Raw genomic sequence first — 57,671 nt, 5'->3', positions numbered from 1 at the left:
GCTGATTCTCGATATTGGTGACGCCGGTGACAAAGATATTTCTGCCGAGGGACGGCGGAGGTGCATCAATATTGTGCCAGTTACATTCGGTGATCTTATCGATGCCACGTACCAGAAAACCGACCAGCTTGCGTCGGCAATCAGTAATAATAATGTAGCATTTCTTTAGTTCTTCCTGAGTCAGCGCCGGGTAACCGATAGCTTTAGCCATGTCGATGACAGGCAGTGTATCGCCACGCAGGCTGGCTGCACCTAACACTGTTGGGTGGGACTGCGGAATGGCTGTCAATGGCGTAAAGGGCACGATTTCTTTTACTTTCAATGTGCCTATTGCAAATAGTTGCCGGGAATTCAGCCTGAACAGCAGCATCCCCTGAGATTGATTCGTTGCGGTTTTGAGCATTGCAGCTTCCCTTATCCACTCGTCGGATTACCTCATGTCTGCACAGAGGAAGACAAGAAATGTATTCCGATTATAGTAGCCTGAGCGTCAGGCAAAAGGAATTCATCATATTGATTTTATTCTTAGTACAGGAAATTAGAGGCCGATCCAGCTTTTACGGTCTGGCTGTGAGGCTGAGTGGACCTGGCTTGAAAGCCGCGTAATGCTTCTATTGAAGCTATAGTTATAGTCACAAAGAAGGCTTCAGGGAAAGGTGCACATCAGGGACGGGTTATCAAGTAGGTTACAGAGATAGGTACGGTTATGGAATTACGTAATAGATCTGGTGATATCGCCCATCTGGCGGATAACCTGACATTGAAAGAAATTGTCGATATGGGGTTCTCTATCGACCTTTGTGATGAAAATTATGATCCTAACGAGCACTGGACAATCAAGCGTTCTCGTCAGAGAAAAGAAAGCGAGTATCCTGCCAGCTAACGGATTGTCGGCCAGAGCCGTCTGGCTCTGGCTTTTTAATTTATATATCCGGAAATCAGAATTAATGGCAGCTTTGTCAGCCGGATTGCGGCTGTCTGTTTAATTTCAAATTAAGCTCAGCGAAACTGACTGAATATGATTGCAAGCAGCCTGATATGCAGTTAGTGTTTTGGGTATGAAAATAATCGGCTTAACTCTTATTCTCTCCATTCGTTGGTGGCGTTCTTTTTAGAACGGCACTGAATTTTTACGTTCATTTGCCGTCATTTGGCTGCTGATGAACGCACTAGATTTCTTTTGAATGCATGTTTCCTTAGTGGCCACTGGCGTTTACTACACTGAGGAAAACAGATGAAAGAACAAATCCTTACTGGCGACAGACCAACCGGCCCCTTACATTTAGGGCACTTTGCCGGCTCTCTTCAGCAACGGGTCACGCTTCAGCATTCCCATCAACAGACCATACTGGTCGCTGACTTACAGGCGTTAACCGATAACGGTCATAATCCGGGAAAGGTGGCAGAAAACATTTTGAATGTAGTGGCTGATTACCTGGCGGTGGGTATTGAGCCGGATAAGACCACTATCTGCCTTCAGTCTTCGTTACCGGCTCTGCCTGAACTCGCCATGTATTACGCCAATCTGGTGTCTATTGCGCGCCTGGAGCGTAATCCGACGGTAAAAAATGAAATCCATGCCAGAGGATTTGGCAGGGCAATCCCGGCTGGTTTTCTGACCTATCCAATCAGCCAGGCTGCTGATATTACGGCATTTCGGGCTGGCCTCGTTCCGGTTGGTGGCGATCAATTACCTATGATTGAACAGACGAATGAGATTGTTCGGCGCTTTAATCATATTGCAGAGCAGCGGATTTTGGAGGAATGCAGCCCTTTGATCAGTAACGTCCCCAGATTGCCAGGGCTGGACGGGAAAGCGAAGATGTCCAAGTCACAGGGGACGGCCATCACGCTCGGCGCAAGTACAAAGGAGATACGTGCGGCTGTCAAAGCTATGTATACCGACCCAAACCACTTAAGGGTTGAGGATCCCGGGCAAGTCGAAGGCAACGTGGTGTTTACCTACCTGGACGCATTCCATCCGGATACCGCTTACGTAAAAGCACTGAAACAAGAGTACCGTCAGGGCGGACTGGGTGATGGTAAAACGAAACAGATCCTGGAAGAGTGCTTACAAACGCTGCTGGCACCTATCAGGCAGGAGAGAGAACGGTTATTGTCAGATAAAACCATGCTGATTGATGTGCTGAGAAAAGGGACGGAGAAAGCCAATATAGTCAGTCACGAGGTGTTACATGATGTGAAGCGTGCGCTAGGGATAGCTTTGTTCTGAAGAAATCGGAATGCAGAAATAAAAAATCCGGCATAAAAAGCCGGATTTTTGAAGCAAGAGTGACGTCAGGATTACAGACGAACCCCTTCCACATGCAGCTCCATGTCTGCGTAGCTGGAAGTACCCATAACCTGGATACCAAAGTCAGCCAGCTCAACACGGGTTGTGCCCATGAAACCAGCGCGGTAACCGCCCCATGGATCTTTACCTGCGCCGACAAATTCAGCATCAATAGTGATAGGTTTCGTCTGGCCGTGCAGCGTCAGGTTGCCATCGATGGCCAGTTTACCGTTACCTTTGTCAGTCACTTTGGTACTGGTAAAGGTGGCTTTTGGATACTTGCTCACTTCCAGGAAATCTTCGCTGCGAACGTGCTTGTCACGATCCGCGTGATTGGAATCGAAGCTGGTGGTGTCAATGTTCACTGTTACTTTTGAGGCGGCAATGTTTTCAGGGTCATAGCTGAAAGTACCATCAAAGGTATTGAAACGTGCTTTGATCCAGCTGTAGCCGAGGTGGCTGATTTTCAGGTTAACTGAGGCGTGAGCGCCTTTGTTATCAATGGCATAATCAGCGGCATTGGCGATGCCAGGTAAAACAAGGGCCGCAGCCAGGCTCAACGCGGTAAGATGCTTCTTCATTTTTCCTTAACTCCCAACATTTTCTTTAAGGTATTATCTTTATTAACAAAGTGGTGTTTCAACGCTGCTACCGCATGCAGGGTAGCTAATCCGATCAAGGCGTAGGCGAGGTACTCATGAATTTCTCCTGCCACATCGGATTGATCCGGAAAGAGTTCGCCCATTGAAGGAACGGTTAACCAGTCAAATACCTCTATGCCGCGTCCGTCCGACGTCGAAATGAGATAACCACTGACAAATAAACCGAACAACAGAACATAAATGACAAGGTGCGCCAGCTTGGCGAGTGCTTTTTCCCAAGTGGCTCCTTCAATAGCCGGTTGTTGTTTCACTGTTTTCCATAGCAGTCGGAAAAGGGTTACAGCGGCGAGTGTCAAACCTACTGACTTATGCCAGTGAGGAGCAACCGTGTACCAGGATGAATAGTAATTGAGATCGACCATCCACAGGCCAACAGCAAATAGCCCAATGATGACAACAGCACTTGCCCAGTGGAGGGTTACTGAAACCCAATCATAATGATTGACTGCCTTTTTCATGTACTTGTGGACCCTGATTAAAAACTACCTACCTATTCTAGTGGTAAATATTTCAAAAATCAGTGTATTAACTTGAACAACCTGGTCAAAGAAATTGAACAAGGCCGAAAAAGAGTAAGAAGATATTTCAGCCCTCTGTATTTAAGGGCTGAGTGGCAAAAATATGCTCGCAGAAAGGTTATCGCTGAATGTCGTTTTCGTGATGCCAGTTCATTATGGTCCATTCCTGCATTTGTGCATGTAATGCAAGGGCCGGATCAGGATTCACAGCAAAAGGATGATCAACAGCCTGAAGCAGAGGCAGATCGTTAATTGAGTCGGTATAACAATACAGTGCATTAAACGAGTCAGAGTGCGATTCCAGCCAGGCTTCTAACCGAACGACTTTGCCTTCTCTGTAGCTTAAGGTGCCTACTGTATTCCCTGTCAGGGTGTTGTTTTGGGTCTCGAGATTGATAGCCAGTGCATCATCGACCAGCAGCAACTCAGCTATCGGTCTGACCAGATGTTCGCCGGTTGCAGAAATAATAATAACGGTGTCACCGCGACGTTTATGCCATTCAATACGCTCAATGGCGGCCGGAAACAGAGCAGGGCGAATGCACGTCTGAACGAATTCCTCGATTAACGGTGCCAGTTCACCGGTACTCATACCTGCAATGGGCGCTAATGTCGCAGCCATATATGACTGCATATCCATGCTGCCTTTCGCGTAATCTTTCATCAGGTTTTGTTCTTGCTCAATGAGAAGTGGCGATGCCAGTCCTTTATTGACAATAAACCTGACCCACAGTGAAGCAGAATCAGCGGCAATAAGCGTTTCATCTAAGTCGAAGATGGCAAGATTGGGCAATTTCGTTATGGGTTGTGTGTTGGATAGCAACGTGTTTTTCCTTTTCATTGGATCTAAGGGCACAGGTTAGGTGTAAATAATGACACTAATGTTTCAGTCAGGTGTCGTTTTGAAGTCAAAATCATGGAGGTAATACATAAATTTAACTTTTTTGTGACATTTTCCTGAGGGATATCGCATAAAATTATGATGTCTCAATTTTAAGACATTTTCTGGTCGCTAATATCTATATATTCGGCATCTTTTATTTAACTGCCCAGGCCTAGTATGTCAGCAGCTAAGTGCATGCCTTCCCGTTTTCACATAAAGAGATGATATGTGAGTAAAGTTATTGTCACATTGGATGAGATTAACAGGCACTTAACCACAGAGGCTGATGGCAGTTACAGTGCTGTGTATGATGCTTATCATTTGAAGACGGCTTTCCAGCCCATTCATCGAATGAATGGCGATCTTTTCGGATTTGAAGCCTTGGTAAGGGTATTTAATGAATGTGGCGACGAGCTGAACACTGAACCTTTTTTCGCTCCTGAATACTATGATGAAACCGATCAGGTCAACATGGACCGGCTGGCCAGAGTGATTCATGTGAAAAACTTTGCTCAGTTTTTTGCGTCTTACACTTTGTTTATCAATATGGTGCCTGATGCCTTGCTGATACACAGCAAAAATGTGCCGGCAGCACTGCTTCATCAGCGCCTGACAGCGTTAGGACTGAAATCTGAGCAGGTGTTTTTTGAGTTACTGGAACACGACTGCACCAGCAATATTGAGCTGTTAGACATCTTGCAGCAAATGCGGGCACTAGGTATGAAGGTCGCTCTGGATGATTATGGCGTCAAAGCCTCATCTGAATGCCGGGCTCGCTTTTTACGGCCTGACATCATCAAAGTGGATCGCTCACTGCTGGCGGATTTCCTGTCCGGTCAGGAGTCGCCTTTGCGCAAAGTGATGGGGCTTGGCCGGGAGCTTGGCGCAAAGCTGCTGATTGAAGGAGTAGAAAATGCGGCGGGATTGAAAGTCGCCAGAATGCTTAACGCCGATTATATCCAGGGCTTTTATCTGGGACGGCCACAGCTGCTTTCTGAGATCTTACTGTCAAGGGTCAGCTGAGGCCAACCCTTGATATTTATGATGCTGAACACCGTTTTGCGACGATAAGGCATTAACGCTTAATGTCGATGCTCAATGTTAATGAGCAACACCGCCCGTGGTGAGCTTTTGCGGATCCAGCAAATGTTCAAGCTCCTGCCGCGATAAATCAGTTTCCTCTTCTGCGACATCCAGAATATCTCTGTTCTCTTTGTAGGCTTTCTTGGCAATTTCAGCCGCTTTCAAATAGCCGATAACCGGATTGAGCGCCGTGACCAGAATCGGGTTCTTCGCCAGAGCTTCCTGCAATTTGTCTTCCCGTACACTAAAACTGGCAATGGCTTTATCCGCCAGCAGCTTGAAGGTATTCGACAGAAGTTCAATGCTTTGCAGCAGGTTATAGGCAATGACAGGTAACATCACATTGAGCTGGAAATTCCCGGACTGTCCGGCCACTGTAATGGTGCTGTCGTTGCCAATCACCTGGGCGGAAACCATAGCCGCGGCTTCAGGTATTACAGGGTTCACTTTGCCCGGCATGATGGATGAACCTGGCTGCAGCGCTTCGAGCTCGATTTCCCCCAGCCCGGCCAGAGGGCCTGAATTCATCCAGCGCAGATCATTGGCAATTTTCATCATGGCCACAGCGGCGGTTTTCAGCTGACCCGACAGGCTCACGATAGCGTCCTGGCTGCTGAGGTTGTAGAAAAAGTTATCGCTGCTGGTAAACGGAATTTCTGCCGACACTGAGAGGTTATTGGCAAACACCGCCGCAAATGTCGGATCGGCGTTGATTCCGGTGCCGACTGCCGTCCCTCCCTGAGCCAATGCTGAAACATTGTCCAGACTATGCAGTATGCCCAGGCGTGCTTTCTCGATCTGTGTCTTCCAGCCAAGCAGCTCCTGCGCCAGCGTGACCGGCATGGCATCCATCAGGTGTGTCCGGCCGGTTTTGACGATATGGCCGACCGCAGAGGCTTTCTCATCAAGGGTATGACAGATGTGCGCCATCGCAGGCAGCAGTTGCTCGTGGCATGCCAGTGCGGCGCTGACCTGAATGGTGGTTGGGATCACATCGTTACTGCTCTGTCCCATGTTGACGTGATCATTCGGGCTGACAACTTGACCCGCACGCTTTGACGCGAGCGTGGCGATGACTTCGTTGGCATTCATGTTGGAGCTGGTTCCGGAGCCGGTCTGGAAAACATCAATCGGGAACTGGTCGAGGTGGTGACCATCAATGATTTCCTGACAGCTGTCGATAATGGCATGGGCGATGTCTGAATCCAGCAGCTCAAGGTCGAGATTGCTTCTTGCGGCGGCTTGTTTCACAAATGCCAGGGCTTTGATGAACTGGACAGGCATTGTCAGTCCGCTGACGGGAAAGTTGTTCACGGCCCGCTGGGTCTGCGCCTGATAAAGCGCCTCTTTCGGGACGTTCACTTCGCCCATGCTGTCTTTTTCAATGCGGTAGGATGTCGTCATTTCCGTGGTTCCTTATAATCCGGAGGAATGATGTAACTGTAGGAGGCTTTGTTTCAGAGACAGGAATTTACTGACGTGATTATCGCCATAACATTTTTTCAGAGCGAGCAAGGGACAATGCAGATAATCCAGACAAATACGGCGAAAAACACGGGATTGGTGTTTATCTTCAACACTGTTGCACAAATGAAAGAAAACACGCCTCAGAAACAGCTCCTGAAGCAGAGGGTTGCGCAATGCGTTCTGTTGCCCGTAGTACGCTGCCAGATTCATTCCGGCCTGTGTCATGTCAACGATGACATCCTGTTCGAACCCTGGGATAAGAGGGTGATTCAGAAAACGCTCTTCTGCCAGAAAGAACTGTCGGTACAGCGTACTGGATCTGCTCATCAATCACTCCACACTTAATAAACTTTAATGATAATTATTATCATTGTTGTGGCGGGGTTACAAGTCTGCGCCTGAAGTTTATACAAGACCCTAAGTGTAGGAGATAAGACGAATGCCTGTGTTTTAGGATGCCGGAATGAGGATCACCATAGAAACGGGCCGGACCAGGCAGTCTGACTGGTGAATGTTCCGAGCAGCCAACTGGTCCTCAGCGGTATCAACCAGACAAGTCCAGCTGTGCAGTGACGATGGCAAGCGGAAGCGTACCGGATAATCATCAGGGTTGAGCAGATAAAGCAGGGCGTTGTTATCGTCGGCCTGAATGAGACAGGAAAAAGGCTGGCGTCCGGCCCAATTCTGGTCATCCATCGGTGTTCCTGTGGGAGTCAGCCAGCTAATCGTGGCTGGCGCAGACGTTTTGTCTGTCATTGCTCTCATGATAGCTGGCATGACGGTTTGACGATGCTGAATCAGTGACTGCAACCAATTTCTGAATTTGTACTCTTCTCTGGAGAGTGCCCAGTTTACCCAGTTGGTGTCGTTGTCCTGACAATAAGCGTTGTTGTTGCCCTGCTGGCTGTGCGAGTGCAGGTCAGCACCTAACAGATGGGGAATGCCCAGACTGAACAATAAGCTGGTCATCAGGTTACGCTTTTGCTTTTCCCGTCTGTTTTGAACAGCGGTTGTTGCAGCTAAACCTTCTGTCCCCTGATTATTGGAGCGGTTATCAGGATGACCGTCACAATTATTTTCGCCATTGGCGTGGTTATGTCTGTCATTGAATGACACCAGATCCTGCAGGGTGAATCCGTCGTGATAACAGAGGTAATTGATACTGTATTTTTGCGGCCAGTTTTGGGCAGGAAACTGTGGTTGCGAACCCAGCAGGTGAGGGGCAACCGCAGAAGCAGGGGCGTCATGCAGCCAGAAACTGCGCCAATTGTCCCGGAACTGGTCGTTGCATTCATGCCAGCCGGCCGGAAAAGCGCCAGACTGATAGCCATCTGGTCCTATGTCCCAGGGTTCGGCAATCAGTTTTACACTGCTGAGCACCGGATCATTGCGTATCGCGGCAAAGAAAGCAGAGTCTGACGAAAAGTGGTCATGGTTCCGGCCCAGCGTTGCCGCAAGATCAAACCGAAACCCATCCACCTGATAATTCAACACCCAGCTACGCAATGATTGCAATATGGCCTGCAGCATGGGCGGGTGGCTGACATCCAGGGTATTGCCACAGCCGGTATAGTTTTTGAATTGCCCCTGCTCGTCTTTTAAATAGCTCTGGTTGTCGAGTGCTTTAAAGTGAAACACCGGACCGCCATCCCCTTCTTCGGCGGTATGGTTGTAGACCACATCGAGAATGACTTCTATGCCGTGAGCATGCAGGGTGCGAATCATGGTTTTACACTCTCGCACCGGATCGGCTGAGGCGAAACGTTGGTCTGGTGCAGACCATGCAATCGGGTTGTAGCCCCAGAAATTGGTCAGAGATTTGGCAGCGAGGTGCGTTTCATCTGCTTTTGCCGCAATCGGCATGAGCTGCAAGCTGGTGATGCCTGATTGCCTGAAATGGGCCAAAGTGACAGGGTGGCACAACCCTGAATACGTGCCGCGCAGATTGGCGGGAAGATCCGGATTGGCTTTGGTGTAACCTTTCACATGCACTTCACACAGAACCGTTTTCTCCGGAGCAATGGCCGGACGCTCGCACCCCTGCCAGTCGAAATCATGGCAAGTGGTGTAGGCTATCCATTCCGGAGCAGTGACCAGATCAGATGTCCGATCAGGTGCCGGCTGCTGCTGTACTCTGTGCGCATGGGGATCAAGCAGCCATTGCGCTGAAAGGTCAGTCGCTGTAGTCACAAGAAAGGCATAGCCGGTGTTTTCGCCGATGCCCCGGATGAAAACAGTCCAGTGATCGTTTGCTTGGCGCTCAAGACTATGACATGCGATGGCAATGCCTTCCTTATCGAATAGCACCACTTCCAGCGTAAGAATATCCGGGCCATATAAACGGAAGTGGCAGCCTTCGCTCGTGAGTGTAGAGCCAAAGCCGATGTCGGTATGCTGCATAAAAGACAAGTTTGCGATTCCCTGAAAAACAACAGCCAGTCAATAGCGACTGGCTGTTTTTAACACACGGTATTAGTGTTTGATTACCACCAGGCTTCAACCTGAGCACCAATGTTGTACTCAGTGTCGTTACCTGCGCCGAAGGCATTGTCGTTATCGTAATCAGACAGGTAGCTGGCGTAGAAACGCAGCTCAGGACGTGCCCAGAAGCTTGGTCCTGCTGTGAGCGCCTGAGCAATAGTCAGCTTGCTGCCAGACTTGTCGACGCCAGAATTGTCTTCGTCATAGTAACCGGCTTCGAAGATAGTCTTCACGTTGTCGTTCCACTTGTACTCAGGGCGGATAACGGCACTAATGATAGTGTGATCATCCTTGCTGTCGTAGCTGGTGTTTGCGTAAACCAGCTGGTGGCCAATTTCCCAGGTTGAAGAGGGTGCAATAACGCCCCAGTTGATCAGACGATAACCCTGCGCACCATCGTTTGAGGTGGCATTGAAATAGTGACCCGCACCCAGACCGGCCATTTGCTCACCGTAACCTTCGGTACCGAACTGCAGCGCAGTTTTGTTGAAGCCGTTCAGGAATCCGCCCTGCGTCAGCTCTGCTGTCAGCATTACACCGTCGTTGAACTCATTAGCTGCATCTTGAGCGTCAGTTGCGTTGACCAGGCCGTAGTTCACGCCCAGCTCCAGGCTGGCATCGCTCCACAGACCCAGACCGGCATAACGCAGATCAAAGTTGTTGACGTTCACCTCGCCGGAATCATCACGAATCACAGCCACAGACATTTTACCCGGACCGACACTCAGGTTTTCCAGACCGGCACCGGCGCCTGAAGTGTCCCAGTAGTAGAAGTCAGAAATATGGATATCATGGCGCTGGTAGTAACGCTTACCTGCCCAGACAGCGGCATCCTGGTCGCCTGCAATGAAACCTTTCGCCACCACATTGAACTGGCGCAAGGCGATGTTATCTGAACCATCGTCATTTACACCCAAACCTTCCCAGTCACTTGAACCGTCAGTGGCGACAGCCAGCATGGAGTCAACATAGAATGACTTACCATTCTCGTTGTACACTTCCTTGCCAAGACCCAGCTCGCCATAAACGTCATTTTCGTTGCCCAGACGGCCGACTTTGTTTTTCTCATAAGCGACAGTTGAACCGTTTTCACCGCTCACACCGACACCCGCACGCATATAACCGTGAAAGTCCACTTCTGCATAAGTAGCGGCAGACATCAGTGCTGCGGAGACGGCAGCGGCTGTCAGGCAGATTTTGTTCAGTTTCATTGCTTAACTCCTTGATGGATGCGTTTTTATTATCTTGTTTGCTTTCGGCTCCGCCGAATGCAGCAATCAGAGTGCTCAGGTACAGGTAATGCTCACCCTGATTAGCGCGCCCCTCAGTCAACATTTGCACTGCATGAAATTAATCCTAGTGCTTTTTTTGAGAAGGATTGCGTCCGTAATGGATGTTTTTATTCTGCGCCTGCAATAAAGGCGTAACATCCTCCCTGAAGCTATTGATTTATGGAGTAGCAGGGGGGCTGAGTGTGTGGATCACACTTTGTAGGGGGGTATTCAAAAAAATAGGTTCAAGAGTAATTTTTTGACTATTGGATCACGAAATTTCACCAATGCGCTGTTATCTAAGTTGAAAATGGATAGTGAGATCACGCTTTGTCCGGGAGGAGAACAATAGTTCGTCAATCATAATCTGTGAACAGACACATGAAGCCCAGTGGTGATGCTTTTGTTTACAGTCAACTGAAAGAAATCTGTGATGAAGCCGGCATTGTAGTGACCTCGGTGACTTACAACGGCGCCCGCGTGAAATCTTACACTGAGGGCAATACCAGTATCCGGGAGAAAGCCGGTATCCGAATGCCATGGTTTATCTGCCTGCCAATTCCAGCCTTGAAACCTCAGACAGTGGCGCATCCCGAACCATCTCGCTGACTTATGATGCCAGCCACAACCTGACCTCAGTCACCACGCCGAAAGGGGATACGACGCATCGCAGTTATCTGGCAAATGGTTTGCTTGCCAGCAGCACAGATCCGGAAGGCAATGTCACTTCCTTCACATACAACAATCAGGGGCAGCTTGTTGCTGTCGTGAATGCACTGGGGCAAACCCAAACCCTGAGTTATGACGGCAATGGCTACTTAACGCAAGTGACGGATGCCGCCGGGCAAAGCTGGCGTTATCAGTACGATGCATTAGGCCGTAAACTCAGCGAGCGGGACCCGGCAGGTCTTGAAACCCGCTATACCTACGACGAAGCCGGAAAGCTGACGGCTGTGATTGCACCCAATGGCGCCACGGAAACTTATAGCTACGACAGCTATGGTCGTTTGAGTGTGCTGACCCGCTATGACGGCAGCAAAGAAAGCTATACCTACCGGACGGATAATCTGCTGGCCAGCAGTACCGACCCGATGGGGATCGTGACCCGTTATGAATATGACGATGGTAAGCGGCTGGTGATTCTGTCGGTTGGCTCGGAAGTGGTTGAATACGCTTATAATGCGCGTGGTCAGCTGACCAAAATCAGCAATGCCAACGATACCCTGACTCGCGCCTATGACCAATGGGCAAGGCTGACGTCGGAAACCAGTCAGGGGTTGACCCATCAGTACAGCTACACCCCATTTGGTGAGATTGCACAATGGGATAACGCAGGGACACCCGTCAGTTACGCTTATGATGCGAATGGTCAGATCCAGAACATGACCACCCCGCAAGGGAGCTATTCATTCAACTGGAATGCCAACGGGATTCTTACCCGGCAGCAAACACCCGACGGGTTGGTGTTAACCAATCAGTACGATGCATTAAACCGTTTAACCTCACGGCGGTACAACCAGGACGCGTTCAGTAAAGACTGGCAGTATGCGTACAGTCTGTCGGGGTTACTGGAAAGCATCACTCAGGATGGCGAGAATCAGACCTTTGCCTATGATGCCAGCCAGCGCTTAGTTCGGGCGAACACAGTCACCGGAGAATATCAGTATCAGTACGATGAATTAGGCAACCGGTTAGACTTCGGCGGTGTTTACAGCCCGGACGGCAAGTTGCTGGAAGATAATCAGTTCAGCTACGAATATGACCTGCGCGGTAATCTGAGTAAGAAAACCCGTAAAGACGGCAGCACCATCGAAACCTTCACCTATAACGACGCAGAACGTTTGGTCGGTTACCAGCGCGAGCGGGTGATCAGCGCAGATGCCGGAAATGGTGAAACCACACTGCAATCCAGCATCGAAGTGACCGCTGCCTATACTTATGATCCTCTGGGACGCCGGATCAGCAAAACCGTCAATGGTGAGCAAACGCAGTTTTACTGGTTGGGGAACACTTTACTTCGTGAAAGTGGCCCTCAGGGTCAGAAAGACTATACCTACGGCGCCACAGGTTACGCCCCTGCCACTGTCGATGCAGACGGTCAGATTTCAGATGTGCTGAGTGATCACCTGTCCGCCCCGGTCGGGCTGATTCAGGCACAAAACCTGATCTGGCAACAGGCGAGGAGTCCGTTTGGGAAAACAGGTGGCACTGCTCAGCCAGTCACTTTCAATATCGGCTTTCCGGGGCAATACCGGGATGCAGAGTCCGGCCTGAACTACAATTTCTACCGGGATTACGATCCGAATACTGGGCGGTACATTCAGCGGGATCCGATTGGGTTGGGTGGGGGATACAACTTGTACAGCTATGCCGGTGCAGACCCGCTGAACTATACGGATTCGACAGGGTTAATCATTGACACTGTCGCTGACATCGGGTTTATTGGCTATGATTTATATCGGATTTTAACGGACAATGTTCTTGGCGACTGCGGCAACTTAGGCAGTAACCTAACAGCACTGGGGGCTGATTTAGCCGGGTTAGCAATACCCGGTGCAACGGGGCTGGGGGCTGCGAGCCGGGTTGCAAAGGGCGCAGACAAAGGTGGACTGAACCTTTTCAAATGGGGTAAAGAATCTACGACGAAAGCTGATGGCTGGAAGGACGGAGATTTTATGCTCCACTTGCCTGACAAAGGCAGTGCTAAAGCAAATTGGAAACAGAACTCAGGTCATTTACGTGAGCAGATGAATAAGGGAAATCCAATTTATGATTCATACCGTGACCCCAAAACTGGCCAGCAGATAGATACAGGTGGCTTCTTAAATGCCGAGCGCAAATTATTAGAGTCGCGTGGTTGGCAATACAACTCATCAACAGGAGCTTACCATCCACCCAATTAATTGGGCGGATGGGAATTGCTATTTGGGGATTAAGATGAGCACTAATGATTTTGAAAGTTTGGTTCAGAAAGGTTTTTCGTTCCTTGTTTCTGATTACCATTTTCGCTGTGTTGAAGTTACGAACCATGTAGTTCGTTTTGAAAGTGATAAGGTGTTTGTGGCTGTGCGTTATGATGCAGACCGTTCGTATGAACTCGATGTTGAAATTGGTGAGCTGAATGTTCTGTATGGTGGGCAAGAGCGGCCATTTAATATGGGAGAAATTCTTAGACTGGAGGGTGTGGCCGAAAAAGAAAGGTATACCTTTTTCCAGGCCAGCACTCCTTCCGTACTGGCTAACTGTGTTGCCAAACTGTCGTCGTTATTGTCTACCTATGCAGTTGAGTTATTGCAACATAATGAGTTCGTTTTTAAACGCCTATCGGGTTTAAGAGAAAGAGAGTGTGACCAGTATGAGTTGAAAAGCAAGCTGGCGCATATCAGAAGAGAAGTAAAAATTGCTTGGAAAAATAAAGATTACGCCAAAGTTGCTACGCTGTATAAACCGGTAGAATCTTCTATCAGTGATGCAGAGAAAAAGAAACTTGCATTTGCTGAGAAGCAAGTAAAATGACAAGGCCTGCTTTAGCGAGCAAATAAGGGAGGCCACTCTGCAATATGTACTACCGAAAGAAAACCCCAGGTATGCCCCGAGTAATAAATGTCGGGACAGGCACCTTAATCATCCTACTGGCTGGGGAACACTTTACTTCGTGAAAGTGGCCCTCAGGGTCAGAAAGACTATACCTACGGCGCCACAGGTTACGCCCCTGCCACTGTCGATGCAGACGGTCAGATTTCAGATGTGCTGAGTGATCACCTGTCCACCCCGGTCGGGCTGATTCAGGCACAAAACCTGATCTGGCAACAGGCGAGGAGCCCGTTTGGGAAAACAGGTGGCACTGCTCAGCCAGTCACTTTCAATATCGGCTTTCCGGGGCAATACCGGGATTCAGAGTCCGGCCTGAACTACAATTTCTACCGGGATTACGATCCGAATACTGGGCGGTACATTCAGCGGGATCCGATTGGGTTGGGTGGGGGTGAATATTTATTCATATGTTAGGGGAGATCCACCGAGTTATATCGACCCATTGGGATTAGCGAGATTTGGGTTCAGGCCATTAGGTGGTGATGAATCTTATTATAATAGCAATGGTATTCCCGATGGGAGCAGCAACCATCACCGCGCACATGAACAGCTTTGGTTTAACGATAATCCAGCTGAAAACGTTGGATTTTTTGCTGGCGATGGAAGTGGAAACGGCGCTGCGATTTGCGGTGAAGCTGGTGATGTTCGTTCAGACGATGACTATAACAGAAACGATTATGACTTCTTTGGACCTGTCTATGACGATAATTTAATGCGCCAAGCATTGGATAATATTCGCGGGGATTGGGATAACAACACATAATGTGTTGTGGGCAAAAATTGTCAGCATTTTTCAGATGCACTGAGGCAAGATATGACCGACTAGCAAATCCTCCAACTTGCCGTATGACAAGACGTGGTAAGAGGTGCAATTAATGGCAAGAAAGCTGAGGATTTATCTTAGTCTGTTGATTTTGATTTTCCCGGTTGCAACATATCTTCTGGGAATAGTGAACGCATCAAATGGATTATTGTGGTTAGCCCTTGATACCGGTTATTACTATCCTGTTTATGTGATTGCACCATCTTTGTTTAAAAAGTTAGAAATAGGGCTGCTTGTACCTATGTTGGGAGGGCGATTACTTGCTTTTTTGTTGTATTTACTCTCGCTCTTATTATTTTTCAAAATGAAGGATAAGCTCTTTCCTAACTGATAAATGACGCTTGCTGCTGGTGAAGGCTGACAATGGAAACCAGTCAGGGGCTGACCCATCAGTACAGCTACACCCCATTTGGTGAGATTGCACAATGGGATAACGCAGGGACACCCGTCAGTTACGCCTATGATGCGGATGGTCAGATCCAGAACATGACCACCCCGCAAGGGAGCTATTCATTCAACTGGAATGCCAACGGGGATTCTTACCCGGCAGCAAACACCCGACGGGTTGGTGTTAACCAATCAGTACGATGCATTAAACCGTTTAACCTCACGGCGGTACAACCAGGGCGCGTTCAGTAAAGACTGGCAGTATCAGTACAGTCTGGCGGGGCTGCTGGAACGCATCACTCAGGATGGCGAGAATCAGACCTTTGCCTATGATGCCAGCCAGCGCTTAGCTTAGTTCAGGTGAATACAGTCTCGATGCACTGAAAAACCTTCAAATATGGCTCAGAAGCAGCGGCAATCATTGTCAATGGGACCAGTTGTACTAAGCCCATGCAGCCCCCAAAAGTGGTATACACTTTCTTGTGTTCAGAGTGCAAAGTGGTGTCCCGGATTGTCTTGGAACAACAGCGAAAAGGAAAGCCAACTAGAGACACGATAAGAGGCTAGTGGTATATATGTAACAAGATGTTTCTTTGGCTAAATTATGAATATTGAATATTTCTTTCAAAATCCAATGATCCCTTTTCCTGAAGGGTATCTTGTTGTCAAAAACAAAAAACACCAGATTGTCGCCTGCAACGAAGCACACCAGAAATTAGCCGGGAAGCATGAGCACGCACAGCTGCTAGGTTTAACTGACAATGATTTCCCTTGGAGAAGTTACGCCAATCTCTATCAAATGTATGAAAAAGATATCATGAGAGGGCGACAATACAGCTTGCGCCTACCCTTAATCGATGTGTCAGGGTGCGTTCACCAGCTGTATATAAAAAAGCGGGTAATTCTAGACCAGCATGGCTTGATAGCAGGAACAATGACACACGCACTATCAATGAGCAGTAGTGAGAATGAATACATGGTCACCACACAGTTTGCTGCCATTGAACAAATATCCCGCTTGAAGGACAAGCGCTTATTTAAGGTTTGTAAGCGACTGCTACTGAATCCGCAGTGCGATCTGCCCATTGAGCAATATGCTGCGGATGTTGGTATGACATCTAGAAGTTTATCGAGACTGTTTAAATCAGAGCTTGGAGAATGCTTTTCTCAAATGCGCAGGCTGATTCGGGTTTATCTCTCGATTCCTCAATTGTTACATGGCCGCAGACCAAGTCAGGTTGCGCTGGATTTTGGCTATCAGTCTCAAGCCAGTTACTCAACTGTCTTCAAGCAAATCACAGGATTATCTCCCGGAGGTTACGTCAAAGCCCATTCTCATCAGTAAGCTGGGAAATGGCTGGGTGCTTTTTACAGAGGTAAGAACCGAAGTCATCTGGTCACGCTTTGACTAGTGACTGACATCGTTATCCTCCTGTAACCATTGAGCGACGCGTCTGGCAAAGTAAGTCACCACGATATCCGCACCAGCACGTTTGAAACCGAGCATGGTTTCCATAACCGACTGCCGTTCGTCGATAAGACCAGCCTCTATCGCATGTTGCAGAATCGCGTACTCTCCGCTGACTTGATAGACGGCAACGGGCAGGTTGGTGTTTTCACGGATGCGATGAACAATATCAAGATAGGGTGTGCCGGGTTTGACCATTAAGATATCGGCACCTTCTTGTTCATCCATTGAAGCTTCAATCAGTGCTTCCCTACCGTTCGTCGGATTGGCCTGATAGGTTTTACGATCGCCTGATAATTCACAATCCACTGCTTGGCGAAATGGGCCGTAAAATGCAGAAGCGTATTTCATTGAATGAGCCAAAATGCCGACATGATGGTAACCGGCCTGATCGAGAGCCTGACGAATCGCCTGTGTCTGGCCATCCATCATGGTTGAAGGAGCCAGTATGTCAGCTCCGGCTTTTGCTGCGGTCACAGCTTGCCTGGCTAAATTTTCTAATGTGGCATCGTTATCGACATCGTCTCGGTTAATCACACCACAGTGGCCGTGTGTGGTGTATTCACAAAAACAGATATCGGGGATCACAACAATGTCTGGGCATGCCTGCTTTATCGCCCGTATCATACGTGCCAGTAAGCCATGCTCATCCCAAGTATCAGAGCCTTGGCTGTCTTTTGTATGCGATATGCCAAATGGCATCACGTAACGGATGCCGAGCTCGTACAACTCACGAACTTCCTGTGCCACATTCTGCTCTGCATAGCGTACTAACCCCGGCAGCGCATCGATAGGCTTATTGGTTGTGATCTGCTCTTCGATAAAAAGAGGCTGAATTAAATCCTGAATACCAATCTGGTGTTCCTGAACGAGTTTTCGAACATGAGGGCTCGCTCTGAGGCGTCGTTGTCGACGGCATATTGTTGTCATTATGATCGACCTTTTATTGTTTGTTTGAATGCATTGTTATGTTTTGAGGGCGAGATGTATTTCGCAAATCGGACACTTTTTTATTCAAATCGGACATGGGCGCCACCGCCTTTGAGTGACTTACTCGGCGGTAAAATGACTGTTAAGCGCGTCAGTGAAAATACGTCTGTAAGTGATACGATGTTTACGATTTTGAAGGCGGTTAGCCGATGGACTGCAATTAAGTGTCATGAATTAAGTGATTGGGCGGGTGCTGGAAATCGGGGACTGGTTTGGTGTGTTTGACATCTTTCCCGCCAATTCAGCCCCGCCAATTCCAGAAATGCTGGCGATTCCCGGTGATAATTCGCCCGGCCATAATCAGGCCGGGCTGAGGAATATCTTACTGGTGGTAATTACTCTCCATCATCGGGATAGAAGCGACCTTCCGGGGTGTAAGGTTCTTTATCATCCACAATACTGCGCTGGCCACGAATTTCTCTCAGTTGGTGTTCAAGCATTCTTACCTGCTGATAATCTCCCTCCTGATAAGCGGCTGTGAGGCGTAGTTCAATGTCTTCAATGCGTTCTCGGATACTCATTGTGACCTCCGGCTCAATAGCTGTGACACAGTGCCAGTCAGTGTCTTCCTGACACGTTCCACTAACAAGCATACTGTAAAAAAGCCGACCTGTTTATTCCTATAAGAGGCAGGTTGTACTGTGTATTAGATGTATTAGAAATAAAGAAACCGGAAAGCCAGATTGGCTCCCCGGTTATTGAGATGAAAATGGAGCAGATTCAGTTTTATAGCCAATGTGTAGGCGAATAAACTGATGTCCGGGCGGATTGAGATTACACCCCAAATTCCTGGAAGAGTCTGCGGCAAGCCTGGCCGTCGCGATGGAACAGGTGGCAGCGATGCGCCGGAATACCAACTTTGAGCACCTGGCCTGCATCGACATCCAGTATGTCTGGCTGACGGTAAACGAAATCGGCATCAACCCCTTTAAGGTTCAGATAAACCTGAGTTTCGTTGCCCAGCTTTTCTACCACCTGAATATCACCTTCGACCGTGGCGTCCCCTTCATCCCCTGAGAGCAGGTGTTCAGGACGAATGCCCAGCGACATGCGGTCCCCGCGGGTGACTGTGGTGCCATCAACGGGGATCCAGAAAGTGGTGCCGTTAGCAAGCTGAACCATCACGCGCTCTTTTTCAACCTGCTCGACAAACACGCTGATGAAATTCATTTTAGGCGAACCAATGAAGCCGGCGACAAACCGGTTCTCTGGGTAATGGTATAACTCAAGAGGTTTACCAACCTGAGAGACGAAACCGCCATCAAGCACCACAATCTTGTCTGCCATCGTCATGGCTTCTACCTGATCATGGGTCACATAGATCATGGTGCAGCCGAGTTGCTTATGCAGTTTGGCAATTTCAATCCGCATTTGGACACGAAGCGAAGCGTCGAGATTGGACAAGGGTTCATCGAGCAGGAAGACATTCGGTTGCGCGACCAGTGTACGGCCAATAGCGACACGCTGGCGCTGACCGCCTGACAAAGACTTGGGCTTGCGCTCCAAAAGGTGGCCTAACTGAAGAATGTCGGCGGCGTTTTCTACCCGCTTACGAATTTCTGCTTTATCGGCTTTCGCCAGTTTCATTCCGAACGACATATTGTCGAACAGGTTCAGGTGCGGATAAAGCGCATAAGACTGAAAGACCATACCCACACCGCGCTGGGCAGGTGGGATATCATTCATACGCTGCTCACCTATATATAAATCACCGGAGGTAATGTCTTCCAGGCCAGCAATACAGCGCAACAGAGTGGATTTACCACAGCCCGATGGCCCGACAAACACCACAAATTCTCCTTCAGCGATATCCAGATTGACGTTTTTTGAAATCAGGTTATCGCCATAAGCTTTACTAACATTGCGTAAAGTGACACTCGCCATCTGGCTTCCCTCTATGTTTTGTCTCTGGCCCGCACTATGGTAGATGTCATTATGCGTGCCAGTAAAGTCGGTGTAGAAAAAACAGGGTAGCGCCCAAAGTACAGCGGCATTGGAGTGGCTGCTACCCGTAAACTGCGAAAATGACTTCCCCAACATTCTCGCAGGTGTGACGATGCCAAGTGGTGGACATCAATGTTGCTTCATGCAGCAACAGTCAACAATAAAAAGACAGTTTACCGTTGAACACGCTCAAGCCTTGCTGAGGTTGATGCTATTGTGCGGAAAATGCCTTAGTACAACATCCTCCCTGAACTATTCTTCTCAGGGGGATGAGCGGGGGAGGAGTATTCAGATCACATTTTCTCAGGCGACGTGCTGCCTGCTGAAATCATTGTAAGTAGTATGTGCTCTCTGTCACGAATGGTCATTGTTTTTTGAACTTGGTCACCCCCGTAAATGATAAGGATCACGATTTCCACTCTGCGTTATGGGGGGCGTAGCGCCTGGGATGATGCTTCATAGGAATGACTGATAGATGATAGAGGCTGGAAAATGTGTTGCCGATTGAAAACGCAACGATAACCATCTGGAAGGATATAACAATGAAGAAAGTCCTCAGTACTGTCGCACTCTGTACCCTTGCCGCACTCAGTTCTGTTTCAGCGCACGCTGCCATTGAAGAAGGTCAGATCACTATTTGGATTAATGGTGATAAAGGCTATACCGGCCTGGCCGAAGTGGGTAAAAAGTTTGAAGCTGACACGGGCATCAAAGTCACGGTTGAACATCCTGATAAGCTGGAGGAGAAATTTCCTCAGCTGGCCTCAACCGGTGACGGCCCGGATATCGTACTCTGGGCGCACGACCGTTTTGGTGGCTACGCTCAGGCAGGCCTGCTGACAGAGGTGAAACCTTCTGATGCCTACCGTAGCAAGTTTGCCGATTTTACCTGGGATGCTGTGTCGTACAACGGTAAATACGTAGGTTATCCGGTTGCGGTAGAAGCATTGTCATTGATTTATAACAAAGATTTGCTGCCTGAGCCGCCGAAGAACTGGGAAGACGTGGTTGCCCTGGATGCTGAGCTGAAAAAGCAAGGTAAACGCGCCATCATGTGGAACCTGCAAGAACCTTTCTTTACCTGGCCCCTGCTTGCAGCTGACGGCGGCTATGCCTTTAAATTCACCGCTTCCGGCTATGACGCGAAAGATGTTGGCGTAAACAACGAGGGTGCAAAGCGCTCAATGAGCTTCGTGAAAAGCCTGGTTGATAAAGGTGTGATTGCCCCTGATGTGGATTATGCCATTGCCGAGGCCGGCTTTAACAAAGGCGATGTGGCTATGACAATCAATGGCCCCTGGTCTTGGGCGAACATAGATAAAGCAGGCATTAATTATGGCGTGGCCATGCTGCCTAAACTGAATGGCAATCCGTCCAAACCATTTGTTGGTGTACTGACTGCAGGTATCAGCTCTGCTTCGCCAAACAAAGATCTGGCTGTTGAGTTTATTGAAAACTATCTGCTGACTAACGACGGCCTGCGTACTGTCAACAATGACACGCCGCTGGGTGCGGTTGCGTTGAATTCGTTCCAGGAAGAGCTGAGTTCGGATGCCCGTATTTCCGCGACGATGGGGAATGCGATGAACGGTGAAGTCATGCCGAATATCCCTCAGATGTCTTCTTTCTGGTATGCAGAGAAAGCAGCGATTAACAATGTGGTTAACGGGCGTCAGTCTGTGGAAGACGCATTAAATACTGTTGCTGACCGAATGACCAAGTAAACTTACCTATCGGAGCAAGCACCTGCTTGCTCCTTCCTCTGACGTACTGCGAGGAACGCTGATGCAGTCTCATCATGTTGCCGAACTGGCTCTTGACGCTACCGATATGACAATGAATTCAAAAAACAAACCTGCCTTGCGAACCTGGATAAAGTGGGCTGCGCTGGGCGGTGTGAGTGCCATTAACGGTTATGCCACCATACTTATGTATGCACGTGCTGAATATGCGTTTGCATTATTAACCCTCATTCTGACCGCTCTGGGGGTGTATGTGTTTGCCCGCAAGAGCACTTATGCCCATCGCTATATTTATCCGGGTGTTGCCGGGATGATTCTGTTTGTCATCTTTCCTCTTGTGTATACGGTTGGCCTTTCATTCACAAACTACAGCGGGAGCAACCAGCTCAGCTTCCAGCGCGCCCAGTCAGTGCTAATGGAGCAGTCTTTTCAGACTGGTGAAAGCTATAGCTTTTCGCTCTATGGCGAGGAGGGACGCTATCAGTTAGCACTTAATACTCAGGATGGCTGGTATCTGAGTGAGCCCATTGACCTGAAGGCATTGCCTGAATCATTAAATCTGTCCCAGTCCCAACAGCCGTCGACAGATGCGGCGCCACTAAAAACAGTGATTCAGAACCGTCAGCAACTGAGCGCCCTGATTGTTACTCTGCCAAACGGCGACAACCTGACAATGTCGGGCTTGCGTAAGTTTGCCGCCAGTCAGTCGCTTTTTGCACTGCAAGATGATGGTGAAACACTGATCAATCAACAGACCAAGCAGGTGTACAAACCCAATTGGGAGACAGGGTATTATCAGGAAGTCAACGAGGCGGGGCAGTTTATCGGCGAGTCGATGTCACCGGGCTTTATCGTCAACAGCGGCTGGGATAACTTCACCCGGATATTTACCGATCCCGGCATTCAGGGGCCGTTTGTCAGCATCTTTATCTGGACCATAGTATTCTCGGCCCTGACGGTTGTGTTCACCCTGGCCGTTGGTGTTGTACTGGCGCAGGTGGTGTCCTGGGAGGCATTGAAAGGACGTGGCCTTTACCGCGTGCTGCTCATTTTGCCCTATGCCGTACCTGCCTTTATTTCGATTCTTATCTTCAAGGGCCTGTTTAATCAAAGCTTTGGTGAAATTAATCAGGTACTGCAAGGTCTGTTTGGCTTGAGTCCGTCATGGTTCACCGATCCGTTTCTGGCTAAAACCATGATTCTGATTGTGAACACCTGGCTGGGATACCCTTATATGATGATTCTGGCAATGGGCCTGCTGAAGGCTATTCCCGATGATCTGTATGAAGCGTCCGCCATGGATGGTGCAGGTCCGTTGGATAACTTCTTCCGCATTACGCTGCCTATGCTGGTGAAGCCGATGGTGCCACTCTTGATTGCCAGTTTTGCCTTTAACTTTAATAACTTTGTATTGATTCAGCTGCTGACTAACGGCGCGCCGGATATGCTTGGCACCAGTGTGCCTGCCGGTCATACGGATCTTCTGGTGAGTTATACCTATCGCATTGCTTTTGAAGGGGCGGGCGGACAGGATTTCGGTTTGGCAGGGGCGATTGCCACATTGATATTCTTGCTGGTAGGCGGTTTGTCGTTACTGAATATGAAATTCACAAAACTGGATGCTGAGTAAGGGGAAGACTCATGGCGATGGTACAACCAAAATCTTTGAAATATCGCGTTTGGGCGACTCATATAGCAATGTGGTGCTTTCTGGCGCTGATCATGTTGCCGCTGTTGATGGTGGTCGCTATTTCCTTCCGCGAAGGGAATTATGCCTCTGGTGAACTGATCCCAAGTGACCCGTCGCTGGAGCACTGGAAACTGGCGCTGGGGATGGCTGTTGAACATGCCGATGGCAGTAAAACACTGCCGCCGTTTCCGGTACTGACCTGGCTTTGGAATTCTGTGAAAGTTGCCGGGCTCACTGCCATCGGAATTGTGGCATTGTCCACAACTTGCGCTTACGCTTTTGCCAGAATGCGCTTTGCCGGTAAAAGCCATATACTGCGTGCTATGCTGATATTGCAGATGTTTCCGCCAGTACTGGCACTGGTCGCATTATATGCATTGTTCGACCGCCTGGGCGCCTATGTTCCGTTTCTCGGCATGAATACCCACGGCGGTGTGGTCTTTGCTTACATGGGAGGTATTGCCCTGCACGTATGGACAATTAAAGGGTATTTCGAATCCATCGACAATTCACTGGAAGAAGCCGCAGCGTTAGATGGGGCGAGCCCATGGCAGGCATTCAGACTGGTTTTGCTGCCATTATCTGTACCTATCCTGTCTGTAGTGTTTATTCTTTCGTTTATTGCCGCTGTAACCGAAGTTCCTGTTGCATCCTTGTTATTACGTGATGTAAATTCCTACACATTGGCTGTTGGAATGCAGCAATATTTGTATCCGCAAAATTACCTGTGGGGTGATTTCGCAGCGGCTGCTGTGTTGTCAGCATTACCCATTACACTGGTATTTTTGCTGGCTCAGAAATTTCTTGTCGGTGGTCTGACCGCCGGAGGAGTAAAGGGATAACTATAAAAAGGCCTGCTTTCACTTAGGTGCAGGTCACTCCCGAGATGAATACTTAACTTTGGTTTGGCCGCCGATCTGTTAAGTCACTTCACTCATACTATTGGCGTTGCTGCATAGCTGGACCTTCTCTCTGTTCTGAACAGATAGCGGTTTAATTGGTAACCATAGCCCGGTGTTTTCACCGGGCTTTTTGTTTGTCACCACTAAACCATCGCCTATGGAGGTGGTGATTATTTGGTTCGTTGATCAAAGCATTTACTTTATTCTCGTTTCCCTGAACCAGAAAAGCACAAAAGCCTTATCAGGCTGATAAGGCTTTTGTGCTTTAAACTGCGAATAGTATGCGTGTTACACAACTTGATTCCGGCCGTTTTGCTTAGCTTTATACAGCGCTTTGTCTGCCACTTTTAAAACGTTGGCGGTTCTGGAGTCTTCCAGACTGTCTGCCACACCGATACTGACGGTAATTTGTACCACTTCAGATTGTTTGCGCTGAGTCTTACCGCGTTTACGTTTGCCGTCTTCATCATCAGATGGTCGTTTTTCAAAATCTCTGATGTGCATAGGGTAGCTTGCAATGGCTTCCCGTAATTCTTCCAGAGCATCAAGGCACTGATTTTTGGTCTTTCCCTTAATTAAGATGGTGAACTCTTCGCCACCATAACGGTAAACATCCGCTTTGATATTGATATTAAGGAGCAACTGGGCAACCAAGCGCAGTACATCATCACCCGTCTTATGGCCGAACTTATCATTGAATTTCTTGAAATGGTCGACATCCAGCATAGCCAGTGTGTATGTACGGCCAAGGTGCTTTAACTCAGTTTCCATTGCCCGGCGTCCGGGTATGCCCGTTAGCGGATCAATGAAAGCCAATTCATGTGAACAGGAAATCAGGTTCAGCAAAAGCAGGCTGGAAGCGGCTGTGAAGGCAATACTGGAAATATAGGGTTGCTGGAACTGAAATAGCGTTAGCCCGGTAAACAACAGGCAGATGAAGGTTGCCTGATCATAACCTTGATTTCTTTTCAGAATAATAGAAGCACTGGCGCAAGCCAGGGCCACTATCATGATAATCAGCAGCAAGGGTAACGGAGAAAACTCACCAATTGTATAAAAATACATCTGCCAAGTGGCGGTATAATTTTCAGGGTTTACGTGGTTTATCAGTAACCAGCCCCAGCAAAGCTGCAGGCCCAGCACGCTGAGATAGATCAAACCAAAGCGCGAGAACAGCCGTCTTTCAGGAATAAAGTGAAGTTGGAACAGATTAAGCGGCAGTAATACTGCCAGTAAAATATACGTCACCCCGGTCTGTGACTGAGAAAGAGGTGCCTGAAGGTTTTGCTGTATCAGGTAGTAGGCAAGCAGCATCAGCATCGCGCTGATCCCTGTCTTACTCTGGTTGAATGGCTGGCACAACATCATGACCAAACTCAACAGTATATAGGGAAGCAGTAGCAAAACATCAACGTGTTGCGACATGAAAGCAACGATGTTGCTATGAGCCGCAAAAGTGCCTGCCACAAGGGCCAAAGGCAAAGCGAAACGCATTCTGGCGTTTCTAAATACTGAAAATGAGAGTGTATGCATTACAATATTCCCTATCAAGGAGATATCATAGCTAACTTGATGTCTAATCCCAACACATTTGAATGCTTACACTCGATAAGGTTGGTCAATGAGTTCATTTGATCCATAGGTTATAGATATGAATTTGATAAGCCCTGCATCGGCTGTCGTTAGGGTTTGCTAAATAAAAACGGAAAAAGACGACGAATGTCTTTTTCGGATAATGCATTCATTCTTTCAATATTGCGCTCAGGTATTCCTTCAGGATCAGGATAGTGAGCCAGTACTTTTTCCATACTCTCTTCACGAATCAGGTGGAAGATGGGGTATGGGGCCCGGTTTGTCAGATTTTCAGCATCATCTGGCTGAGTCCCGTAAAAATAATAGTCAGGGTGAAAACTGGCTACCTGATAGATACCATCCCGGTCGCACTGTCTGATCAAGGCATCAACCATATCAAGAAACTGATTGTACTCGTCAAAATCCTGTAAAACGTTAGGGCATACGATAAGGCTTGTATCAAGATCACACACTGGCGTTTCATCTAACCGTATTAATTCCTGATAGATATTTTCCATTAGTGTTTCAAGAGAATCCGTCTCATAAATTGCAATACGAATTTGTCCCTTTCTGCGTGGTTTTGCTGCAAACGGACACAGATTCAAACCAATGACGACATTATCAAGCCATTGTTCAACGTTGTGGAGATACGACATGGGGTACCAGAATGTATGACTATTCAGATTGGAGAGTGAAACCAGGCTGGAGAGCGCCAGCCTGGTTCTGGGATTATCACGCTTTTTCGGTTTCAGCCTGATTATCTGCGGGTTCCTGAGTGTTAATTTCAGGGAATTGTTTAACAGGTTTGGCAACCAGCTGGCGTGTTGTTTCACGCACTTCTGTCAGGACGATGTCGAAGTGATCACCCAACTGGAACTCGCGCACTTTATCGATATTGATGATACCCAGATCACCGTTACATTCGATACGTTGCTTATTGTCCAGAATCAGCGGCGCAGGTATAAAGGCCGAAGCACCGTTTTCAAGTAAGCGAACACGCATACCAGCACGATTGATGTCGAACACTTCAGCGGTAAATACCGTACCTTCCTGAACCGCGTCTTTTAGCAGGCGAACATACAGCCAGTCAGCCACATCACGTTCTGCCATGCGATGATTACGGCGATGTGTGGCAATTTCCTCACCAATATTGTCATCTGGCGTTTGTGCAGGTGTATTGCCAGAGATAACCGCTTTCAGCATCCGGTGGTTGATCATGTCGCCATATTTACGAATCGGAGAAGTCCAGGTTGCGTAGACATCCAGGCCCATTGCGAAATGCGGAGCAGGCGTGTTGCCCACTTCACTGTAGGCCTGGAATTTACGCAGTCGGTTATCCAGATAGGTTGTATCAAGCGTGTTCAGCCAACGGCGAAGGGCACTAAAGCCTTCCAGCGTCAGTAACTGCTCTTTTTCGAATGGCGCCTCTGCATTGCTCAGGAAGTCCATGGCGGTATCGAGTTTTTCAGGATTGAAGCCGGCATGAGTGTTGTAAACACCTTTGCCGAATTTTTCCTGAAGCATACGTCCGGCACAGATGTTGGCGGTGATCATGGCTTCTTCAATCATTCGGTTCGCAGTACGACGAGGATCGGTATGTATTGCGATCACATCGTTGTCTTCACTTAACTCGAAGCGGTAGTCCGGACGATCCGGGAACACCACGGCATTTTTGCTGCGCCATTCGCTACGGGCACTGGCAAAAGCCTGCAGGGCTCTTACCTGCTCATCGATAACTGCAGAAGGTGTCCAGTTTGCTGAGCTGCCATTTTCCAGATAGTCGGAGACATCATCGTAGCTTAAACGGCCTTGCGAGCGGATCCATGCGGCAAAGAAAGTAATGTCGTCGCCAATCACACCGTCTTTATCAACCGTTACACGACAGCATAGAGCAGGGCGTTTCTCATTCTCCATCAGAGAACAAAGCTCATCACTCAGCTCGCGTGGCAACATGGGGATATTGCGGCCAGGCAGGTAGATAGTGAAGCCGCGTTCGCGAGCTTCCGTATCCATCTCATTGCCAACTTCGATGTAAGAGGTCGGATCGGCAATGGCTATGGTGATCTCGAAGCTGCCATCTTCTTTCGCTACGGTATAAATGGCATCGTCCATGTCTTTGGTTGATTCGCCATCAATCGTAATGAAAGGTACTTCAGTCAGGTCTTCACGTGTCAGGCCTTCGTCAAGCATGTTCCAGCTCTCTTGCGGAGCAGGTTCAGCATTAGGAAGATCGTGGCGCGCCAGCGTGACCCACCAAGGGGCAATTTTATCTTCGCTATCGGTAATCTTTTCTTTGATTTCACAGAAGAAAGTCTTGTTATCGCCAACAAGAGGGTGGCGAGTCAGATAAGCGACAACCCAGTCACCTTCTTTCAGGGTTTCAGGATTTAATCCCTTGACTGTGCGGGCTTTGATGGCTTCTTTCAGCTGTGGATGATCCGGCACAACATTCAGGCGGTCTTTGATCAGTTTGACGCGGCCGATAAAGCGAGTCATGAACTGTTCAACCAATTCTTGCGGCTCAGCAACTTCACGCTCTTTTTCTGTACGAATAACAGCAACAACACGATCGCCGTGCATTACCTTTTTCATATAGTTAGGTGGAATGAAGATACTTTCTTTTCCATCGACTTCCAGAAAACCAAAACCGCGGTCAGTGGCTTTGATTTGGCCTTCTTTCTTAGGAAGCGATTCTTGAATTTGTTTTTTCAGTTGTGCTAAAAGCGGATTATCTTGAAACATTATGCCTGGTCCCGGATTATGAACCGTCACACTATACGTATTAACAGGCTCAAAACCAAGGGTAATCCGACTTTTCCGGCTTTCGCTGTTAAGCCGGGCAGCGAGTACTGTTGTTAAAGCTATTCATCCTGCAGGAATTCTGGTCAGAAAGATGTAGGCCATCATTGGCCGGGAAAATCTCAGAACGACTTAATATACAATGATATATGTATCAATAGCTGAGCCGGCTTTTCTGCCGGCACAGCGGACATTAATTGTTCATATTAATGATTGGTCACAAATGTTGCAGAAAGTTATCCTTTGATTTTCGAAGTGTGCACCTGAGGTCGTTATTATTTTCAATCTGGAGTATTTTGTACTCTGTTCTACCCACGATGAAGTGATAAGACAGATAATCGCGTAAGGAAAAGCATGCCGTTTAAACTCAACGATGAGTTGGATAAACTCGTTGATACGCTTGCCCGTCAGGCAAACATGGAGCGCTGGTGCCATCGTTTGCTTTCAACGCTGCATCATATGCTGGATTTAACCTATCTGACATTGCTTGTTGAGCATGAAGGCCAATCGAAAGTGCTGGCGAGCTGGATGGGTAATGAAGAGTTTAAGTACTACCTGCATCCTTTACCCTTGTCGAATTACAATGGTGTGCCGCCGGATTTACTTTCAGAATCCAAACAATTCCGTAAGAGCGTTTCTGCACAGTCTGCAACACCGTTCAAAGCCATCTGGAAAGATCAGTCAGGCGATTGGCGCCGAGTGATTTTTCCGATCATTATGCACGAAAAAGCTGTTGCCTATTTATACGCGGAAACGCTCACCCCGGAACGGCTGGATGACAACCTGAAAGCCTTCGAGCGAGTGCTGCTATTGATAGCGTCTGATATCAGCGTGCACATGCTGCGAGAAGAAGCACTGACACATAATATCAGCCGGCGCAGTGTTGAGGCAGAACTGGAAGTTCGCAACTACTCGCTCAGAGAATATTTATCTCTATTAAAGCAGTTACATGAAGTCACGCTGGCACTGGCAGAATCCAGCGATCTGGATTGTTTGTACAGAACCGCGATAGAGCTGGGCCGGCAAAAGCTGGGCATTGACCGGTTAGCTATCTTTCTGACCGATATGCAGCAGTACACCATGCAGGGGACGTACGGCACTGATCCCCAGGGCAACGTTGTGTCCCGCCGCACTTTTGTTAACGATATTCCCGATCATCCGCTGGTGCATGAGGCACTCAGTCGCAAAGATGTGGTAGTCGTTAAGGAAAATGCGCCTCTCTATTACGGTACGCAGCAGGTCGGTACAGGCTGGAATGCCATGATATCCATGTGGAACAGTGACAACTGTATTGGCTGGATTGCAGCAGATAACCTGATCAGCCAGCGAAGTCTGACTGATCACCAGAAAGAGATCATGAAATTATTTGGCGCGGCGCTGGGCCAGCAAATCGTGATTAAGCAAAGCCACGAAGCACTGACCAGGCTGAATGCTGAACTTGAACAGCGTGTGCATTTACGCACTCAGGAATTACAGCAGACCAATAAAGCATTAGAAGACGCTAACCGGCGGCTGGAAGCCTGGTCCATGCAGGATGGCCTGACCGGCGTGGCGAACAGACGCTTTTTTGATTTGACGTTGAAGCGATACTGGCAGGTGGCCAAACGCAGAAACTTACCGCTAAGCATTATTATTCTGGATGTGGATCATTTTAAGTCGTTTAATGATACCTATGGGCACCAGAGAGGCGATGTGTGTCTTAAACAGGTCGCGGTGACATTAGACAATATAGTGAACCGGTATGAGAAAGCGGTCTTCAGTCGTTATGGCGGCGAAGAATTTGTCTGTCTTGTACCGGAAATGGATGCTGAGGCGCTCCGGCTGCTGGCTGAGGAAATGCTTGATGCCGTCAATCAGTTAAAGATCCCGCATTCTGGTACGCGTCAAGGGGTTATCAGTATCAGCATGGGGCTGTATTCCAGAGTGCCGACGGAAGGTATTCAGGAAGAGGTACTGTTAGCAGGCGCTGATCAGGGGCTATATCTCGCCAAACAAGGTGGCAGGAATCAATATTTTCAATGGGATGAGAATCAGTATGCCTAGAAAACTTATCAGAGTGTACATATCGCAAGCTGTTTGAATAATAAATAATTGCTTAAGTTATAATTTGTGACAGCAATCAATTTTTTCTGGTAATTTCGACTTGAATAGCGCACAATGCGCGCCTTAGTCGAGGCCCATGCTTGTGGATACAGTTGCTGAACCGTGTTAAAGGCAAAGGGGCCCCGTTTACGTTCGATTACCTATTGGGATCCCAATGCAAGAATCTGTTACAGAATTTCGCCAGTTAGAACTGGCCGACACTCTTTTATCCGCACTTGATGCGATGGGCTTCGTGGCACCTACTCCAATTCAGGCTGCTTCCATTCCACTTCTATTAACCGGTACCGATGCGCTGGGTCAGGCTCAGACTGGTACAGGTAAAACGGCTGCATTCTCACTGCCACTGCTGAACAAAATTAACCTGAAGCAACATAAGCCTCAGGCAATTGTTATGGCACCGACTCGTGAGCTGGCTATTCAGGTTGCCGCTGAAATTAAGAACCTGGGTAAAAATATCCAGGGTCTGAAAGTATTAGAAATTTACGGCGGTGCGTCTATCGTCGATCAAATGCGTGTGCTTAAGACTGGCGCTCACATTGTTGTTGGTACTCCAGGTCGTGTTAAAGACCTGATCAGCCGTGATCGTCTGCATCTGGATGAAGTGCATACTTTCATTCTGGATGAAGCCGATGAAATGCTGAAAATGGGTTTCGTTGACGACGTAACCTGGATTCTGGAGCAAGCGCCAGAGTCAGCACAACGTGTGCTTTTCTCTGCAACTATGCCACCTATGGTGAAGGAAATCGTTGACCGATTCCTGCGCGATCCTGCACGCATTGATGTTGCGGGTGAAAACCGTACCGTAGCGAAAGTAGAACAGCAATTCTGGGTCGTAAAAGGCGTAGAAAAAGACGAAGCAATGATTCGTATGCTGGAAACTGAAGAAACCGATGCTTCAATTGTCTTCGTGCGTACCCGTCAGGATACTGAGCGTCTGGCAGATTGGTTGTCTTCACGCGGCTTTAAAGCAGCTGCACTTCACGGTGACATTCCTCAGTCTCTGCGTGAGCGTACTGTTGATCACATCAAACGTGGCGTTATCGATATTCTGGTAGCTACTGATGTTGTTGCACGTGGTCTTGATGTACCACGCATTACACACGTATTTAACTACGACATCCCGTTCGATGTGGAATCTTATATCCACCGTATTGGTCGTACTGGCCGTGCCGGACGTAAAGGTAAAGCGATTCTTCTGGTTCGGACCAACCAGATCCGTATGCTGCGTACCATTGAGCGCGTAACCAAATCCCGTATGGAAGAAATTCAGCTTCCTCTGCGTGATGACGTGGCCATGGCGCGTTTGGACCGTCTGGGTAAAGAGCTGGAAGAACAGAAAGAAAGCGCAAGCCTGGAAGCATTTGTAGAGCTGGTTGAGAAACTGCAAGGCTCTGTGGATGTTGATGCGACAACGTTGGCAGCCATTCTGCTGAAACGCCAGCAAGGTAACCGCCCATTGTTCTACAAAGGTCCGGATCCTATGATTGCTGCAATCGAGCGTGAGAAGCAGCGTCGTGATCGCCGTGGCGATCGCCCGGAGCGTGGCGAGCGCAGTGAACGAGGCGAGCGTCGTGAGCGCCGTCAATCCAACAATGCTGATTGGGATACTTACCAGTTGCAAGTTGGCCGTGAACAAGGTGTTCAGGTTAAAGATATTGTTGGTGCCATCGCGAACGAACTGGGTCTGAGCAAAGACTATATCGGTGCTATCAAACTGGCTCCTGAACATACTTATGTTCAGTTACCTAAAAAGATGACCCCGGATATCATCGCCCAGCTGAAGAAATTGCGTATTCGTCAGAACGACGTGAAAGCCGTGGTTGTTGAAGACAACGTACTTCGCGAACACCGTCGTGGCGGCCGTGATGGCGCACCACGTGATGGAAACCGTGGCCGTCGTGAAGGCGAGCGCCGCTTTGACCGCAATCGTGGTGGTGACCATCGTGGCAGTTTCCGTGGCGAGCGTAACCATGCTCCGCGTCAGGAACGCAGTAAGCCAAGCGCTGACTAATTTCTGACTGAAAATGTCATGAAAAAAACCGGGGGTTCCCCGGTTTTTTTATGCCTGAAATTCACCGGAAACAATATGTCAGCAGAGATCACAGATTTATATTGTTGCTCGTCTTTTTATGGGATCAGATAATCCCAGCGCTTTTTTATTTATTCTGTCCATTTCCTCAACGCGTACAATTAAATAGTCTTTAAAATTGACACAACGTACAGGCATATATTTACGGGGTTTAAAGTAAAGGTTAAGTTCAAACTGGCTGCTGACATAATTTTTGAGAACAGCTTGAAGCCGGCCGTTATTTAGTTCTTCGCTGACAAGACTGTAAGGCAGATAAGCAATGCCACCTCCGGCAAGCGCAATATTCTTCAGTATTTCACTGTCGTCAGCTTCAACGGTTTGGGCTATTTCTACTGAGTTGTACTCACCATTTTGCTCAAATATCCATTTATTGCCTCCGACCAGTGTTGTGGCGTAAAGGCAAAAATGCTGCTTTAACTGTTCGGGGAAGCGTGGCTCACCGTACTGAGCGATATAAGTGGGTGAACAGCAGGCGACCAGTGGTTCACGGATAAGCGATCGTTTTACCAGCAGGCTGTCTTTATCCTGAAAACCTCTGTAGGTTGCGTTGGCACGGATAGCGAAATCCACTTCATGAACATGATCGACTTCGAATGCTGTTTCAAGAACAAAAAAGCTGATAGACGGGTGGAGCTGGACATATTCACCAATAATCTGGCTAAGGTAATGCTTAGCAAACAGCGGTGTGCTGGCGATGCGTATCTGACCTTTATCTTCATTACTCAGATTCTGAACTTCATTGAACACATCATTGATCTCACCGTTTATCAGGTTAAACCTGTCATATAAACGCTGTCCTGCCTGTGTAGGTGATATTTTTCGTGTCGTCCTTTTTAACAGGCTGACTCCCATGCTTTCTTCCAGTTCATTGAGCCAGCGACTGCCGGCAGACGCAGAAATTCCGTATTGCTTTGCAGCTTCACTTAACGAGCCATTTCGCACTACGTGTAGAAAAAAAACTACTTTATCAAGCATGTCTGCATCTGATCCTTGCGCACTTCCCTGATACATTTATAGCAAACGTCATCTTCATTACCAGTGAAGAGTTCATGACGGGGGGAAGATAATCACTAATCCTCTGTTTTATATGAAATAGTACAGGTAACTCAAAGGGTAAATGCGACACATGTAATTTAATGTCATATTGGTAACAAACTGTCTTGATAGGTTTGTTTATTATCGCTGCGGTATGCAGCAGGGCGATTCGATTAATAGATTCATCAGGGTGGTCGCAAAGGTGAATTGCAGCATTGAGGGTAATCTTTTGATTTGTTTCATCTAAAATCAGCATGATGGAAGTGAGCGGTGAAGCAGTGTGCCCGCACTGGATTCGATTTTCGCTTCAGTTTTTTGAACTAAGAGGGAATTAAGTATGTTGAACAATAAGGTTTGCATCGTAACGGGAGGCGCACAAGGTATAGGCCGTTGTATTGTGGAGACCTTTGCCAACCAGCAGGCTGAGGTAGTCTATGCCTGTGATATGAATGCAGCAGCAATGGCTGAACTGGAGAAAACTTACAAAAATGTAAAAGCCATTGAGCTGAATGTCTGTGACCGGGAGTCGGTAAGTCGCTTTGTTGACAACATTGTAAAAGATTATGGTCGTGTAGATGTGCTGGTCAATAATGCGGGGATCACCAGAGATAATCTGATTGAGAAAATGACGGAAGATGAGTGGGATATAGTGTTGGACGTGAACCTGAAAGGGGTATTCAATATGACGCAGGCAGTTGCACCTGTCATGATGGCGTCCGGCGCAGGATCAATCATTACCATGTCATCTGTGGTAGGTACTGATGGTAATATCGGGCAAAGCAATTATGCCGCCACGAAAGGTGGCGTGATTGCAATGACCAAGGGCTGGGCTAAGGAATTTTCACGAAAAGGTGCGCAGGTACGAGCTAACTGTATCGCCCCTGGTTTTGTGGAAACGCCGCTGACTGTTAACCTGCCTGAAAAAATTCTGGAGTATATGAAGTCGAAAACGCCATTGCAGCGTATGGGTAAGCCAGAAGATATTGCAAACGGTGCGTTGTTTTTAGCCAGTGATCATTCTGCGTTTATCACGGGGCAGACACTGAAAATTGATGGTGGTCTTGTCATTTAATTCTCTTGTTTCTGCCGTTGCTTTGTACACAGAAGCCTTGAGAAATCGAGGCTTTTCTATTTTTAAGTCTTTCAAGTGAGATCTCAGTTCAAGTATGTATTTATAGTCATTTGTCCTGATGTCGATAGCTATCTCAGTGAGTGTAAATGTATATAAATCACCTTTAAATATTGTGAATAACACCGTATTATTTCGCCAATCGGCATATTTTTGAGGTGAGTGAGTGCTTTTTGGTTATATTGCACCAAGTTTGCTGCTTATCGTTGTAGGGTGTTTGTTCACACTTGCAATGGCATTGCATAAGCAATGGCTGTGGCTGACTCGTCTCTCGCTGATTGGCTTGCTGCTGGCGGCCGCGATGGTCGTTAAGTATCAATATCAGGATCTGCAGTCAGTCGGTTCCTGTCTTCATCGCCTTGAAAATCCTCGCTCTGTGCAGCATGGCTGCATACGGATGGATTGAGCCCGTAACAAATAAGAAGCTTGTTTTTTTACCGGCTTATGCCTTTCAGGTATTTTTTGCACTTTACTGTCATCTTGTTGTTAACTTTCGTTGCCGATAATGCTTTGACTGCAAGAACTCGCTAAGCTTGCTCAAAAAGCGAGTGGAGCAGTCGAATGAAAAAATTAATGATAGCCGGTACGGTGAGTATGTTACTGGCAGGTTGTGGCTCAGATTCAGATGACCAGTCGACGGGAAAACTTTCCCTGGCTATGTCGGACGCCCCGGTTGATGGTTTAAAGCAAGTTTGTGTGGCATTTAACAATATTACGGTTCATCACACAGGGGGCAGCGAAGCGTCTTGGGGAACAACGTCTTTTGCCGCTGCTCAAAGCTCGGCGTCGTGCGTGCCAGATGGACTTTCTATTCCTCAGGATGCGAACGGGAATCCTGAGTTCATGGTGATTGACCTGCTGGATTATCAAGGTGTAAATGCTCTTCAGGTGTTGAGCGATGAAGTATTACTTGCTGGCCAATATACTCAGATGCGCCTCTCTGTACTGGAAAAGGGGACATATACTGACGGCACACCTTATTCGCATATTGTTACTGAAAGTGATGCTGTAGAAGGTATTCGTGTTCCAAGCGGTGAACTGAAACTTGATGGATTCACTGTCGAGGCTGATTCAACTCAGGCTTATACCATTGAGTTTGATTTGCGCAAAAGTATGGTACTTAATGCCAACGGTTACCTGCTGAAGCCTCGTGGTGTTCGTGTGGTTGATAATACAGCAGTCGCTGCTATTGACGGCACGGTTAGCGCATCGCTGTGTAGCGGCGACCTGTCTGATGCATTTGTCTATATTTATTCAATAGCCAATGGCGGTCAATTTGGTGATTTAGGTTCGGACAATGAACCTTTGGCATCAGCAGCTGTTGATCCTGTCGCGGGTCAGTATGAGATCGGTTATTTGCCATTAGATACTTATGACCTGAACCTGGTCTGTAACGGTAATGAAGATGATCCTGAGCAAGCAGGTGATACACTGATTGTTGATACCACACTACTGGATCAAATACTTGGCACAGATGGTTTGACCGTGAATTTCTAATCGGGCTATCCAATAGATTAACCGCCGCAAGGCGGTTTTTTTACACCTGGTTATTCCTTTGCGCCCAGCTGCCAAGAAAGATGAACGTGCCCAGTACTACTGTAAACAGCCACACGTTACTCATCCCGCTAAGCTGTTTGGCTAACCAGGGTGCGATGGCGACAATCAGAAAACCAAAGCCGAACGCATTGACAAAAATAAAGGCACAGGTCCGCAGGATAAAGTTTGTTCCTGACAGGTAGCGCCGCAGGATCATATTGATATCTGAGCCGAACACCACGAGCAGGCATGCCATCATGGCCGTTGCGATGTCACTGATCCAAGGACGTATAAACTGGCCTGACTCTGCAATATACCCCAGTAAAATATTCATAACTGACTGTTGTAAAACATAATGATTGTTGATGACGACAGGATACGATCACTCAAGGATACGATGAATCCCCCCGACAGCGAGATGCAGAGCGGATCACAGATTGAAGGTGTAATTAGCCTGGGTAAGTTGGCTTTTCGCTGGTATTTCAGGCTTCAGGCCCAGATAATACCAGTAGGGAAGTCCAAACGATTAAGTGGTTATGTTGCAGATATCGAACACAGTACAAATAGCAGACTGGGAAATAGAAATTACCGCCATTCGCGCGCAGGGAGCGGGAGGGCAGAATGTGAATAAAGTTTCCAGCGCCATACACTTGCGTTTTGATATTAAGCGCTCCAGTTTGCCTGATTTTTATAAAGAAAAGCTGTTGCAGCTCTCTGATCAGCGGATAACCAAAGAGGGTGTCATTATCATCAAGGCACAGCAGTTCAGAACTCAGGAGCAGAATAAAGAAGATGCTCTGCAGAGATTGCAGACTCTGATTCAGTCAGCAACAAAGCAAGAGAAAAAGCGCCAGCCCACAAAGCCGACCAAATCCTCTCAGCGGCGGCGGGTGGATAAGAAAACCCAGCGCGGACAGGTCAAATCGATGAGAGGCAAGGTAACACATTAAGCATTTGAATAGGTTTGCCTTAAATCCGCCTGTTTATTCGTTTGTTTGCCGTTAAGAAGGCTGGCATACTGAGATTCTCTTCAAGTTTTCTGATAATCCAAGTGGTGATGATAAGGATGAAAAGCATTAATTCTGTAGCCGTTGTGGGCGGTACTCACGGTAATGAATTCAGCGGTATTTATCTGTTGCGTAAATGGCAGCAAGATGCCAGTCGCATTACCCGAGAGAGCTTCACTACGCAGACTCTGTTTGCTAATCCCAAAGCGCATGAAGAGAATAAACGCTACCTTGACAGCGATCTGAACCGTCAGTTTGCGGTGGAAGATCTGGCCAACCCTGAGCTGGCGAACTATGAACAAAGCAGGGCGAAGGTCATGAATGCGGTTTTGGGACCAAAAGGGAATGCCAAAACAGATTTCATCATTGATTTACACAATACAACCAGCAACATGGGGCCAACCTTGATTGTGCTGCAATCGGATGATTTCAATATCCGAATGGGCGCGTATGTTAAAGCGCAGATGCCTGAAGCTGTAGTGGTCTTTGAAGATCAAATTCCACTGGCTGAACATAAGTTTGTCTGCTCGATTGCAGAGCAGGGCGTGATTGTTGAAATTGGCCCTCAGCCGCAATCTGTCATTCGCCAGGATGTGCTGGACTGGATGGAGACAATGACAGGCCATATCCTGGATTATGTCGATCTGTACAACAAAGGCCAGTTGCCGGAACTGCCGCCGACCTATGAAGCATTCCGTTACACAGAAACCTTAAAACTGCCAGAAAATGCGCAAGGCGAGCGAATCGGCATGGTGCATAAAAATGTACAGGATAACGATTTCAGGCCTCTGCATGGCGGTGATCCTATCTTTACCCTGTTTGACGGCAGTGAGATTTGCTGGGACGGCGATTATGAAGCTTACCCGCATTTCATTAATGAAGCAGCGTACTACGACAACAATCTGGCCATGTCTCTGGCGGAAAAGATTACCGTTGAGCTGTAAAAATCGCTGTGTGTACGGGTAATTGCTTACCCAGCCAGCGAGCATGAATCGTGTGATCATTGAGCTCATTCGCTGATACCGGGTGGATCAGTACAGACAGACCTTCTCTGTGCTGATCCAGCCAGTCAATAAACCCTGTCTGGTTATCGGCAAAATGCATTTCAAACATCGGTTTGTCGTGTGGGCCTACCAAGCGTGGCACCAGCGGGTAAATTGCCAGAATATCGGCCTTTCTTTCTGCAATGATGCGCTGGCGCACCTGCTCCGCTAAATCCAGTTGTGGTAAATCAAAATACACGTGAGCATGAAACATACTGACTCCCTTTCTCGCAGTAAATACCTTTCAAGTGCTTTCATCTTACTTTGACTATGGCGCAGTACCAGAGTGCCGAAGTGAATAGATCGTTCGAAAAAGTTGAACTAGCCTGAGGTGAATCGTGACATCAGGATTGTTAATTTATGGGTTTAACTGCATATTGTGCATTTGTTGACTGACTATTACTGACATTCTCTCCACCACACAATGATGTAAGGACACACGATGAAAACAGCTGTTCTGGTTATCGACGTACAGCGTATCTGCTTTGAACCTGAGCCTCAGCCATTTGAAGCAGATGCCGTGGTTGCACGAATTAATCAGCTCACCACATGGGCCAGAAAGAAAGCCTTGCCTGTGATTTTTGTTCAGCATGAAGAGCCTGACACTGAGATTGCCTATCAGAGCGAAGGCTGGCAGTTGCATACCGATCTGATCACCGCAGAAGGGGATGTCTTGGTGCGTAAAACGACGCCGGACGCCTTCCATGACACTGTACTGAAAGCCACTCTGGATCGTCTTGAGATTGAACAACTTGTCGTCTGCGGTTACGCGACGGATTTTTGTGTGGATACCACCACGCGCCGTGCGGCAGGGCTGGGTTATGAGATTGAATTAGTGTCTGATGCGCATACAACCCATGACAAGCCGTATGCTTCCGGTGAGCTAATCCGGCAGCATCATACCTTTGTGCTGTCGGCAGCCGAGAGTTTTCCAACCAAGATTAAAGCTGTTACGACAGCAGAGCTGCTTGAACGCTGACTCTCTGCAAAAAGAGCCGGGGATGAGTTGTGGGGGAGGAGAACCTCCCCCCTGTTTAATACCTGAGTATCAAGATGCCTGGTAACCCATCAGGCTAAGCAGTTCCTGAGCGGTTTCAATGGCTTCGCTGCGGTTGGCGATGTTGAGCTTCTGATACAGATTACGGATGTGGGTTTTTATCGTCGTGGCGGCTACGTCCAGTTCAGAAGCAATCTGTTCGTTGCTGTAACCGGTATAAATTAATCCCAGCACCTGCCATTCCCTTTGTGTCAGCGGACTGGTTCTTATCAGCTCGGGCAAGCCAGGTAAATTGAGCAACTTTTCCACAAAAGCTTCATCAAAATGGACCAGCCGATGACGCTCTTTACTGTTCATTTCACGCAGCAACTGACGGGCTCTGTGTTGCGACAGCTCGTTTAATAGTTTTTCATCAATCAGTTCTTGCAGTAAGTCCTGAATGTCTTCGGCTGCAATCAGGAAGTTGCCGACCATGCCTGTGCTGTTGGTCAGCCGTAGTGCTTCGGCAAGGTGGGTTAAAGCGGCTTTTCGATCACCGGCTTTTTTCCTGATCACGGCCTGGAGGATCAGGTTACGGTTTCTGTCGGTTATCAGCTGATGCTTATCGCAACTGTCCAGCAGCATGCTGAGAATATGCTGGGCTTCGTCAATCTGGCCCAGCATCAGGTGCGCCATGGCCAGGTTACGCCATTGCTGCTGCTGGAAATGGTTGCAGGCACCTTCCGGCTGTTCTGCCTGCGATAACCAGTGGCGGACACTCTCCAGATCTTTGGTTTGCTGCCAGTAGAGCAGATTAGCGACATCGGTATTAGCGCGCCAGTCTATGTGGAAATCTGCATTTTCCATGAGATCATTGCAGCGTTGCAGATACCGGGCGGCTTTGTCCTGTTCACCCCGGGTGATGGCAATCCGTGCCAGCATTGAGTAGGCCTGCAGGGACTTAGTGTCATCGTAGGGGGCCAGCACATCCAGGCTTTTCAACGCGGCTTCTTCAGCTTCATCAAGCCGGTTCCAGCACCAGAGTATCTGCGACTTCAGACGCAGCAGAAATTCATGCATGGGGACTTGCTGTAATTGCTGCTCCCGGACTAACCTGAACCCTTGTTCCAGCAGCTCAAAGGCGGGCTGTACGGAGCCCTGCGCCAGCAGTATTTCACTCTGCTGCAACAGGGCCCACAGTGCCTGATGATAGACATGGTATTGGCGCGCCATTTTTTCAGTCTGCTGCATCATAGGAAGCGCACGGCTAAGATTGCCGAGGCAGTGATGGACTTCACCGACCACAGAGGTGGCGACGATACGGCTGCGATAGGTGTTGGCCGGCAATTGTCCCAGTGCCTGCTCAGAGAGCAATAAGGCTTCCTCAGGTTTGCTTTGATTAATCGCCACCTGTGCACGTAACGCATTAAACTCACCCTGAAGGGCATCGTTAAAACTGATGTTATTGCTTTGCATTTCAGCTTCAGATTCCGCAATCAGAGCGCCGACTTCGTTATACCTGTGCTGGCTTTGAACCAGCCAGAGCCTGAGCAGGATCAGGCGCGGGCTGCTGAAAAGCATGCCGCGATCTAGCGTCGCTATGCTTTCTTCCAGCAGTTTGAGTTCTCCGTGGTGAAACATATTCCAGCCATGATCGCTCAGAATTGCGACCATCAGCGCCTGATTCTTGCTTTTTCGCACATGGTAAAGCGCTTGCTGCGGGCTGCTTTGATTCAGCCAGGCCTTGGCTGCTTTGTTGTGCAGATCCTTTCGCTGTTCAGGAATATGCGAGTGGCGTTTGTGGCGAAGAAATTCGGCAAATAAGTGATGGAATCTGTACCAGTTATCCGCCCCTTCCAGCGGGGTGATAAAGAGTCCGTAGCGGTTCAGGTACTCCAGCTTCACCAGTGCATCGCTGCGTCCGGTTAAATCAATCACCAGTTCAGCGTTAAACATATCCAGCACCGAGCATTGCAGCAGGAAGAATCGCGTGTCTTCATCGAGTAAATCGAAGACCTCTTCGGCCAGATAGTCCCACAGGTGGCTGCGATTAAAGTTCGCCAGCGACAGCGCCGATTCAATCAGATGATTCGGCTTTTGCTGCGCATGCAGGGCAATCAGCTGTAAAGCAGAAGGCCAGCCTTCAACCTGGGCACGAAGGCTGCTGAGTGCACTGGTTTCGATCTCATTAGCCACACGTTTACTGAAAAATCGCGTGGTTTCCTCTTCATCAAAGGCTAACCATTCATGATCGACTTCGATCAACAGATCTCTGACCCTCAGGTTTGCTGTCCCCAATGGTGGCAGACTGCGGCTGGTAACGACCAGAGTCAGTTCATCCGGCATGTTTTTCAGAAAGAAACGCATACCGTCGTGTATGTCTTCATTGTTGATGACATGATAGTCATCCAGAACCAGATAGGTCTGGTGCGGGTAATCCTGCAGTTCGGCAAACAATTCACTGAACAGGGTACTGAGGCAGGCGAATTGCCGGCGCTCGGCCATCGCTCTGGTTTTCAGACAGGCATCTTTTGTGGCTTTATTGAGGGCCTGTAACAGGTAATTTGCAAAGCGGAAAGTGTCATTATCACTGTCATCAAGGTTAATCCAACCTGTATGCGGATGCTCATTCAGCCATTGGGACGCCATGGTAGTTTTACCATAGCCCGCCGGCGAACGAAAAAGCACCAGGCGGTATGAGGGCGCCTGATGCAAGAGGTCCAGCAGCCGGGGACGCATAATTGCATTGTGTAACCGTCCGGGACGGGTAAGCTTTGAAGGTATCCACATAATTTTGATTAATCTTTATTGTCATGAATGATTGTGCAGGCGCATTTATCATTACCTGAGTTACTCACTAAATCATCAGTTGTTGTACTTCTCATCCCCATAAATAAGTGGTTGGTCACATTTTTGTAACAAGCGCAGTGAATTTCATCACTTCCTTGTACAAGCGCATTGTCAGCGATATTTGTGATAAACATCAGAACCGCAGTGGCGAAGCACCCGAAAAGTCAGCGGTTTGTCACACAATTTTTGCGAACTTATCACTACGCCCTCGTGCTCCTCCCTCCACCTGCCCGGCATGGGATGATGTTTTTCCAGTACCGCGCAGGCAGCATTAACCTCAACAGTTTTTTATTTTCTACAATTACAACCCGACAGCGAGAAACGAATGATGCAAACGCAAACCAAGATGCCTACCTTTGACAAGGCGGCTTTTCAGGCTTCGGTTGAGCAACATCTTCTGGTTACCTATGCGCAGACACCAGCGACAGCGACGTCACGCCACTGGTATCTGGCTATGAGCCGTGCACTGGCAGACATAAGCACAGGCAACCTCATTGATACCGAGCAGCAGTTGTCTGCCCAATCCTGCCGCAGTGTGAACTACCTCTCACTGGAGTTTTTGATTGGTCGTCTGACTGGTAACAATCTGATCAGCCTGGGCTTGTATGAGCAGGTTTCCGGCGCCATGGCTGCGCTTGGTCAGAACCTGACAGATTTGCTGGAAGAAGAGCGCGATCCTGCGCTTGGCAATGGCGGGCTGGGCCGGCTGGCGGCATGTTTTATGGACTCACTGGCCGCGCAGGAATTTCCGGCTGTGGGTTATGGTTTGCACTATGAGTACGGGCTGTTCAGGCAATCCTTTGAGCATGGCCGTCAGATGGAAGCCCCGGATGCATGGCGTGGTCAGGAAGGCTATCCCTGGGAAGTCTTGCGTCCGGAGCTGAACCAGACAGTCGGCTTGTATGGTCATGTCGAGGTGTACACCGATGACGCTGGCGCAGAACGCCGCCGCTGGGTGCCTGGTATGCAAGTAGACGGGATCGCCTGGGATCTGCCGATTATCGGTTATCAGAATAACAGTGTTTATCCTCTGCGCTTGTGGGAGTGCCGTGCACCGGCACCGTTTGATCTGGCGCTGTTTAACGACGGCGATTATATCGCGGCGCAGCAGGCGGCGATTCAGGCCGGTAGTGTCACGAAAGTGCTGTACCCGAATGACAATCATGAGCAGGGTAAAACCTTGCGTCTGATGCAGCAGTATTTCCACTGCGCCTGCTCGGTAGCTGATATTCTGCGTCGTCATCTGGCCGCAGGCCATGCGATTGAAGATCTGGCCAAACTGGAAACCATTCAGCTGAATGATACCCACCCGACAATCGCGATTCCCGAACTGATGCGCATTCTGCTCGATGAGCATTTCATGAGCTGGGACGATGCCTGGTCTGTCTGTAACTCAGTCTTTGCCTACACCAACCATACCTTGCTGCCGGAAGCACTGGAGACCTGGAGCGAATCACTGATCGCTAATCTGTTACCGCGTCACTTAGAAATCATCTTTGAGATCAACCACAGATTCATGGATCTGGTCGAGGCTAAATGGCCGGGCAATGATGAGGTGAAACGCAAACTGTCTGTCATTCAGGAAGGCAACGAGCGCATGGTGCGTATGGCGAACCTGTGTGTGATTGGTGGCTATGCGGTGAACGGCGTGGCGGCACTGCACTCGGAGCTGGTTAAGCGCGATCTGTTCCCTGAGTTCGACGCACTGTATCCGGGTAAACTTCAGAACGTCACTAACGGTGTGACCCCGCGTCGCTGGCTGAAATTCTGTAACCCGGCACTGAGTGCACTGATAGATGAAAAAATCGGCACAGACTGGCCGGCTAAACTGGAACAGCTGTCGTCACTGGCTGACTTTGCAGATGATGCCGAGTTCCAGCACGCTTTCATGGCAGTGAAGAAGGCCAACAAACAGCGTCTGGCCGATTGGGTAGCCGACAACATGGGGATTACGCTTAACACAGATGCCATCTTCGATGTGCAGATCAAGCGACTCCATGAATATAAGCGCCAGCACCTGAACCTGGTGCATATTTTGTCGCTGTATCACCGTCTGCTCAATGATCCTAAGTTTGATATGCAGCCGCGCGTGTTCATTTTCGCGGCCAAAGCCGCGCCGGGTTATGCGCTGGCGAAAGACATCATTTTTGCCATCAACAAAGTGGCAGACAAAGTGAACAATGACCCGCGCCTTGCCGGCAAGCTGAAAGTGGTCTTCATTCCTGATTATCGTGTCAGCCTGGCGGAGATCATCATCCCGGCTGCGGATGTGTCGGAGCAAATATCGACGGCCGGTAAAGAAGCCTCCGGCACGGGGAATATGAAACTGGCCCTGAACGGTGCGCTGACTGTCGGCACCATGGACGGCGCTAATGTCGAGATCCGTGAAGAAGTCGGCGATGACAATATCTTTATCTTCGGTTTGCTGGTGGACGAAGTCATGGAACTTGTCCACAAAGGCTATCAGCCAACCCGTTACTACGAGTCTGACAGTCTGCTGAAAGCCTCGCTGGATTTGCTGCTGGGCGATACCTTTACACCGGGTGAGCCGGACGCACTGGCGGGCATTTGCCACAACCTGCTGGAGGGGGGCGATCCGTATCTGGTGCTGGCTGATTTCGCGGATTACGTCACGGCTCAGGAACGTATTGACCACGCTTACCGGGATAAAGCCGGTTGGGCGCGAAAAGCGATACTCAATACCGCGCTGGTCGGCAAGTTCAGCTCAGACCGCAGTATTCGCGACTATGTAGAGAACATTTGGCAACTAAAAGCGGTAAAACGCTGATATTTTTGCCGGGGCTGTGTAGTCCCGGCGTTATTGTAAGTAGTGACATAGGCTGAATTTGTGGGAGAGACAGTCAGCCTTAACCGTGTCACGGAGAAGAAGAATGAGAACAGAAAAGGTTGTGAAAGAGATTGCCAGACAGGCCGGGCTGGCTGACAGCTACATCAGTGCCTGGGGTGCGGAAACATCTGTAAGTACTGAGACACTGAGCCGGTTACTGAGCGCACTGGGTTACGATACCAGCAGTGATCAGGCGCTGGAATCCTCAGCGGCCAGATTACAGCCGAGAGAAGTGCTGGCCCCGATGAAAGTCGTTCGCCGCGGTGAACCTGTGCATATCGAACTGACTCTGGGACGCAGTGCCCGTATCAGCGATTTCAGCTGGCGGCTGGAAACGGAGCAGGGTGAAGTCATGGAAGGCTGGCTGCAGTCGCAGTTGGTGACAGATGACCGTGAGCAGGGCGGCGGTATGACATTTGCGCTGCCTGACCTTGCGCTGGGCTATCACAGGCTTGAGATTTTCCGTAAACGCCGTCAGTCACCTTATGAAATGACACTGATTGTCACCCCCACGGCTTGTTATAAGCAGCCGGCACTGGAGAAGGGCAAGAAGCTCTGGGGCGCCAGTGTCCAGCTGTATTCAGTGCGTACCGGTCATAACTGGGGTATCGGCGATTTTGGCGATCTCAAGCATCTGGTGTCTGATATTGCATCCCGTGGCGGCGATTTTGTCGGCCTGAACCCGATCCATTCTTTGTTTCCGGCCAATCCGGAAGGTGCCAGCCCGTACAGCCCGTCTTCCCGCCGCTGGCTGAACATCATCTACATTGATGTGTGTTCCGTCCCGGAATTTGCTCAGTGTGATGAGGCGTTGCAATTAGTGGGCAGTGACGAATTCCAGCAGCGCCTGGTGGAGGCACGTGACAGTAACTGGGTCAATTACAGTGAAGTAGCCTGCCTGAAAATGACTGTGCTGCCAATGCTGTTTCACACCTTTCAGCAACGTCATCTGGCATCACTGACCGCTCGTGGCCGACAGTTTCTTGATTTCGTCGAAACCGGCGGGGAGAGCCTGCTGCACCAGGCCGCGTTTGATGCACTTCATGCCGAGCTGAAAAATCAGAACGATCAAATCTGGGGCTGGCCGGTTTTCCCGGAGCAGTATCGTCACTTCGATAACACCGCGGTAAAACAGTTTATCGCCGCGCATCCAGAGCAGGTTCAGCTATATATGTACCTCCAGTGGCTGGCAGATACCCAGTTGGCTGAAGCGCAGCAACTTGCCGAAGAGAAAGGCATGGTCATGGGACTTTACCGGGATCTGGCCGTCGGAGTGTGCGATTCCGGCGCAGAAACCTGGGCGGATCATGATGCGCTGTGTCAGGGTGTCAGTGTTGGTGCGCCGCCGGATATCCTGGGCCCGCTGGGGCAGAACTGGGGTTTACCACCGTTTAACCCTCAGGCCTTACGCAAAACGGCCTATCAGCCGTTCATTGAATTGCTGCGTGCCAATATGCGCCATTGCGGCGCGTTGCGTATCGATCATGTACTGGGTCTGCTGCGATTGTGGTGGATTCCAAAAGGCGAATCGGCCAAACAAGGCGCTTATATGTACTATCCGGTCGATGATCTGATGGCGATTCTTGCGCTGGAAAGTCACCGCCATCAATGCACTGTGATTGGTGAAGACCTGGGCACAGTGCCTGATGAAATCGTCGATAAACTGGCGAGCGCCGGTATTCACTCTTATAAGGTGTTTTTCTTCGAAACCGCTGAAGACGGTGGCTATTATTCGCCGTCGCACTATACCGCTCAGTCGATGTCGGCCTTGTGTACCCACGATATGCCGACCTTGAGAGGCTTCTGGCATTGCGACGATCTCAAGCTCGGGCGTGAGCTGGGGTTGTATCCGGATGAGCAGCAACTGCAGGGATTGTTCGACAGTCGTGCAGAGAGCAAACAGCGCATTCTGGACAGCGTCAACTGGCATGGTTTCCTGCCGCCAAATGTCGGCCGTGACGCCCGGTATGTGCCTATGGACCGTACTCTGGCCGAAGCGCTGCAGTTACATCTTGCCGCGGGTTCCAGCGCATTGCTCAGCCTGCAGCTGGAAGACTGGCTGGAAATGGATAAGCCGGTCAATATTCCGGGTACGGTAGATGAGTATCCGAACTGGCGCCGCAAGCTGGCGTTGAATCTTGAAGACTTGTTTAACCGTCAGGACATCATGGATCTGACTAAACGGTTGACGGATGTACGCCGCCAGGCTGCCGAGAAGCAGGAGTAAATCGTGAGCGCCGGACATGTAAAGATCAAAGACTGGTTGCCGGATCTGGCTGAACTGGCTCAGCCCTCGAGCCAGTATCACCATATGGGTGCGCAACTGTTAACGCTTGAAACCGGCGGCTCACCGATCTCCGGCGTACGTTTTCTGGTGTATGCGCCTAATGCCTCGGCGGTGAGCGTGGTGGGCGATTTTAACCACTGGGACAGTCGCAGCCATCCTTTATCCGCGCTGGAGCAAGGGTACTGGGGCTGTTTTGTCGACGGTCTGGCCGCCGGTGAGCGCTATAAATTTGAACTGCGCGATCAGGCGGGCAACAGCCTGCCTCACAAGGCCGATCCCTGGGGCTATCAGGCCGAGCAGTATCCGTCATTTGCGTCCAGAGTCTATGATCACAGCCGTTATCACTGGCAGGACTCACCATGGCAGCAGCGTCAGGTGACAGCCAAGCACGAGCAACCGCTTTCCATTTACGAGCTTCATCTGGGTTCGTGGCGGCGGCAGGACTCAGGTGAAAGCCTGAGTTACCGGGCGTTGGCGGCCGAACTGATCCCGTATCTGACGGATATGGGATACACCCATGTTGAGCTGATGCCGGTGGCGGAACATCCCTTTTACGGCTCCTGGGGCTATCAGCCTGTGGGGCTGTTTGCCCCGACCAGCCGCTATGGCTCGCCGGATGATTTCAAGTTTTTTGTCGATCAGTGCCATCAGGCCGGGGTGGGCGTGATTCTTGACTGGGTGCCGGCACATTTCCCTGCCGATGATCACGGTCTGGCCTTTTTTGACGGCACCGCCTTGTTCCATGATCCGGATCCGCGTCGCGGCTGGCATCAGGACTGGCAAAGCTATATCTACGACTATGGCCGCGAACACGTGCGCCGTTTTCTGGTCGCCAATGCCCTGTACTGGTTTGAGCATTTTCATATCGACGGCCTGCGGGTGGATGCTGTCGCATCTATGTTGTATCTGGATTACTCCCGACAACCAGGGGAGTGGATACCCAATGCCGAAGGCGGCAATATCAACCATGACGCAGTCAGTTTATTGCGCTGGATGAATGAAGAAGTCTACCGCCGTTATCCCAATGCCATGACGATTGCGGAAGAGTCAACCAGTTTTCCCGGCGTCTCCAGGCCAACTTATGAAGGCGGGCTGGGGTTTGGGTTCAAATGGAACATGGGCTGGATGCACGACAGCCTGAGTTATATCCGCCAGGATCCGATTTACCGGCAGCACCATCACGATACGCTGACGTTTCCCTTGGTATACGCTTTTAGTGAGAACTACGTGCTCTCGCTGTCACACGACGAAGTCGTCTATGGCAAAGGCTCGCTGCTGAATAAAATGCCGGGCGATGAGTGGCAGCAAACGGCCAATCTGCGTGCCTATCTGGCGTATATGTATGGCCAGCCCGGTAAAAAGCTGAACTTTATGGGAGCCGAGATCGCCCAGAGTGCGGAGTGGAATCACGACGGGGTGCTGGAGTGGCATTACCTGCAGTATGACCGCCATACCGGCGTACAGCGCTTAGTGCGGGCGTTAAATATCCTGTATCAGTCGACCCCGGCTCTGTATGAACTGGATTGTGATGCTTCCGGTTTTTCCTGGTGCGTGCACAACGATGCCTCCCGCAGTGTGATTGCTCATGAGCGCTTCGCCCGCAATGGCGACAAAGTGCTGGTGGTCAGTAACTTCACCCCTGTGGCCCGGCAACACTATTTCATTCCTGTCCCTCAGCCGGGTCAGTATCGGTTAATGCTCAATAGTGATGACAGTCAGTACTGGGGCAGCGGGATGCCGGTAGAACAAACGGTGAATACCGTCTGGGATGAGGCGTCAGGTGCTGAAGTGATACGGATTGACCTGCCGCCATTGTCGACCTTGTTCTGGCAATGTATGCCGGGTTAGACGGGGCGATGAAACAGAAAGGGCCAGCTTATGGCCCTTTTTTATGTTAAGCGCAGCCCTTTACTTCCAGCCGGTTTTTATTATCCCGGTTCGAGACGATTTGCTGATGATCATCAATGGCACCCAATGTTTTGGCTAATCTGTCATACAAGACCACATTGACCGTCGCTGCCAGATTCATACAGCCATTGGTGGGCACATACACAACATGATGGGCTTTATCGACCACCTCTTGTGGCAGTGAGCTATCCTCCGGACCAAACACATACACGGCGTTTTCAGGATGGGTAAAGCGAGGCAATGCCGTTGCGCCAACCACCAACTCAACACAGACAATTTCTACATCATCGGCTAACCCGGCCGTAAGCTCGTCCATCTCGACCAGTTCAATTCGCTCATGGCTGTTATGGGTATCGGTGTGGAATTTTGCTGCGCGGTTATAGCGGGTACCGTTATAGCGCACTTCTGTCGCGTCATAACAGCCTGCGGCGCGCATTACTGCGCCCACATTCGTCGGGCTTTTGGGGTTGTACAGTCCAATAATGACCGTTGACTGTGTTGTCATTGTGTTTGATCTACTTTTGTATTGCTTTAAGGGGAGCGTGTTGGACACGTGAGTGGGGGGATTATGGCCCTAATGCAGCAGAAGTGCTATTGCGGGGTAACATTTTTTGGGATTCGGTGAGTATGTCGCGCTTGGGTTCGGTGCATTTCTTGGCATTGTCTGATGCGCGCCAGACACTCTTTGTGGGCAAAGAGTGTCCAGAAACCCCTTTTGTTCTTTGGTGTCGGCCGGGCCTGTTGTAGGCGCTCCCGGCGCCGACAACCTGAAAATTCGTCCTGAATTTTTCCCAGGGGGAGTGGGTTTGTTTCGGCTTTTTGGGGTGCTGTGGTTGTGGATTCTGGTTCAGCGGAGGTATGTCGCGCTTGAGTCTGGTGGTTCTTTTAGCATGGTGCGATGCGCGCCAGGTACTCTTTGTTGGGGCAAAGAGTACCCAGAAACCCCTTTGTGTTCTTTTGTGTTGTCCGGGTCGGTTGTAGGCGCTCCCGGCGCCGACAACCTAAAAATTCGTCCTGAATTTTTCCCTGGGGGAGTGGGTTTGTTTCGGTTTTTTTGGGGTGTTGTGGCTGTGGATTTTGGTGTAGCTGAGGTATGTCGCGCATTTGGTTCCGTGGCTGACTTGGCATTGTCTGATGCGCGCCAGACACTCTTTGTGGGGCAAAGAGTGCCCAGAAAGCCCTTTTTGTTCTCTGGTGTTGTCCGGGTCGGTTGTAGGCGCTCCCGGCGCCGACAACCTAAAAATTCGTCCTGAATTTTTCCCCTGGGGGAGAGGTCGGCATCGAATTTCTCATTCCTGCTTTAAAGATACACGCCAAAAGCTAAATAATTTATTTATAATTCAATCGCTTAGTTTTACTCCTGCGCAGGCGGGAATCCATGAAACGAGTGCAATTCTATGGCTTCTCTGTACTGGGTAAGTGACCGATGTCGCTTTTCTCACAAACTTATGTGTCGCTGATTTTTTTGGGGTAAGTCATGAAATACAAAAAAAGCAAATAATATCAATTGGGTAGCATCAGACGATTGAGTAAGATATACGACCTGATGTCGTGTATCTTACTGATAGATTTATCTGGTTAAGCGTATTTAGTTCAATATAATCAATCGCTTAAGTTATTTCTGATTGAAAGAGTTATATGACAGATTTATACGACATGGTATCGTTGAATAAAATGTTATGCTCCGAGGAATAGGTGCAATGTACGTGTTTGAGATCATAACTCCAGGAACATGGCTCGAAAGTGAAGACCGAGATTGGTCATGGAAAATCGGAAATCTGCTGCAATCACTTAAATCCCAGTATTTTGAAGCGAATCTTGCACTGAACTTGTTTACTGAAGCCAGATCAGCCCGCCCCTCATTTGCCGACCGCGATAACTGGAACGAGGTCGCCCAACGAAGAAGTGAGATTCGGCAGGAGATAGACCAAGAGTATGGTGGGCTTTCTGGACGCGCGCAGTGTGATGATATCCACTTTGAAACAGAAGTCCGGTTCAAAAGAGAGAAATGGGCGAATGGATTTCAACCACGCGAGTTCGAGCACAACTTACCCTTTCTCTACGCGCGAGCCTTTCTCTACGCTATTGATTCATTCGATAAGTTCTTCGGGGTGCTATCAAGAGAAGAAGGTATACCGGAAATCGTGGCAGAGTTGCACGCTCAGATAGGCGAAGCTTTTCCCGATCTTCGAGGCGTGAGGAACACCGCTCAGCACTTAGAGGATCGATCTCGTGGTCTCGGTGCTGGTAGAAACCCACAGCCACTGGACTTGAAGCCAGTCGAAAACAATATGGTAAGTGCCCCCAACGGAGGTGTGCTCATTCTCAACTCCCTTAATGGCTCAAAATATGGCTCAACAATGGCTGACGGCCATTATGGGGAGGTTGATGTGTCACCGGAATCGATGGAGAGGCTTCAAAAAATCCTGGAACAGCTTTTGGATGCATTCGATTGGCATGGGCCAAAACAGCATGGTCCAAGTGCCTGAGCATAACAAATGCGTCAACGGGACCGCTTTGTTTCGCTGCCGCTCCACAAACCAGCCAGTTACGCCAGCGTTATGCATTTCCCCCCTGAAAAATGCTCAAGTAGCAAAATGACGACTAATTAGTTATACATAAATGTGGCGTCGTATTTTTATGTGGTGTGTTTTAAATCTGAAGGTAATCATCATGTCGCAAGAAATTCTACGAAAGTATCAAGTAGAAAGTACAAAGGCTTTAATTCAAGAAATGGGTGACGAAGCAGCAAAGCTTTCTTCCTTCCTCAAGGATATCGAAGAGCTGTGCCTGTGGCATGGAAAGTTCTTTGATTCACGTACCGGAGAAAACAGCCACAGCCATGCTATCAAATTTGGCAACTATGTCCCTGGTTCGAAAGGTGATTGGGCGTTTTCTATAGAACTCCGCCCAACAGAGTGGTTTGTTACGATGCCTTGCAATGGCCGTAACGGGGTTACAAATGAAATGTTTACTAAGTCGGCGATCCCTAATGTCGTAAACTCGACAAACCATACTAGAGTGAAAAGTGAGTTCTGTGACCGTGTCTTGGTTTGGATTGACGAAGGTTTAAAACAAGGTGTTCTAGCTTCAAATACTGGACGACTGCCCTTTTATCCTGCTAATAACCCAAAGGTTATAAATGCATAACAAATAACGATAAGTGTCACGCAGCCGTCATTTTTCCAGGTGTTGGACAAGCCCAAAGCGGCATTATTATGGAAATAGCTTGGTTGAACGCCGGAGGGCGGCGATGCGGACTATTTTTATCTGGCACAGTAAGTCCATAAGCTATCAAATGGCTAATAACTTCAGTTGGTTACATGATTGCGCTGAAAGGTGTGACATATTTCGATGCCATGATCTTTGGCGTTTGACCGAGCTTATCCAGCTCTACGACCCAGTAATGAGAGACACCGCAGACTTCCATCCAGATGATAGCCTGCGGGATATTGGCAAAAGTTTCTAAGACTTTCGACTGTGTTATTGTTCTGTACTTCAATACTTTGCTTTGATGATCCTCACCGTGGATACTGTGGCTAAATCAATGCCATAGGAAAATTGTGACATGGTGGCCTCTGGTAATTTCGTAATCAGACTTACCAAGTGTGGCAAAACCTGATGAGGGAGGGAGTCTATGTCATTCGTTTTAGTTTCAGTGTGAGAAGTTCCACGGTAGCAGTGAATCGATATCAGGCTCAGGCTTTGCCAACTCTTTCATACATTTGACCATGTAGCTGTAGAGGATGAGACCGTTCGCTTTTGCTGTCTCGATTATGCTGTACAGCAAGGCGCGGCATCGGCTTGGCATGAGCTTGTCTTTCAGCACAACGCTGTTCAGCTGGGGCAGATTTTAACCGCGATTCGAGTGTATATAGTTTTTGGATTTTGGCTAACGCCACATCCATTTTGCCTTTACCCTTAAGCTTTTTCGCTGCCATGAACTTACGACGAGCGTGAGCCAAGCAACCTCGGCTTTGATGGAGAATGTAAGCACAGTTTGATATGACACACCAATAAGCTCTGTGGGTCGGTGCAAGCTTGTGCGTTCCTTACCGATGGTCCCATTTTTTAGCAACGCAAGCGTTAAACACCAGCCCGTCATATCAACCGCCTGAACCTGCATTCTGAAGTCAAAATCAGTCATTTTTACAGTCAAATTCCGTCACACCGCACCCCCTTCAGGTGATAAAATGTGTGTAATATGTCTGATATTTAAGCATTTTTTTCAGGAGGTTCGGTGAGTGTTGATGACGATTCGGTAAACAGAAAATTTCCCAATGCGGCCTTTAAACCGCTGGATGAATGTATCATTCTGCGCCCGCCACCGCCGGTACGGGAAGATCCGGCACCGGTGGCACAATTTGAGTACAGCTTCGACTTGTCCTGCTCGCTGAGTTCGCTGCGTAAGCACGGCAATTGCGAGTTCTTTCTCGGCAAAACTCGGGAAGAAAGCCGACGGATGAACTGGGAGGAAAAGCCGGTGGAGCACGGTTTCCGGTTCACCACTTCAGTCATGGCGAATGAAACCAAACGTCTCTATGCGGCCTGTATCTGTGAAACTCTGGGTGTGTCAGAAGGAAAGCCGGTGACGGTGCATCCGAAAGGCACAGATAAAGCACTGGAAGCTTTTATGGCTGTAATACCTGCGGTGGAAATTGATGGACGTCTGGGGCACCCCAGTCAGGGGTATTTCTATCACTTCTGCAATGGCAGACTGATGCAGGAATATCAGATTCTCGGGGAGAAACGCTGGGCATTTCGCGCGACATATACCACGCACGAAAGGATCCTGGATGACTATTATCAGGGCAACCTGAGTGCAATTTTGTTGCAGTGGAAGCGGAACGGGGCACTGGTGAATGACCAGTATCTGGTTTATCGTCGGGAGCGGATCACCCGCCTGCATCTGGAACACCTGAGTGAAGACTGGTTGTTGCAGAACGGTGTAAAAATCGACCTCAATGCATTGCAGGATGCCATCCAGCAACCTGTGCTGGCGAGGGCCGCAGAGGAAAGCGATGATGATCAGAGGCCGAGGCTGAAGACTCACACCGTGCAGCGGGATCCGGCCACTGGTGAGCGCGAAACATGGACCGACATTGCGGCGCAGTACGGCTTGAACACCCGTGAGCTGCTGAATTTGAACCTGAGCTATGAAGCTGACTCGTTATCGCTGGATGTCGGGCATCAATTAATCGTGCAGTCATCGGATGTTTCGGACGTCCCCAAAGCTATTCGGGAGTTGCCACCGAAACCACCGCAGGCGTTCAATCAGGCCCTGAACAGTCATTATCGTTACGACGGCCAATGTATTGAAGACACCACCATTCATCCGATCCGTAAAAATTATTTGGTGCGCGATATTCCGGTCGTCCGCATTAAAACTGTAGTCACCCCGGTATTTGCTAAGTCGTGTCATACGCCAGCCGGTAGCAATGATGCAGGGACTGTCAGTGAACATCTGGATAACTTTGGTCCTTGGATGCTGTTTGGTATAGCTCCGGCTGAGGCATCATTTGTTGTGCCTGCGCCGTCACCGCTTCCTCCCGTCAACGATGGTGGGGTATCTAATGCGGCAACCCGTAATTTTAATCAGGAAGCCGCAACCCAGCTTACCAAACTGGCTAGCTCAGCCCGGAACGAGGATAAGGACGATTTTTGGGACAGGTTCAGGCCTGTTTCACCGGCCCTGGAAGCGTTATTGGTGTTAAAGCAGATTGACTGGCACCAGGATGATACACAGTACACCGAAGTCGAATTGCAAAACGACCTAGAGAGTGTGCAAAGCCGTATTCGTATCAAACTAACCCCACCAGATTCGGGTGAATACTATCCGAAAGTGCGTGCTTATCATGTGGACGAGACGCGCATACCGGTGCGATATCTTAACTTAGACAAGGATGGGAAAAGTTACTCGGTTGCTCTGGAAGAGCATGGCCCTCATATTACATGGAAACCCATTGAAAATGCCCCACCAGAGTGGCGGCTGACACCCGGCCATGACGATGGTTATGTGGTAAGTGACATTCTTACCACGCCGATTCCGTCAGATATCGAGACTCCAACAGTTGAAATTTTTCCGGGTATTGAGGATTTTCACTGGAGTGACGTCGTTCTGGTATTCCCGATTGATTCAGGGATACCACCGATTTATTTGGTTTATAGCAAAAAGACCCGATTGCCTCGCAACAATGGCCGCTGGGTAGAGGGTGAACCGGGTGATGGCCTGTGGAAGTCGGATCATCCCAGGGTCAATAAGATTACAAACGGAGAACCGATTCCTTTTAAGAATGGCAGACCAGATTTTAGTAAGTGGTCATTAGGTGAATTAGATTTTGATTCCGGTGTTCTGGATGGCAGTAGGCAGGATTTTAGATTAGTCTATGAAGTAATAGCCAGACAACGGAATTTACGTAGCAAAATCGCAGCCAAAAAATTGCTAAAGAAAAATCGTGTGACTCCACATCACGAAACAGTGACACAAATTCAGCTAATTCCATCTGATTTGCACAATAAAATTCCTCATATTGGTAGTGCTTCAGATCTCAGAGAAATGAATCAGGACAGTGAGATAAACAATGATTGATATCATAGAACACTTGAATAAAATTGGTGTTGAAATAGAGCGGCCATCGCAGGCCGAATTTAGTGAACCCACTATGCCTAAAAATGCCTACAATGTGGTCAAACAATACCAGAAGTCGATCGATTTTGACTTGTCCATACAGTTTAAACCTCAATATGCTACAGGGTTGGAAGGCAATTCAAAAAAACTCCCGTTAGAGTATCTATGGGGAATCGACGAAGGAAGCCTCAATATTGAAGAAGCCAATGACGAGTTGAAATGTTTAGAGGCGGATTCCAGCTTGTATTCAATTGGTCTGTGTTATGGTAGTAACCACATTTGCATTTCTAATGAACATCCTGGTGTTTATCTTTATACAAATGGCATTGCAGAACCCTTGTTCAAGCTATTTGATAGCATTGATGACTTTTTTAAATCTTTAGAAGTTGAAGAAGATGATCCGATTAATGATCCTCGTTTGGATAATGTCAAAGTAAATCTAAGATTTTAATAAATTTCTGAAATGGATAGAGTGAGAAAGTGCAAAAATTCTATCCATTTTATTTCAAACTTTTCATATTGTCACAGCATCCGAACTCGAATGATGAATAACAATGATTGATATTATTCAAAAGCTTCAGACAATAGGCGTAGACGTTGAGCGACCATCTTCTCGTGATTTTTCCGATCCTAAAATGCCTCATGTTGCTTATGATGTAGTGAATCAATACCAGTATTCTATCTTGTTCAATTTGCCAATCTGTTTCAAACCTCAATACCAACGGGATTAGAGGGAAAGGATAAGAGGTTGCCTTTGGACTCCCTTTGGGGAATAGAGGATAGAAATTTAAATATTGTTAAAGCCAATCATGAATTGGAAAACATAGGATCAAGCTCTGATATGTACTCAATCGGGCGGTGTTTTGGCGGCCATCATATTTGCCTATCTAGTCTTCATTTCGGTGTTTACCTGTTCACAAATGGTATTGAAGAGCCACTCTTTAAGCTCTTTGATAATGTAGATAATAACTTTTTTAACTCATTAGAAGTTGAACAAGAAGAGCCCATTGATCCAGCTCGTATTGCTGCAATTAAAGCGGATTTAAGGTTTTGATTTCGGAGTTGGAGTGATTGTTACTTGAATTCCCATCTGTGACGGGAAATATTCTATCGGGTTAAGTTGTGCTGCCTGAAATATCTTCAATAATTCATAGGCTTCGTACGGATGATTTATTCTTTGTTTGATCTTATTCAGATATAGAAGCGGAGGTGCATAAGTGAGAAAGAGATGAGAGCAACAACTGTTGGTTTTGTTGACTAAATCGGTTTGAACTTTTCTCACAGTTAGCGTCCTGATCATGGAACGTTTACTAAATAACTGTTCCTAAATGTAGATCACTGATAAGTAGAAATTGAAGGGAACTCGGTAGCGTTTGTGCGATCTGATCAGTCGCCAAACATCCAAAACTCACAAAACAGTACCGAGTGCCATGATTCTAACATTACCCGACCGGGCAGAGCGACGTCGCCTCATTAAAAATATACATAAAACCAAAGATAAGGATCACTGCCGACGTTTGACTGCCATTTTGCTTCTCGCTGAAGGCCAGACTGTTGCTGCTGTATCCAATACACTTGCTGCAGCTCGGTCTTCTGTAAACAGGTGGGTTCGATGGTACACAGAGTGCGGTATCGAAGGTCTGGAAAGTTCAACGAGAGGCCG

50 protein-coding genes and 2 pseudogenes (1 of these 52 running past the window's edge) are annotated in these 57,671 nt (G+C 48.6%); 31 read left to right on the top strand and 21 right to left on the bottom strand.

What is annotated here, in order from left to right:
• Positions 1-403 carry the beginning of a chemotaxis protein gene (locus tag H511_RS0106610; RefSeq protein ID WP_027251590.1) on the bottom strand. It extends 503 nt beyond the left edge of the window, so 403 of the gene's 906 nt are visible here — the first part of the coding sequence; the start codon lies at positions 401-403; the stop codon falls past the left edge of the window.
• 303 nt (positions 404-706) lie between these two features.
• Here H511_RS0106610 and H511_RS24860 point away from each other — a divergent pair, with 303 nt between their 5' ends.
• Positions 707-883: a hypothetical protein gene (locus tag H511_RS24860; RefSeq protein WP_169449967.1), complete on the top strand. Its 177-nt coding sequence runs from the start codon at positions 707-709 to the stop codon at positions 881-883.
• Positions 884-1,234: 351 nt separating this feature from the next.
• A complete protein-coding gene (trpS, locus tag H511_RS0106595) occupies positions 1,235-2,233 on the top strand; it encodes a tryptophan--tRNA ligase (protein ID WP_027251589.1) in 999 nt (332 codons plus the stop codon).
• Positions 2,234-2,304: 71 nt separating this feature from the next.
• Here the strand turns inward: trpS and H511_RS0106590 are convergent, their stop codons facing one another.
• The 3 genes from H511_RS0106590 to H511_RS0106580 all read right to left on the bottom strand — a co-directional run bounded on the left by H511_RS0106590 (position 2,305) and on the right by H511_RS0106580 (position 4,296).
• Positions 2,305-2,874 carry a YceI family protein gene (locus tag H511_RS0106590; RefSeq protein WP_027251588.1) on the bottom strand — a complete coding sequence of 190 codons (570 nt, stop codon included), beginning with the start codon at positions 2,872-2,874 and terminating at the stop codon, positions 2,305-2,307.
• A complete protein-coding gene (locus H511_RS0106585) occupies positions 2,871-3,413 on the bottom strand; it encodes a cytochrome b (protein WP_027251587.1) in 543 nt (180 codons plus the stop codon). Before H511_RS0106585 ends, H511_RS0106590 begins: the two co-directional genes overlap by 4 nt.
• 178 nt (positions 3,414-3,591) lie before the next feature.
• Positions 3,592-4,296, bottom strand: coding sequence for an HAD family hydrolase (locus H511_RS0106580; protein WP_248616579.1), 705 nt, complete (start codon positions 4,294-4,296; stop codon positions 3,592-3,594).
• Between the two features lie 288 nt (positions 4,297-4,584).
• On the opposite strand from H511_RS0106580, the gene H511_RS0106575 reads away from it, so the two are divergent.
• Positions 4,585-5,379: an EAL domain-containing protein gene (locus H511_RS0106575; RefSeq protein ID WP_051287954.1), complete on the top strand. Its 795-nt coding sequence runs from the start codon at positions 4,585-4,587 to the stop codon at positions 5,377-5,379.
• A gap of 78 nt (positions 5,380-5,457) precedes the next feature.
• On the opposite strand, the gene H511_RS0106570 is transcribed toward H511_RS0106575, so the two are convergent.
• The 4 genes from H511_RS0106570 to H511_RS0106555 all read right to left on the bottom strand — a co-directional run bounded on the left by H511_RS0106570 (position 5,458) and on the right by H511_RS0106555 (position 10,592).
• Positions 5,458-6,843, bottom strand: coding sequence for a class II fumarate hydratase (locus H511_RS0106570; protein ID WP_027251584.1), 1,386 nt, complete (start codon positions 6,841-6,843; stop codon positions 5,458-5,460).
• A 12-nt stretch (positions 6,844-6,855) separates the two neighbouring features.
• Positions 6,856-7,233, bottom strand: a complete 378-nt coding sequence (locus H511_RS0106565; protein ID WP_027251583.1) for a hypothetical protein — start codon at positions 7,231-7,233, stop codon at positions 6,856-6,858.
• 123 nt (positions 7,234-7,356) lie between these two features.
• Positions 7,357-9,315 carry an alpha-amylase family glycosyl hydrolase gene (locus tag H511_RS0106560; RefSeq protein WP_027251582.1) on the bottom strand — a complete coding sequence of 653 codons (1,959 nt, stop codon included), beginning with the start codon at positions 9,313-9,315 and terminating at the stop codon, positions 7,357-7,359.
• Between the two features lie 74 nt (positions 9,316-9,389).
• Positions 9,390-10,592: a maltoporin gene (locus H511_RS0106555; RefSeq protein ID WP_027251581.1), complete on the bottom strand. Its 1,203-nt coding sequence runs from the start codon at positions 10,590-10,592 to the stop codon at positions 9,390-9,392.
• 447 nt (positions 10,593-11,039) lie between these two features.
• On the opposite strand from H511_RS0106555, the gene H511_RS24770 reads away from it, so the two are divergent.
• The 8 genes from H511_RS24770 to H511_RS24050 all read left to right on the top strand — a co-directional run bounded on the left by H511_RS24770 (position 11,040) and on the right by H511_RS24050 (position 16,807).
• On the top strand, positions 11,040-11,267 hold the full coding sequence (locus tag H511_RS24770) for a hypothetical protein (RefSeq protein WP_162144603.1): 228 nt from the start codon (positions 11,040-11,042) through the stop codon (positions 11,265-11,267).
• Entirely contained in the window at positions 11,198-13,561 is a 2,364-nt protein-coding gene (locus H511_RS0106550) for an RHS repeat-associated core domain-containing protein (RefSeq protein WP_027251580.1), read from the top strand. The genes H511_RS24770 and H511_RS0106550 overlap by 70 nt, the downstream gene beginning before the upstream one ends.
• Positions 13,562-13,595: 34 nt before the next feature.
• A complete protein-coding gene (locus tag H511_RS0106545) occupies positions 13,596-14,174 on the top strand; it encodes a hypothetical protein (protein WP_027251579.1) in 579 nt (192 codons plus the stop codon).
• A gap of 231 nt (positions 14,175-14,405) precedes the next feature.
• Positions 14,406-14,666 (top strand): RHS repeat-associated core domain-containing protein, encoded by a 261-nt coding sequence (locus tag H511_RS25100; protein WP_027251578.1) that lies wholly within the window; start codon positions 14,406-14,408, stop codon positions 14,664-14,666.
• On the top strand, positions 14,644-15,015 hold the full coding sequence (locus H511_RS25095) for a hypothetical protein (RefSeq protein WP_276324922.1): 372 nt from the start codon (positions 14,644-14,646) through the stop codon (positions 15,013-15,015). The genes H511_RS25100 and H511_RS25095 overlap by 23 nt, the downstream gene beginning before the upstream one ends.
• Before the next feature lie 112 nt (positions 15,016-15,127).
• Positions 15,128-15,406 carry a hypothetical protein gene (locus tag H511_RS0106530; protein ID WP_027251576.1) on the top strand — a complete coding sequence of 93 codons (279 nt, stop codon included), beginning with the start codon at positions 15,128-15,130 and terminating at the stop codon, positions 15,404-15,406.
• A gap of 192 nt (positions 15,407-15,598) precedes the next feature.
• Positions 15,599-15,817: an RHS repeat protein gene (locus H511_RS24985; RefSeq protein WP_027251575.1), complete on the top strand. Its 219-nt coding sequence runs from the start codon at positions 15,599-15,601 to the stop codon at positions 15,815-15,817.
• Between the two features lie 249 nt (positions 15,818-16,066).
• The gene (locus tag H511_RS24050) at positions 16,067-16,807 is read left to right on the top strand and encodes a helix-turn-helix domain-containing protein (protein ID WP_027251574.1); all 741 of its coding nucleotides are present in this window, start codon (positions 16,067-16,069) and stop codon (positions 16,805-16,807) included.
• 63 nt (positions 16,808-16,870) lie between these two features.
• Here H511_RS24050 and hemB read toward each other — a convergent pair whose 3' ends face one another.
• From hemB to malK, 3 genes are all read right to left on the bottom strand, one after another.
• Positions 16,871-17,860: a porphobilinogen synthase gene (hemB, locus tag H511_RS0106515; protein ID WP_081669209.1), complete on the bottom strand. Its 990-nt coding sequence runs from the start codon at positions 17,858-17,860 to the stop codon at positions 16,871-16,873.
• 395 nt (positions 17,861-18,255) lie between these two features.
• Positions 18,256-18,441, bottom strand: a complete 186-nt coding sequence (locus tag H511_RS0106510; protein ID WP_027251572.1) for a hypothetical protein — start codon at positions 18,439-18,441, stop codon at positions 18,256-18,258.
• Between the two features lie 253 nt (positions 18,442-18,694).
• The gene (gene malK, locus H511_RS0106505) at positions 18,695-19,804 is read right to left on the bottom strand and encodes a maltose/maltodextrin ABC transporter ATP-binding protein MalK (protein ID WP_027251571.1); all 1,110 of its coding nucleotides are present in this window, start codon (positions 19,802-19,804) and stop codon (positions 18,695-18,697) included.
• A 602-nt stretch (positions 19,805-20,406) separates the two neighbouring features.
• On the opposite strand from malK, the gene malE reads away from it, so the two are divergent.
• The 3 genes from malE to malG all read left to right on the top strand — a co-directional run bounded on the left by malE (position 20,407) and on the right by malG (position 24,138).
• Positions 20,407-21,588 (top strand): maltose/maltodextrin ABC transporter substrate-binding protein MalE, encoded by a 1,182-nt coding sequence (gene malE, locus H511_RS0106500; RefSeq protein WP_027251570.1) that lies wholly within the window; start codon positions 20,407-20,409, stop codon positions 21,586-21,588.
• A 106-nt stretch (positions 21,589-21,694) separates the two neighbouring features.
• Complete coding sequence (gene malF, locus H511_RS0106495; RefSeq protein WP_027251569.1) at positions 21,695-23,236, top strand: maltose ABC transporter permease MalF; 1,542 nt, start codon at positions 21,695-21,697, stop codon at positions 23,234-23,236.
• Between the two features lie 11 nt (positions 23,237-23,247).
• The gene (gene malG, locus H511_RS0106490) at positions 23,248-24,138 is read left to right on the top strand and encodes a maltose ABC transporter permease MalG (protein ID WP_027251568.1); all 891 of its coding nucleotides are present in this window, start codon (positions 23,248-23,250) and stop codon (positions 24,136-24,138) included.
• Between the two features lie 348 nt (positions 24,139-24,486).
• Here the strand turns inward: malG and H511_RS0106485 are convergent, their stop codons facing one another.
• From H511_RS0106485 to H511_RS0106475, 3 genes are all read right to left on the bottom strand, one after another.
• Positions 24,487-25,623, bottom strand: coding sequence for a GGDEF domain-containing protein (locus H511_RS0106485; protein WP_237582835.1), 1,137 nt, complete (start codon positions 25,621-25,623; stop codon positions 24,487-24,489).
• Positions 25,624-25,880: 257 nt separating this feature from the next.
• Entirely contained in the window at positions 25,881-26,426 is a 546-nt protein-coding gene (locus H511_RS0106480; RefSeq protein WP_027251566.1) for a DUF1415 domain-containing protein, read from the bottom strand.
• 76 nt (positions 26,427-26,502) lie between these two features.
• A complete protein-coding gene (locus H511_RS0106475; RefSeq protein ID WP_027251565.1) occupies positions 26,503-28,512 on the bottom strand; it encodes an exoribonuclease II in 2,010 nt (669 codons plus the stop codon).
• A 411-nt stretch (positions 28,513-28,923) separates the two neighbouring features.
• On the opposite strand from H511_RS0106475, the gene H511_RS22780 reads away from it, so the two are divergent.
• Together H511_RS22780 and H511_RS0106465 are read left to right on the top strand one after the other, a co-directional pair.
• Positions 28,924-30,612, top strand: a complete 1,689-nt coding sequence (locus H511_RS22780) for a sensor domain-containing diguanylate cyclase (protein WP_051287952.1) — start codon at positions 28,924-28,926, stop codon at positions 30,610-30,612.
• 214 nt (positions 30,613-30,826) lie between these two features.
• The gene (locus H511_RS0106465; protein WP_027251564.1) at positions 30,827-32,683 is read left to right on the top strand and encodes a DEAD/DEAH box helicase; all 1,857 of its coding nucleotides are present in this window, start codon (positions 30,827-30,829) and stop codon (positions 32,681-32,683) included.
• Positions 32,684-32,779: 96 nt separating this feature from the next.
• On the opposite strand, the gene H511_RS22775 is transcribed toward H511_RS0106465, so the two are convergent.
• Positions 32,780-33,736, bottom strand: a complete 957-nt coding sequence (locus H511_RS22775; RefSeq protein WP_036759017.1) for a LysR family transcriptional regulator — start codon at positions 33,734-33,736, stop codon at positions 32,780-32,782.
• A gap of 397 nt (positions 33,737-34,133) precedes the next feature.
• On the opposite strand from H511_RS22775, the gene fabG reads away from it, so the two are divergent.
• From fabG to H511_RS0106445, 3 genes are all read left to right on the top strand, one after another.
• Positions 34,134-34,868, top strand: a complete 735-nt coding sequence (fabG, locus tag H511_RS0106455) for a 3-oxoacyl-ACP reductase FabG (protein ID WP_027251563.1) — start codon at positions 34,134-34,136, stop codon at positions 34,866-34,868.
• A 223-nt stretch (positions 34,869-35,091) separates the two neighbouring features.
• Positions 35,092-35,331, top strand: coding sequence for a hypothetical protein (locus H511_RS24590; protein WP_155804819.1), 240 nt, complete (start codon positions 35,092-35,094; stop codon positions 35,329-35,331).
• A 155-nt stretch (positions 35,332-35,486) separates the two neighbouring features.
• Complete coding sequence (locus H511_RS0106445; protein WP_027251562.1) at positions 35,487-36,422, top strand: DUF4382 domain-containing protein; 936 nt, start codon at positions 35,487-35,489, stop codon at positions 36,420-36,422.
• 40 nt (positions 36,423-36,462) lie between these two features.
• Here the strand turns inward: H511_RS0106445 and H511_RS0106440 are convergent, their stop codons facing one another.
• Positions 36,463-36,795, bottom strand: a complete 333-nt coding sequence (locus H511_RS0106440; RefSeq protein ID WP_027251561.1) for a DUF3392 domain-containing protein — start codon at positions 36,793-36,795, stop codon at positions 36,463-36,465.
• A gap of 202 nt (positions 36,796-36,997) precedes the next feature.
• On the opposite strand from H511_RS0106440, the gene arfB reads away from it, so the two are divergent.
• Together arfB and H511_RS0106430 are read left to right on the top strand one after the other, a co-directional pair.
• A complete protein-coding gene (arfB, locus tag H511_RS0106435) occupies positions 36,998-37,411 on the top strand; it encodes an alternative ribosome rescue aminoacyl-tRNA hydrolase ArfB (RefSeq protein ID WP_027251560.1) in 414 nt (137 codons plus the stop codon).
• A gap of 116 nt (positions 37,412-37,527) precedes the next feature.
• Positions 37,528-38,412 (top strand): aspartoacylase, encoded by an 885-nt coding sequence (locus H511_RS0106430; protein ID WP_027251559.1) that lies wholly within the window; start codon positions 37,528-37,530, stop codon positions 38,410-38,412.
• Here H511_RS0106430 and H511_RS0106425 read toward each other — a convergent pair.
• Positions 38,396-38,725, bottom strand: coding sequence for a DOPA 4,5-dioxygenase family protein (locus H511_RS0106425; RefSeq protein ID WP_027251558.1), 330 nt, complete (start codon positions 38,723-38,725; stop codon positions 38,396-38,398). The two genes, H511_RS0106430 and H511_RS0106425, sit on opposite strands and share 17 nt — an antisense overlap.
• 228 nt (positions 38,726-38,953) lie before the next feature.
• Between H511_RS0106425 and H511_RS0106420 the strand changes: the two genes are divergently transcribed.
• Positions 38,954-39,490 (top strand): cysteine hydrolase family protein, encoded by a 537-nt coding sequence (locus H511_RS0106420; RefSeq protein ID WP_027251557.1) that lies wholly within the window; start codon positions 38,954-38,956, stop codon positions 39,488-39,490.
• A 69-nt stretch (positions 39,491-39,559) separates the two neighbouring features.
• On the opposite strand, the gene malT is transcribed toward H511_RS0106420, so the two are convergent.
• On the bottom strand, positions 39,560-42,277 hold the full coding sequence (gene malT, locus H511_RS0106415; protein ID WP_027251556.1) for an HTH-type transcriptional regulator MalT: 2,718 nt from the start codon (positions 42,275-42,277) through the stop codon (positions 39,560-39,562).
• A 385-nt stretch (positions 42,278-42,662) separates the two neighbouring features.
• Here malT and H511_RS0106410 point away from each other — a divergent pair, with 385 nt between their 5' ends.
• The 3 genes and pseudogenes from H511_RS0106410 to glgB form a co-directional block, all read left to right on the top strand.
• Positions 42,663-45,125, top strand: coding sequence for a glycogen/starch/alpha-glucan phosphorylase (locus H511_RS0106410; RefSeq protein ID WP_027251555.1), 2,463 nt, complete (start codon positions 42,663-42,665; stop codon positions 45,123-45,125).
• A 103-nt stretch (positions 45,126-45,228) separates the two neighbouring features.
• Entirely contained in the window at positions 45,229-47,412 is a 2,184-nt protein-coding gene (malQ, locus tag H511_RS0106405) for a 4-alpha-glucanotransferase (RefSeq protein ID WP_027251554.1), read from the top strand.
• A 51-nt stretch (positions 47,413-47,463) separates the two neighbouring features.
• Positions 47,464-49,320 (top strand): annotated as a pseudogene (gene glgB, locus H511_RS22770) (1,4-alpha-glucan branching protein GlgB); the annotation flags it as partial.
• 46 nt (positions 49,321-49,366) lie between these two features.
• On the opposite strand, the gene H511_RS0106395 reads toward glgB, so the two are convergent.
• Complete coding sequence (locus tag H511_RS0106395; protein WP_027251553.1) at positions 49,367-49,885, bottom strand: RNA methyltransferase; 519 nt, start codon at positions 49,883-49,885, stop codon at positions 49,367-49,369.
• A 1,195-nt stretch (positions 49,886-51,080) separates the two neighbouring features.
• Here H511_RS0106395 and H511_RS0106390 point away from each other — a divergent pair.
• Both H511_RS0106390 and H511_RS0106385 read left to right on the top strand, forming a co-directional pair.
• Positions 51,081-51,869, top strand: coding sequence for a hypothetical protein (locus tag H511_RS0106390; protein WP_027251552.1), 789 nt, complete (start codon positions 51,081-51,083; stop codon positions 51,867-51,869).
• A 184-nt stretch (positions 51,870-52,053) separates the two neighbouring features.
• Positions 52,054-52,530: a hypothetical protein gene (locus tag H511_RS0106385; protein ID WP_027251551.1), complete on the top strand. Its 477-nt coding sequence runs from the start codon at positions 52,054-52,056 to the stop codon at positions 52,528-52,530.
• A 169-nt stretch (positions 52,531-52,699) separates the two neighbouring features.
• On the opposite strand, the gene H511_RS22765 is transcribed toward H511_RS0106385, so the two are convergent.
• Together H511_RS22765 and H511_RS24310 are read right to left on the bottom strand one after the other, a co-directional pair.
• Positions 52,700-52,882 carry a hypothetical protein gene (locus H511_RS22765; protein WP_051287950.1) on the bottom strand — a complete coding sequence of 61 codons (183 nt, stop codon included), beginning with the start codon at positions 52,880-52,882 and terminating at the stop codon, positions 52,700-52,702.
• Between the two features lie 153 nt (positions 52,883-53,035).
• Positions 53,036-53,351 (bottom strand): annotated as a pseudogene (locus tag H511_RS24310) (transposase domain-containing protein); the annotation flags it as partial.
• 269 nt (positions 53,352-53,620) lie between these two features.
• Between H511_RS24310 and H511_RS24045 the strand changes: the two are divergent.
• From H511_RS24045 to H511_RS24305, 4 genes are all read left to right on the top strand, one after another.
• Positions 53,621-55,969, top strand: a complete 2,349-nt coding sequence (locus H511_RS24045) for an S-type pyocin domain-containing protein (protein WP_051287948.1) — start codon at positions 53,621-53,623, stop codon at positions 55,967-55,969.
• The gene (locus H511_RS0106365; protein ID WP_027251549.1) at positions 55,962-56,459 is read left to right on the top strand and encodes a hypothetical protein; all 498 of its coding nucleotides are present in this window, start codon (positions 55,962-55,964) and stop codon (positions 56,457-56,459) included. The genes H511_RS24045 and H511_RS0106365 overlap by 8 nt, the downstream gene beginning before the upstream one ends.
• Before the next feature lie 297 nt (positions 56,460-56,756).
• Positions 56,757-57,062 (top strand): hypothetical protein, encoded by a 306-nt coding sequence (locus H511_RS0106360; RefSeq protein WP_027251548.1) that lies wholly within the window; start codon positions 56,757-56,759, stop codon positions 57,060-57,062.
• 376 nt (positions 57,063-57,438) lie between these two features.
• A partial coding sequence (locus tag H511_RS24305; protein WP_155804818.1) for a helix-turn-helix domain-containing protein occupies positions 57,439-57,671 on the top strand: 233 nt, incomplete at its 3' end.

The sequence above is a fragment of the Photobacterium halotolerans DSM 18316 genome, assembly GCF_000425165.1.
Lineage (GTDB): Bacteria > Pseudomonadota > Gammaproteobacteria > Enterobacterales > Vibrionaceae > Photobacterium > Photobacterium halotolerans.
Note: the sequence above shows the minus strand (reverse complement) of the source record. Positions and strands in the feature narration are given on the sequence as shown.

Bases quoted from the DNA above. Each gene is read 5' to 3' on its own strand.
- H511_RS24860 (WP_169449967.1), top strand. From the start codon at position 707: ATGGAATTACGTAATAGATCTGGTGATATCGCCCATCTGGCGGATAAC.
- trpS (WP_027251589.1), top strand. From the start codon at position 1,235: ATGAAAGAACAAATCCTTACTGGCGACAGACCAACCGGCCCCTTACAT.
- H511_RS0106590 (WP_027251588.1), bottom strand. From the start codon at position 2,874: ATGAAGAAGCATCTTACCGCGTTGAGCCTGGCTGCGGCCCTTGTTTTA.
- H511_RS0106585 (WP_027251587.1), bottom strand. From the start codon at position 3,413: ATGAAAAAGGCAGTCAATCATTATGATTGGGTTTCAGTAACCCTCCAC.
- H511_RS0106570 (WP_027251584.1), bottom strand. From the start codon at position 6,843: ATGACGACATCCTACCGCATTGAAAAAGACAGCATGGGCGAAGTGAAC.
- H511_RS0106565 (WP_027251583.1), bottom strand. From the start codon at position 7,233: ATGAGCAGATCCAGTACGCTGTACCGACAGTTCTTTCTGGCAGAAGAG.
- H511_RS24770 (WP_162144603.1), top strand. From the start codon at position 11,040: ATGAAGCCCAGTGGTGATGCTTTTGTTTACAGTCAACTGAAAGAAATC.
- H511_RS0106550 (WP_027251580.1), top strand. From the start codon at position 11,198: ATGGTTTATCTGCCTGCCAATTCCAGCCTTGAAACCTCAGACAGTGGC.
- H511_RS0106545 (WP_027251579.1), top strand. From the start codon at position 13,596: ATGAGCACTAATGATTTTGAAAGTTTGGTTCAGAAAGGTTTTTCGTTC.
- H511_RS0106530 (WP_027251576.1), top strand. From the start codon at position 15,128: ATGGCAAGAAAGCTGAGGATTTATCTTAGTCTGTTGATTTTGATTTTC.
- H511_RS24985 (WP_027251575.1), top strand. From the start codon at position 15,599: ATGCCAACGGGGATTCTTACCCGGCAGCAAACACCCGACGGGTTGGTG.
- H511_RS24050 (WP_027251574.1), top strand. From the start codon at position 16,067: ATGAATATTGAATATTTCTTTCAAAATCCAATGATCCCTTTTCCTGAA.
- hemB (WP_081669209.1), bottom strand. From the start codon at position 17,860: ATGACAACAATATGCCGTCGACAACGACGCCTCAGAGCGAGCCCTCAT.
- H511_RS0106510 (WP_027251572.1), bottom strand. From the start codon at position 18,441: ATGAGTATCCGAGAACGCATTGAAGACATTGAACTACGCCTCACAGCC.
- malK (WP_027251571.1), bottom strand. From the start codon at position 19,804: ATGGCGAGTGTCACTTTACGCAATGTTAGTAAAGCTTATGGCGATAAC.
- malE (WP_027251570.1), top strand. From the start codon at position 20,407: ATGAAGAAAGTCCTCAGTACTGTCGCACTCTGTACCCTTGCCGCACTC.
- malF (WP_027251569.1), top strand. From the start codon at position 21,695: ATGACAATGAATTCAAAAAACAAACCTGCCTTGCGAACCTGGATAAAG.
- malG (WP_027251568.1), top strand. From the start codon at position 23,248: ATGGCGATGGTACAACCAAAATCTTTGAAATATCGCGTTTGGGCGACT.
- H511_RS0106485 (WP_237582835.1), bottom strand. From the start codon at position 25,623: ATGTCGCAACACGTTGATGTTTTGCTACTGCTTCCCTATATACTGTTG.
- H511_RS0106480 (WP_027251566.1), bottom strand. From the start codon at position 26,426: ATGTCGTATCTCCACAACGTTGAACAATGGCTTGATAATGTCGTCATT.
- H511_RS0106475 (WP_027251565.1), bottom strand. From the start codon at position 28,512: ATGTTTCAAGATAATCCGCTTTTAGCACAACTGAAAAAACAAATTCAA.
- H511_RS22780 (WP_051287952.1), top strand. From the start codon at position 28,924: ATGCCGTTTAAACTCAACGATGAGTTGGATAAACTCGTTGATACGCTT.
- H511_RS0106465 (WP_027251564.1), top strand. From the start codon at position 30,827: ATGCAAGAATCTGTTACAGAATTTCGCCAGTTAGAACTGGCCGACACT.
- H511_RS22775 (WP_036759017.1), bottom strand. From the start codon at position 33,736: ATGCTTGATAAAGTAGTTTTTTTTCTACACGTAGTGCGAAATGGCTCG.
- fabG (WP_027251563.1), top strand. From the start codon at position 34,134: ATGTTGAACAATAAGGTTTGCATCGTAACGGGAGGCGCACAAGGTATA.
- H511_RS0106445 (WP_027251562.1), top strand. From the start codon at position 35,487: ATGAAAAAATTAATGATAGCCGGTACGGTGAGTATGTTACTGGCAGGT.
- H511_RS0106440 (WP_027251561.1), bottom strand. From the start codon at position 36,795: ATGAATATTTTACTGGGGTATATTGCAGAGTCAGGCCAGTTTATACGT.
- arfB (WP_027251560.1), top strand. From the start codon at position 36,998: ATGTTGCAGATATCGAACACAGTACAAATAGCAGACTGGGAAATAGAA.
- H511_RS0106430 (WP_027251559.1), top strand. From the start codon at position 37,528: ATGAAAAGCATTAATTCTGTAGCCGTTGTGGGCGGTACTCACGGTAAT.
- H511_RS0106425 (WP_027251558.1), bottom strand. From the start codon at position 38,725: ATGTTTCATGCTCACGTGTATTTTGATTTACCACAACTGGATTTAGCG.
- H511_RS0106420 (WP_027251557.1), top strand. From the start codon at position 38,954: ATGAAAACAGCTGTTCTGGTTATCGACGTACAGCGTATCTGCTTTGAA.
- malT (WP_027251556.1), bottom strand. From the start codon at position 42,277: ATGTGGATACCTTCAAAGCTTACCCGTCCCGGACGGTTACACAATGCA.
- H511_RS0106410 (WP_027251555.1), top strand. From the start codon at position 42,663: ATGATGCAAACGCAAACCAAGATGCCTACCTTTGACAAGGCGGCTTTT.
- malQ (WP_027251554.1), top strand. From the start codon at position 45,229: ATGAGAACAGAAAAGGTTGTGAAAGAGATTGCCAGACAGGCCGGGCTG.
- H511_RS0106395 (WP_027251553.1), bottom strand. From the start codon at position 49,885: ATGACAACACAGTCAACGGTCATTATTGGACTGTACAACCCCAAAAGC.
- H511_RS0106390 (WP_027251552.1), top strand. From the start codon at position 51,081: ATGTACGTGTTTGAGATCATAACTCCAGGAACATGGCTCGAAAGTGAA.
- H511_RS0106385 (WP_027251551.1), top strand. From the start codon at position 52,054: ATGTCGCAAGAAATTCTACGAAAGTATCAAGTAGAAAGTACAAAGGCT.
- H511_RS0106365 (WP_027251549.1), top strand. From the start codon at position 55,962: ATGATTGATATCATAGAACACTTGAATAAAATTGGTGTTGAAATAGAG.